A 54527-nucleotide genomic window follows, 5' to 3' on the forward strand; every position below is an offset into this window, starting at 1 on the left:
CGCAGCAGCGCGCCTCCGTCCAGCCGAAGAGCGCGAGTCGGCGGATCGCGGTGACGATCGGTCCCATGGGGAGGGGGACACCGTGGAGCGCCATCCGGTTCCGGGCGGGGCGGGCGTCAGTCCAGCGAGCGCATGGCGGTCTCGACGGCGTCCTCGACGAAGGCCCGGCCCATGCGGGCCTGGCCCACGACGCGCAGCCCCTGGACGAAGGTGGTGAGGAAGCGGGCGAGTTCCACCGGGTTCTTGCCGGCGGACAGCTCGCCGCGGGCCCTGGCCTTCTCCAGTGCGGCGGCGAGGGCCGACTCCAGCAGGCGCAGGGTGACCGTGACGCGGTCCACGGTGCCGGGGTCGTCGCCGCGCTCGGTGGCGGCGTTGACCAGCAGGCAGCCCCGCTCCGGGTCCTCCAGGTCGGCCTCGACCATCTGCATCAGCGCGGCGCGGACGGCGGAGCGGACGTCGTCGGCGTTCTCCAGGAGCTCGACGAGCCCGCTGGCGTGCCGGGAGCAGTAGCGCTCCAGGGCGAGGGCGTAGAGCTTGTCCTTGGAGCCGAAGGCGGCGTACAGGCTGCCGCTGCCGATGGAGAGTTCCGACAGCAGGTCCTGGAGCGAGGTCGCCGCGTAGCCGCGACGCCAGAACACGTCCATCGCACGGTCGAGTGCCTGGTCGGTGTCGAACTCCCTGGTGCGTGCCATGTACGGAGGATACCATTTCTGGATCGGTTGTTACACTATCGCGTTCTGCCGCCTTTCACCTGCCCCCGCACCGCACCCGCGCCGCGCCCCCTCGGACGGCGCTCGGTACTGTGGAGGCCGTGATCAAGCATGCGCGGGCCGCGATCGGGGCCGTCCGCCTGTGGTTCGCCCCGGCACGCGTCCGGGCCGAGGGGACGACGCCCGACTACCGCTTCTCGCTCGCCAACGAGCGGACGTTCCTGGCGTGGCTGCGGACGGCGCTCGCCCTGGTGGGCGGGGGGTTCGCGGTCGACCAGTTCCTGCGGGACCTGCGCCGGCCGGTCCGGGTGACGCTGGCCGTGGTGCTGGTGGTCGGTGGGGCGATGTGCGCGGTCCGCGCGGTGAACCACTGGGTGCGCTGCGAGCGGGCGATGCGGCGCGGGGAGGATCTGCCGGAGTCGCGGTTCCCCGCGGTACTGGCGGTGCTGGTGGCCCTGATGGCGGTGGCGATGCTGCTGACGGCGACGCTGGGGTGGGCGGGCTGATGAACGCCCCGGCGGGCGGCGCGCCGCGGGACCCGGGGCTGCAGCCGGAGCGGACCCGGTTGGCCTGGCGGCGCACGACCCTGGCCTTCGCGGTGGCGGCGCTGCTGGCCGGACGCGAGGCGGTGCTGCACGGGGTGTCGCCGGCCGGGCTGCTGGGGCTGGCGCTGTGCGCGGCGGTGTGGCTGGCGTTCACGGCGGCCGCCCAGCGCCGGATCGCCGCCCTGGACACCGCGCGGCCCGCCGTGATGTCACCGCGGGCGGCGGCCTGGGCCGTGGCGTGCGTCCTGGCCCTGGCCACCGCCGGGATGTTGCTGGTCTTCCTCGGTCCCCGCTGAGGACCGTCCGCACCGCTCCCTCGGAAGGGCCGCCCGGGCGGGGTGGCCTCGGTGAACCCCGGGGGGTTGATAATTGAGGACATCAAGTTAATGATTCACAATCTCAAGCATTTGAGTACACTCGCAGGCATGAGCGCCCCGACCGCCGCCACGCCCGCGCCGCCCACCAAGATCCAGCTGCTGGAGCTGCTCGCCGCCATCGGCACCGCCCAGTGGCAGGACTTCGCCGCCGCGGCGGCCCGGCACGGGCTGACGTCCATGCAGGCCAAGGTGCTCGCCCAGCTGGGCGGCCCGGTCCCCATGCGCGGTCTGGCGGAACGACTGGTGTGCGACGCCTCCAACATCACCGGCATCGTGGACCGGCTGGAGGCCCACGGCTTCGTCCGCCGCGAGGTGAGCCCCACCGACCGCCGGGTCAAGAACGTCGTGGCCACCGACCTCGGACGCGAGACGATCCACCGCGTGCGGGAGGAGATGCAGGCCACGCACGGCGCGCTGGACACCCTGGACGAGACGGAGCAGGCGGCCCTCCACGCCCTGCTGGAGCGGCTGCGCCCGGTCATGGAGGCACGCGGCAGGAACCGCTAGAGCCGCTCTAGGCCGCCGGGGCACGCGGCGCCGCCGGCATCCGCCGGACAGGTCCTAACGGCACCGTTTGCGCACCTGCGACCGCCGGCGGCGCAGCGGCGCGACGAGGGCGCGGACCTCCCGGTCCGCGAAGCCGGGCTCCGCGCCGATCACACGGATCAGCGCCTCGCGGACGCCCCGTCCGCGGCCCGCCTCGACCAGCGCCAGCGACTCGGCCAGCGCCGCCGGGAGGTCCGGGCCGTGCCAGGGCTGATACCAGAGCCGGGGCCGGTCGGCTCCCTCGGTCAGGATCCCGAGCCGGTCCGGGGGCGCGCCGCCTCGGGCGTGCGTCAGCGCCCAGCGGTACGGCTGGGGCGGCGGGGCGGACGGCGCGGTGGGCATGACCCCAGTGGACCACCCCAACTCCCCGCCGATCAGCCGGATTTCGGGTCCGCCGAAACGTTCCGCTTGACGTGTCTCGAACATAGAGTCGCCCTGGGCGCCGCATGACGCCCGGCGGGGGTGACGGAAGGAATCCATGGCGATGAGGTGCGAGCGATGTTCCTGATCACCGGGATCCCCGCGTCCGGGAAGTCGACCGTGGCGCAGGCACTGGCCGAGCGGCTGCCCCGTTCGGTCCATGTGCGGGGCGACACGTTCCGGCGGATGATCGTCGGCGGCCGGGCCGAGGCCCTGCCGGGCGACGGATCGGGGGACGTCGCCGGTCTGAGCGAGGAGGCGCTGCGGCAGCTGAGGCTGCGGCACTCCCTGGCCGCGGCGAGCGCGGACGCGTACGCGGCGGCGGGGTTCACCCCCGTCCTCCAGGACGTCATCCTCGGCGACGAACTGCCCCGCACGATCGCCCTGTTGCGCACCCGGCCGCTGCACGTCGTGGTCCTCGTCCCGTCCCCCGAGGCGATCGCCGCCCGGGAGGCCGCCCGGCCCAAGCGGGCGTACGGAGCCTGGACGCCCGCCGATCTCGACCGCGCCCTGCGCGCGGGCACCCCGCGAATCGGCCTCTGGCTCGACACCTCCCACCAGACCCCCCAGGAAACCGTCGACGCGATCCTCCGCCACGCCGGCCCCACGGGCTGACCCCCGGCCCGGCGCCGGACACCGTCACGGCGGCCGCGCCGCGGACAAGCACCGGGGAAGTCACCCTCCGCCGCGGGCGGGGGAATGCTGCGGCGGCTACGGCGCGAGGATGTCCAGTTCACGCAGCGCGCCGACGCAGATCTCGCGCATCAGGCGCTCCGCGGCCACCGCGTCGCGGGCGCGGACGGCCTCGGCGACCCGGATGTGGAGGGTGACCGCCTCGGGATCGGGGGCGCTGAACATGACGTGGTGCTCGGTGCGGCCCGTGAGCACCTCGGCCACGACGTCGCCGAGGCGGGCGAACATCTCGTTGCCGGAGGCCGACAGCATCACGCGGTGGAAGGCGATGTCGTGGACCAGGTATTCGTCGAGGTCGGCGGCCCGCCCGGCCGCGGCCATCTCGGCGGCCAGGACGGTCAGTTCCCGGCACTGCTCCGGGGTCGCGGCGGCCGCCGCCAGACCGGCCGCGACGGGCTCGACGGCCGTTCGGAGCGTCGTGAGCGAGCGCAGCTGGCGGGTCCGGTCGGCACCGGCGAGGCGCCAGCGGATGACGGCGGGGTCGAAGACGTTCCACTCCTCGGTGCGCCGCACCGTGATGCCGACCCGGCGGCGCGACTCGACGAGATGCATGGCCTCCAGGACCCGTACGGCCTCGCGCACGACGGTGCGGGAGACGCCGTACTCCCGCTCCAGCTCGTCGATGCGCAGGACGGTGCCGGGCGGGTACTCGCCGGAGGCGATGGCGGGGCCGAGTTCCGCCAGTACACGCGCGTGCAGACCGCCGTTCTCTCCCTGCCGCTCCATGGGCGACAGCCTATGCGGGCATTGCTTCGTATGACGATTTGGTTTCGAACTCTTGAATAAGTAGTACCTATGACGTTTCCTGAGTCGGTCACGCGGACGAGGAGGTACCTGTGATGACCGAGGCAGGCCCGGAAGGCCCGCAACTCCCCCTCCCCCTGGTGGTGGTCATGGGGGTGTCCGGATCGGGCAAGTCCACCGTCGGCGGACTGCTCGCCGAGCGGCTGGGCGTCCCGTACGCCGAGGCGGACGACTTCCACCCGCCGGCCAACATCGCCAAGATGTCGGCCGGGCACCCGCTGAACGACCAGGACCGGGCGCCCTGGCTGGACGCCATCGCGGCGTGGATCGTCGAACGCGGCGACCGCGGCGGCGTGGTCAGCTGCTCGGCCCTGCGGCGCCGCTACCGCGACCGGCTGCGCAAGGACACCCCCGGGCTGTTCTTCGTGCACCTCGACGGGTCCGAGGAGCTGATCGGCACGCGGCTGGCCGCGCGGATGCAGCACTTCATGCCGGCGGGACTGCTGCACTCCCAGTTCGAGGCACTCGAACCGCTGGAGCCGGACGAGGCCGGTGCCGTCGTCCCGGTCGACGGCGGGCCGCAGCAGATCACGGACCGGGCCATGGCCGCACTGCCCCGCTGAGCCCCGCCGGCCCCGACCGGCACCCGGCTGCCCCCACCGAGCCCCCACTGGCTCCCTGACGGGGCTCGCCCTCCCCCACCCCCTCTCCCCCTACGGAGTACGAACGTGTCTGCACTCAGCGCCGAGTTGCTGGCCGCAGCTCCGGCGGCGACGGAGCCGATCACCAGCGCCGGCGACACCCGGCTCGCCCTCGCCGCACTCGCCGGCATCGCGGTGATCGTCCTGCTGATCACCCGCTGGAAGATGCACGCCTTCCTCGCCCTCACCATCGGGACCGGCGTCCTCGGCGCCGTCGCGGGCGCCCCCCTCGCCAAGACCATCGCCAGCTTCACCACCGGCCTCGGCACGACCGTCGCGGGTGTGGGCGTGCTCATCGCGCTCGGCGCGATCCTCGGCAAGCTGCTCGCCGACTCCGGCGGCGCCGACCAGATCGTCGACACGATCCTCGCCAGGACGAGCGAGCGGCGGCTGCCGTGGGCGATGGCGCTCATCGCGGGCCTGATCGGGCTGCCGCTCTTCTTCGAGGTCGGCATCGTGCTGCTGATCCCGGTCGTGCTGCTGGTGGCCCGGCGCGGCAACCACTCCCTGATCCGGATCGGCGTCCCGGCACTGGCCGGACTGTCCGTGATGCACGGCCTGATACCGCCGCACCCCGGCCCGCTCGCCGCGATCGACTCCATCCACGCCGACCTCGGCACCACCCTCGCGCTCGGCGTGCTCGTCGCGCTGCCCACCGTGGCGATGGCCGGCCCGCTCTTCGGCCGGTTCGCCGACCGCTGGGTGAAGGTCACCCCGCCCGAGCACCTCACCCCCAGCCGGGCCTCGGACGACCTGGAGAAGCGGCCGGGCTTCGCCGCCACGGTGGCCACGATGCTGCTGCCGGTCGTGCTGATGCTCGGCAAGGCGCTGGTGGACGTCCTCGTCGACAACCAGGACAGCCTGGTCTTCCGGATCTTCGACGTCATCGGCACGCCGCTGATCGCCCTGCTGTCCGCCGTGATCCTGGGCATGTTCACCCTGGGCCGCGCGGCCGGCTTCACCAAGGAGCGCATCTCCGCCACCGTCGAGAAGTCGCTCGGCCCGATCGCCGGCATCCTGCTGATCGTCGGCGCGGGCGGCGGTTTCAAGCAGACCCTCATCGACGCGGGCATCGGCAACATGATCCTCGGCTGGTCGGACGGCTGGCACATCTCGCCGCTGCTGCTGGCCTGGCTGATCGCCGTCCTGATCCGGGTCGCCACCGGTTCCGCCACCGTGGCCACCATCTCCGCCGCGGGCCTGGTCGCGCCGCTGGCCGAGGGCATGACCTCGACGCACGCCGCGCTGCTGGTGCTCGCCGTCGGCGCCGGTTCGCTGTTCTTCTCGCACGTGAACGACGCGGGCTTCTGGCTGGTCAAGGAGTACTTCGGGATGAACGTCCCGCAGACCCTCAAGTCCTGGTCCGCCATGGAGACCGTGATCTCCGTCGTCGGGATCGTCTTCGTCCTGCTGCTGTCGCTCGTCTTGTAGGCGACGCCCCCGCGTCGCCTCCCGTACGCCCTTCCCTGGTACGTTCCATGCGTCTGACCAGGGAAGGGCGTTGTCATGTCACAGTTTCACACCGAGCTCCCGTTCACCGAGGAGGTCGCTCCCGGTGTCCACGCGTACGTCCAGCCGGACGGGGGCTGGTGCCTCAACAACGCGGGCTGGGTGACCGACGGGCAGGCGACGCTGCTGATCGACACCGCCGCCACCGAGCGCCGGGCCCTGATGCTGCGCGAGGCCCTCGTCGCCTCCGGCGCGCCGATGCCCGCGCACGTGGTCAACACCCACCACCACGGGGACCACACCTACGGCAACAGCGTGTTCGCGGCAGGGGCCCGGATCGTCGGGCACTCGGCGTGCGTCACCGAGCAGGTCGCGGCCGGCCATCAGCTCCACGCGATCTGGCCTAACGTGGAGTACGGCGAGGTGCCGGTGCTCCCCGCGACGGTCACCTACGAGGACCGGCTGACCCTCCACGTCGGCGAGGAGGAGGTGCAGCTCCTGCACCCCGGAGTCGCCCACACCCTCGGCGACACGATCGTCTGGCTCCCGGGGCGCAAGGTCGTCTTCACCGGGGACCTGGTCTTCAACGGGGGCGCGCCCTTCGTCCCCATGGGCTCGCTCGAGGGCTCGCTGGGCGCCCTGGAGGTGCTGCGCTCGCTCGACGCCGAGGTCGTCGTGCCGGGGCACGGCGGCATCTGCGACCCCTCGGTGTACGCCACCGTCGAGGGCTACCTGCGGTTCGTCGCCGAGCTGGCGGCCGAGGGCCACAAGGCGGGACGGACCCCGCTGGAGGTCGCCCGCGCGGCGGACCTCGGCGAGTTCGCGGCGCTGCGCGAGCCGGAGCGGCTGGTCGCCAATCTGCACCGCGCGTACGCGGAGCTGGACGGACTGCCGCTCGGCTCGCCGCTGGATCTGATGCCCGTGATCACCGACATGGCCGTGCTGAACGGCGGCCGGATCCCGGAGTGCCTGGCCTGAGTCCCGCCGGCGTCACCAGCGGGGCACGGACGGCGCGACCCAGCCGGGTTCCGCCTTGCGCATGGCGGCGGCGTCGTCGCGCTCGCGGTAGGTGCCGTCGTCCTCCAGCCAGCGCCGGTGCAGCGCGTCCAGGGCCACCCGGTCCAGTTCGACCCCGAGGCCGGGGGCGTCGGAGACGGGGAGCCGGCCGCCCCTGAACTCGTGGCGGCGGGTGATGACGTCCTCGGTCTGCCAGGGGTAGTGCGAGTCGCAGGCGTGGCGCAGGTCGGGGACCGTGGCGGCGACGTGGGTCATGGCGGCCAGGCTGATGCCGAGGTGGGTGTTGGAGTGCATCGACAGGCCGACCCCGAAGGTACGGCAGATCGCGGCGAGTTCGCGGGTGTTGCGCAGCCCGCCCCAGTAGTGGTGGTCGGAGAGCACGATCTGGACCGCGTCCTTGGCGAAGGCCTCCGCGATCTCGGGGAAGGTCGTCACGCACATGTTGGTGGCAAGCGGCAGGTCCGTGCCCGCGGCGACCTCGGCCATGCGGGCGGTGCCGGCGGCCGGGTCCTCCAGGTACTCCAGGACCTCCCCGAGCTCCCTGGCCACGTGCAGCGAGGTCTCCACCGACCAGGCGCCGTTGGGGTCCAGCCGCAGCGGCAGTCCGGGGAACGCCTCGGCCAGGGCCCGTACGGCGGCGATCTCCTCGTCCGGCGCGAAGACGCCGCCCTTGAGCTTGAACGAGGTGAAGCCGTGCTCCCGCGCGAGCCTGCGCGCCTGCGCGACCACCCCTGCGGGGTCGAGTGCGGCGCCCCAGTCGTCCTTCGGCCCCCGGCCGTCGGGGTGCTCGGCCCAGCGGTAGAAGAGGTAGGCGCTGTAGTCGACGGTCTCGCGTACCTTCCCGCCGAGCAGGGCGTGCACGGGCAGCCCGAGCACCTTGCCGAGAGCGTCGAGGCAGGCCACCTCGAAGGCCGAGACCACGGAGAGGATCAGCTTGTCGGCGGTCTGGACACCGCGCAGGCCGCCGGCGTCCACCGCGTCCGAGGTCTCCTCGGGCGGGGCGCACACCAGCCCCGCGAGGACGGGAAGGTTGTTCAGGTCGTCGACGCGGCATCCCGGCAGGGCCTCCGCGAGCGGTCGCGCGAGCTCCAGGTAGCGGGTGTCGCCGTAGGTCTCGCCGACGCCGCTCACCCCGCTCCCGGTGGTCACCTCGACGATCAGGCGCGGGGTGTAGGGCTGGTGCACGCCCTGGGTGTTGAGCAGCGGCGGATCGGAGATGAGAACCGGGGTGAGGCGCACCCCGGTGATCGTCAGGTCCCTGTGCTGTGTCACTGCACGCCACCCCTTGCGGTTCATGTACGTGAATGCTATACGTCCATCAGAACGCGACCCTAGGTGTCGTCCGGGTGCCCGTCAAGAACGCGCAGGTCGGTGCCGCTACGCCGGTTCGCGGGGCCCCGGCGGGACCCAGCCGCGCAGCTGCCCCAGCGCCGGGTGCCAGGCGGGCGGGAGCCCGGCGACACCGGTGCGGGCCGCGATGACGCCGCCGGCGACGGCACAGGTGGTGTCCATGTCGCCGAGCCCCGCGACGGTGTTCCCGCCAGTCCGCACAGGGAGCCGAGGGCGGCGGGCGGGATCATGGCGTCAGTCTTCCAGCGCCGGAAACACCGGGCACCTCCTTTTACGGCGGTGGCCGGGGCGGCGGACTGGACTACATACCGACTGGTCGGCATGATAGCCCGGACAGCTTTGGCAGTGGCGAGGAGCAAGGATGAGCGGGACGGAGAACCCACCGGGACTCGACCTGGAGCGACTGCGGCGGCATCTGGACGCCGTACGGCCCGGGCTGGTGGCGGGCGCGCTCGACGGCGAGCTCATCGAGGGCGGCCGGTCGAACCTGACCTACGCGGTGACGGACGGCATCTCGCGCTGGGTCGTCCGGCGGCCCCCGCTCGGCCACGTCCTGGCGACGGCGCACGACATGACCCGCGAGCACCGCGTGATCAGCGCCCTGCGCGACACCCCGGTTCCCGTCCCCGGAGCGGTGCTGCTCTGCGAGGACCCGGAGGTCATCGGCGCGCCCTTTTACGTCATGGACTTCGTCGAGGGCACCCCGTACCGCACCGAGCGGCAGCTCACGGCGCTCGGCCCGGAGCGCACCCGGGAGATCGTGCTGCGCCTGATGGACACCCTGGTCGCGCTGCACGCCGTGGACCCGGAGGCGGCGGGACTGGGTGACTTCGGCCGGCCCGACGGCTTCCTGGAGCGGCAGCTGCGCCGCTGGGGCAAGCAGCTCGACGCCTCCCGCAGCCGTGAGCTGCCCGGCATCGACGAACTCGCGGCGCTGCTCGGCACGCGCCTGCCCGACTCCGGACCGGCGGCGGTCGTGCACGGCGACTACCGGCTCGACAACGTCCTGGTCGGCTCGGACGACACCGTGCGGGCCATCCTCGACTGGGAGATGTCCACCCTCGGCGACCCGCTCACCGACCTCGGCCTGCTGCTCATGTACAGCGAGCTGCGGCCCACCCCGGGCACCCCCGTCTCCGTCACGGGCGGCGCGCCCGGCCACCCGTCGCCCGGCGAGCTGATCGAGCGCTACGCGGCGGGTTCCGGGCGCGATGTGTCCTCCGTCGCCTGGTACACCGCCTTCGCGTACTTCAAGCTCGCGGTGATCCTCGAGGGCATCCACTACCGCTACACCCTCGGCCAGACCCTCGGCGCCGGATTCGACCGGATCGGCGCCCTGGTCCCGGCCTTCATCGACAACGGCCTGCGGACGCTTCAGGAAGGCTGAGCCATGGATTTCGCGTACGACGCCAGGACCGAGGAACTGCGCGAGCGGCTGCTCGCCTTCATGGACGAGCACGTCTACCCGGCGGAGCCGCTCTTCCACCTGCAGCGCGAGGAGGCCGAGGGCGACGCGGTCTGGTCCGCGCCGCCGGTCGTGGAGGAGCTGAAGGCGAAGGCCCGCGAGCGCGGGCTGTGGAACCTCTTCCTCCCCGGAGAGCGCGGCGCCGGCCTGACGAACCTCCAGTACGCGCCGCTGGCCGAGATCACCGGCCGCAGCCCGCACCTCGCCCCGCCCGCCCTCAACTGCGCCGCGCCCGACACCGGCAACATGGAGGTGCTGAACGAGTTCGGCACCGGGGAGCAGCGCAAGACCTGGCTGGAGCCGCTGCTGGCGGGCGAGATCCGTTCGGCCTTCGCGATGACCGAGCCCGACGTCGCCTCCTCGGACGCCACCAACATCGAGACGCGGATCGAGCGGGACGGCGACAGTTACGTCATCAACGGCCGCAAATGGTACATCTCCGGTGCGATGAACCCCCGTTGCCAGATCTTCATCGTCATGGGCAAGACGGACCCGTCCGCGGAGCGGCACCGCCAGCAGAGCATGATCCTCGTGCCGCGGGACACCCCCGGTCTCGAAGTGCGCCGCGGCATGCGGGTGTTCGGCTATGACGACGGGGACCACGGCGGCCACGCCGAGGTCCTCTTCCGGGATGTGCGGGTGCCCGCGGAGAACCTGGTCGGCGAGGAGGGCGGCGGCTTCGCCATCGCCCAGGCGCGGCTCGGGCCGGGCCGCATCCACCACTGCATGCGGCTGATCGGCATGGCCGAGCGCGCGGTGGAGCTGATGTGCCGGCGCGCCACCGCGCGGGTCGCCTTCGGCAAGCCGCTGGCGGCGCAGGGCGTCGTGCAGCAGTGGATCGCCGAGGCGCGGGTGGAGATCGAGCAGTTGCGGCTGCTGGTGCTCAAGACCGCGTGGCTGATGGACACCGTCGGCAACCGCGGCGCCCACACCGAGATCCAGGCCATCAAGATCGCAACCCCGGAGAAGGTGGGGCTCATCCTCGACCGCGCCATCCAGCTCCACGGCGCGGGCGGCGTCAGCCAGGACTTCCCGCTGGCGGAGCTGTACGCGGCCGCGCGCACGCTGCGGCTGGCCGACGGCCCCGACGAGGTCCACAAGCGCTCCCTGGCGCGCCGCGAACTGAAGCGGTACGCCGAGCAGGCGTGACGGGGGACGGATGACCGCGGCTCCCCCGGGCTTCCGCCCCGGGGAAGCCGCGTGCGTGCGCGGCCGGTACGCGATCGGTGCGCGCACGGTCAGCGTGCGTCGCGATGGTGTTCCCGTCGCCGGCCACGGGGCCCGGCATCGAGCCTAGGAGCACGGGATGAGCACGCTGACCGGCAGGACCGCGCTGGTGACCGGCGGATCGCGGGGAATCGGCCGCGCCGTGGCGCTGCGGCCGGCGGCGCACTGGTGGCCGTCCACTACGGGAGCAGCAAGGAGGCCGCCGACGAGACGGTGGCGTTCATCGCCGCCCCCGGGGCCGCCGCCCGACTCGCCGCGATCACCGCCCTGGGACGGCTCGGCGAGCCCGAGGACGTGGCCCGCGCGGTCGCCTTCCTCGCCCGCCCCGGCGCCGCGCCGATCACCGGCCGGACCCTCGACGTCAGCGGCGGGCTGTGGCTCGGGCCGATCATCCCCGCCGCCGATCCCGCGCGCGGCGCGTGAGCGCGCGGGAGACCGCGGCCGGGGCGACCGCCGGCGATCAGCCGGCGACGACCACCAGTCGGCCGGTGGTGGTGCCGTCGGCGACCCGCTGGACGGCGTCGGCGGCGCCGTCCAGCGCGACCCGCTCGCTGACCAGGGGCTTGATCGCGCCCTCCGCGGCGAGGCGGGTGAGCTCCTCGTGGCAGCGGCGCACGGCGGCGGGGTCCTTGGTGTTGTACAGGCCCCAGTGCAGGCCGACGACGGAGTAGTTCTTGACCAGGGCGTGGTTGAGCCCGGGGCTGGGGATCGTGCCGCTGGTGAAGCCGACGATCAGGATGCGCCCCTCGAAGGCGACGCACTTGGTGGACCGGGTGTAGGCGTCGCCTCCCACCGGGTCGTACACGACGTCGGCGCCCCGCCCGCCGGTGGCCTCCTTCACGACGGAGACGAAGTCCTCGGACGTCCGGTCGACGACGATGTCGGCGCCCAGTTCACGCGCCGCCTTGGCCTTCTCCGGGCCGCCGACGACCCCGATCACCGTGGCGCCCGCCGCCTTGCCCAGCTGGACGGCGGCGCTGCCGACACCGCCCGCCGCGGCGTGCACGAGAAGGGTCTCGCCGGCCTGCAGCGCGACCCGCCGGTGCAGCCCGAACCAGCCGGTCTGGTAGCCGATGTGGAGGGCGGCGGCCTCGGCGTCGTCCAGCGCGGGGGGTGCGGGCAGCACGCTCGCGGCGGGGACGACGGCGAGTTCGGCGAAAGCACCGCCGGGCAGCGCGGCCGGGCCGATGACGCGGTCGCCGATCCGGTGCCCGGTGACCCCCTCACCGACGGCCGCGACCTCGCCGCAGAACTCGACGCCCGGGGTGAACGGCAGCGGCGGGCGCACCTGGTAGTGCCCCCGGCACAGCAGTGCGTCGGGGAAGTTGACGTTGGCCGCGCGGACCTTCAGGAGCAGCTCACCGGGGCCCGGCTGCGGGTCGGGGACGTCCTCCAGGCGCATCGCCGCCCGCGGCTCCCCGTTCTCGTGCACTCGCCATGCCTTCATGCGGTCTGCTCCCGGTTCGGTTCAGGGCTGCCGCACGGAGTGCAGCAGCATGTCTGCGAAATCGGCGGCGACCTGGCCGGCGGACAGCGGCCCGTCCTCCCGGTACCAGGTGCCGAGGTGGTGCACGGCGCCGAAGAAGAAGTCGACGACGAGATCCGGCCGGACCTCCCGCCGGAACACGCCCTCGCGCTGCCCCTCCTCGACCAGTGCGCGGAACTTCTCGTGGTAGCGGCGGCGGTCGGCCCGCACCGCCTTCTGCTTCTCCGGGCTGAGCTGGTGCATCGACCGGAAGAAGATCTTGGTGTCGTCGAGGTTGTCGATGCTGGTGACGACGACGTCGGCGGCGGCCTCGACCAGGCGGTCCGCCACCGGCGCCGTCTCCTTGTCGGCGATCGCCTCCAGGCGCTGCATCTGCAGCCGCAGCACGCGTCCGTAGATCTCGTGCAGGAGGTCGTCCTTGCTGCCGAAGTAGTGGTAGAGCGCGCCCTTGGTGACCCCGGCGGCCTCGACGATCTCCTGCACCGACGTTCGGTCGTATCCGCGCTCGGCGAAGAGCCGGGTGGCCTCGGCGAGCAGCCGCTGGGGTACCGCGGTCGCCGTCGCCTTGGGTGGGGTGGTGCTCCGTGCCATGGCCTGCCCTCTCTCCGTACCGGTGCGCCCCGACAGCATACCGACCGGTATGTGACTCAATCCCGTCGTGCGCGCAGCTCCCTACGGAGGATCTTGCCGCTCGACGTCTTGGGCAGCTCGGGCAGGATCTCGATCTCGCGCGGGTACTTGTACGCCGCGAGGCGTTCCCTGCAGTGCGCGATCAGCTCGGCGGCCTCCGCCGCGGCCCCCGGGCGGAGGCTGACGAAGGCCTTGACCGACTCTCCCCGGTAGGCGTCGGGGACGCCGACCACGGCGGCCTCGCGTACGGCGGGGTGGGTGTAGAGGACGTCCTCGACCTCGCGCGGCCACACCTTGAAGCCGGAGGCGTTGATCATGTCCTTCTTGCGGTCGACGACGTACAGCCAGCCGTCCTCGTCCATGAAGCCGATGTCCCCGGTGCGCAGCTCACCGCCGGGCAGGGCCGCCTCCGAGGCCTCCGGCTGCCTCCAGTAGCCGGGGACGACCATGGGCCCGCGGACGGCGATCTCGCCGTGCTCGCCGAAGGGAACGTCGGCGCCCTTGTCGTCGACGATCCGGACGAGCGTGCCGGGCCCCGGGACGCCGACCGACAGCGTCCCGGAGGCCGGGTCGACCGGGGCCTCCAGCCCGGCCGGAACGCTGGCGCAGGGCGCCGTGCACTCGGTGAGGCCGTAGCCGTTGCGCAGGTAGTGGCCGAAGCGCTCACGGAAGGCGGCGACCAGGGCGGGCGGCACGGGGGCGCCGCCGGAGTAGAGCAGGTGGAAGGAGGCGAAGTCCTCGGCGGTGGCGTCGGGCCGGGCCATGAGCGCCATATAGGCGGTGGAGGGCCCGACCATGTACGCCGGGCGGTGCTCGCGCAGCGCGTCCAGGACGACGCCGGGCTCGAAGCGGTAGGCCAGGGCCACGGTCGCACCGGAGACGATCCCGGCGGCCAGCTGGCAGACCATGCCGGTGATGTGGAACAGCGGGGCGAGTGCGAAGAGGGTCGCGCCGTCGGGCAGGACGCTGTGCGCGCGCTGCCGGTCGGCGTTGTAGCTGATGTTGCCGTGGGTGTTCATCGCGCCCTTGGGGACGCCGCTGGTACCCGAGGTGTAGCTGATCAGCGCGATGTCGTCGGCGGTCAGGCCGGGGTCGGGCAGCGCGGGGCCGAGCGTGCCGGCGTGGGCGGCGGCGAGCAGGTCCTCGGCGTCGTCCGCCGGCATGCGGTCCTGTGGCAGGACGCGGTCGTCGTTCCTGCTCTGCAGGTCGAGTTCACTGGTCGTCAGCGGGATCCGCACCGGCGAGCCGGCCGCCGTGCGGCGGATGTGCGACTCCCAGGCCCGTTCGGAACAGACGACGGCGGTGACCTCGGCGTCGTTCAGGACGTGGGCGAGCTCGCGCTCCTTGTACATGGGGTTGACCGGCACGACCGTGCCGCCGGCCTTCCACGCGGCGAGCAGCGCCACCACGAACTGCGGGACGTTCTGCAGGACGATCGCCAGCCGGTCGCCGCGCCCGAAGCCGCGAGCGGCCAGGTGCCGGGCGAGCCCGTCGGACAGCTCGTCGAGCTCGCGGTAGGACAGGCGGCCGTCGAAGTACGCGAGCGCGGTGCGGCCGGGGACGCGGGCGACGACCTCGCGGAGCGCGTGCAGCACGGTGGCGGGCGGATCGGGGAGGGTGTGCAGTTCCTCGCCGAAGTGCCGCAGCCAGGGCTTGCTCTCGTACGGGCTCACGCGTCGCGCCCCTCCTCCAGCTTCTGCTGCACCCGGTTCATGCCGTCGATCCAGTGGTCGGTGTCGCGGGACCGGGCGGCGTAGTAGGCGCCTGCCTCGGGGTGCGGCAGGATCAGGAAGCGCTCGTCGGCGATGCCCTGGAGCACGGCCTCGACGACGTCCTCCGGCTCGATGGCGGTGGGGGCCAGCACGAGGTCGCCCGCGTGCCCCGCCGAGCGGAGCATGTCGGTGCGCACGCCCTGCGGGCAGACGGCGTGGACGCGCACCCCTCGGTGGCGGTAGGTGACGGCGAGCCACTCGGCGAAGGCGAGGGCGCCGTGCTTGGTGACCGAGTACGGGGCGTCGCCGACCATGGTCAGCAGCCCGGCGGCGGAGACGGTGGCGATGAAGCGGCCCTCGCCGCGCTCCAGCCATTCGGGGAGCAGCGCGCGGGCGGCGCGGACGTGCGCCATGACGTTCACGTCCCAGACCCGCTCCCAGACGGCGTCCTCGGCCTCGGCCCCGGCCATGCTGCCGATACCGGCGTTGGCGCAGAACACGTCGATGCCCCCGCCCAGTGCCGCGCGGGCCGGCTCGACCACCGCTGAGGCGTCACCGGGCACGCAGATCCCGCCGATCTCGTCCGCGACGGCCTTGGCGGCGTCCTCGTTCAGGTCGTTGACGACGACGCGCGCGCCCTCGGCGGCGAATCTGCGCGCCAGCGCCGCCCCGATCCCGCCCCCGGCACCGGTGACGACCACCCGGGCATCGCGCAGCGCTTCCATCGCGTCTCCTTCGACTCGGAACGGCTCCGTCGGCATACTAAGCGGTCGGTCAGACCTTGGGAAGGGCACGCCGGGGAGGTGGGGAAATTCCCCCTGCGCGGTGTATGGCCGGACCCGCTGCGGATTGGGATGATGCGACCGCATCGGGCCGGGCGAACCAGGGGGACGGTCATGCCGGGAATGAGTGTCGAGCCGTACTGGGAGATGACCTTCGACGCGGACGGCGACCCCGACCGGGCGCAGCGCGACCGCCTCACGGCGGGCATCGGCGCGGAGGGCGTCACCGACCTGATGGTCTTCTCGCACGGCTGGAACAGCGACCGCTCCGGCGCGACCCGCCTGTACGACCGCTTCTTCGCCCCCGTCCCCGGCCTGCTCGCGGGCCGCGCCCGGCCCGGCACGGTGATGGGCTACGTGGGCGTGCTGTGGCCGTCCATGCGCTTCTCCGACGAGCCGATCCCCGACTTCGACACCCTCCTCCCCGGCCCGCCGTCACCACGACCCGAACCGGCGCTCGACGCGGCCACCCGCGACGCGCTGGTGACGGTCTTCCCCGGTCACGAGGACGAGATCCGCCGGATCTGCGAGCTGCTGGAGGAACGCCCGGACGGCGAGGAGCCGTTCGCCGAGTTCGCCGCCCTGGTACGACGCCTGACCGGGGTGCCGCCGGAGGCCGTTCAGGGGCTGTGCGCCGAGGACACCTCGGACGGGGTGCCGGGGGCGGAACCGGCCGTCCTGTGCGGCGACCCGGTGGCCGCCTGCGACGAGTACGCCGCGGCGCTGGAGGGCGGGCACGGGCTCCCCCTGGCGGGCGGCGGCTGGACGCGGTTGTGGAACGGCGGCAAGGAGATGCTGCGCCAGGCGACGTACTACGCGATGAAGCGACGGGCGGGGACGGTGGGCGAACGCGGGCTCGGCCCCGCCCTGGGCCGCGTCGCCCGCGCCCACCCCACGCTCTCCGTCCACCTGGTGGGGCACAGCTTCGGCGGGCGGCTGGTCTCCTACGCGCTGCGCGGACTGCCCGACGGCATCCGCAACGTGAAGTCGGTGACCCTGCTCCAGGGCGCCTTCTCGCACTACGCCTTCGCCTCCCGGCTGCCCCACGACGGCGCGCACAGCGGAGCGCTGAGCACCGCCCGGCTCAAGGTCGCGGGCCCGGTGGTGTCCTGCTACTCCCGGCACGACATGGCGCTCGGCACGATGTACCCGATCGCCTCCCGGCTGGCGGGCGACGACCGGGGGTTCGGCCCCGACCTCGGCGAACGCTGGGGCGCGACGGGCCACGACGGCATCAAGGCGGTCGACGACACCATGGACATGCCGCTCGCCGAGGCGCTGCGCGGGGCGTTCCCGCAGGCGGGGTGCGTGAGCGTGGACGCGTCCGCAGTGGTGTCCCACGGCGGACCGCCCTCCGGGGCGCACAGCGACATCTGCCACCCCGAGCTGGCGCGGATCGTGCTGCGCGCGGGCCGGCTCCTGGCCTGAGGCCGTGGGCCGGTCGCCGGCCCGCGCGGGCCGTTCTCGGCGGGTCAGCGGTGGGCGGGGAACTCCACGACCTGCTGGTAGGTCGGGCGGTTCTGCCAGCTGATCTTGCCGTGCTTGATGCCGCCGAGGGTGCGGTGGATGACCGTGTCCGCGCACCACTGGTCGCCGGCCGAGCAGTTCTCGTCACCCGGGTACACCTGGGCGGCGGTCCTGGCCGCGGCCTGCTTGAGGGTGCCGGTCAGCACGTCCCGGCAGGCCCCGAGGTCGCCGCCGCCGCAGTACGTGCGGGCCAGGCCGCCCTGCACGGGATCGCCGAGCACCGCCCGGATGTCCTTGTCGACATAGGACCACCAGCCGTACTGGAAGGAGCTGCCGGCGTGCGAGCCGGTCGGGCCGTGCCCGGCCGAGGGCGCCTCGTCGACCGCGAGGTCGGCGGTCAGCGCCGCGTACAGCTCGCTCCCCAGGCCCGGTTCGAACTCCGCCTGGACCAGCAGCGGCCACCAGGCGTCCATGATCCGCACCGCGTCGGCGTCGGCGTAGGTGTGCGAACCGGCCGACGTCTCCTTGCGCTTGGCCCCGGCGGTGACCCAGTCGGAGAGCTTGGTGACGGCCGCGGACACCGCGGGGTCGGAGACCGTGCCGCTGCGGAGCACCTTGAGCAGGTCGGGCAGCACGTCCTCGCCGCGCAGGTCGGTGAGAGCCGCGTCTGCCATCGCCTTGGTGAGCTGGGCCCGGGTGACGCCGCCCGCCGCGACGAGCTTCTTCACCCGGTCGTCGAGGAGGTTGCCGCGGTGCACCGAGCCGTTGCCGAAGCCGGCCGCGTCGTACTCCTTGGCCTGCCGGTTGTTCCAGGAGACGTAGTAGTCCTGCCCGACGGACTGCGGGTGCTCCGAGGCGGGCGTGTAGTCGGCGGTGTTGTGGGCGGGGTCGAAGCCGCGCCACTCGTAGGCGGCCTCGGCCCGCACCGGGAAGGTCGGGTCGACGTCGGCGGCCCGCACCGGGTTGGCACCGCTGTTGAAGTAGGCGGCCTGCCCTGAGTCGGCGTAGAACCAGTTGAAGGTGTAGTTGATGTGCTGGACCGCCTGCTGGAAGGACGCGGCGTCCGTGACGGCGGCCGGGTCGTTGAGCATCTGGAAGCCGACGACCGAGTCGGCCTCGTGCATGTAGGAGCTGCGCAGCGCCACATAGGCGACCTTCTTGCCGCCGACGGTCGCGCGGTGCGTCACCGGCCCGTACTTGGTGCGGTAGATCTGCATGCGGTAGGAACCAGCCGCCGTGCCGTCGGCGGTGGTGGGCTGCCAGGAGTTGGTGCGCTCCAGCTTCTCCATGGCCGTGCAGGTGCCGTGGTGGAGGTAGTGGACGTCGTCCTGGCAGAGCTCCATCGCGTAGGTGTCGGTGATGTCCTGGGCCGAGGTCGTCGCGCTCCACGCGTAGTCCTGGCCGCGGCCGAGCTCCACGTACATGCTCAGCCCCGCGAAGGAGGCGCCTCGGGCGCTGATCCCGGGGCCCTGGATCTCCTGGAGCATCAGCAGCTGTGGCGCGAAATAGCCGGTCTGCGGGCCGAAGACGGCGATCGGGTGGCCGCTCGCGGTGTGCGCGCCGCTCACCAGCAGCGCGTTGGACATGCCCCGGGTGTTCGCCGACAGCGCGGTGGTGGTGGCGCTCTTGGACGCCGCGGTCGCCTTCGCGGTGCCGGCGCTGCCGGTCCGGTCGTAGACCAGCGGCTCCACCGTCACGCTGCCGGCGTCGGGCAGCGCCCTCCCCTGGGGGTTCTCCGGCCGGACGGCGTACGGGAAGCTCCGGCCGTCGTGGACGGTCAGGACCGCCTCGGGGTCGTTGCGCTCGCGGAAGGACTCCCAGACCCGGGTGCCCTCGGTGACGCCGTACTTCTGCTGGGCGGCGAGCAGCGACAGCGCGTTGGTCACCTCCCCGCCCCCGCCGGTGCCGAACAGAGCGCCGATCACGGCCGCCAGGGCGATCAGGTCGGTGGGTTTGAACCTCTCGATGGTGCCGGCGTTGGTGATGGCGTCCTTGTGGCCGGTCAGAACGTACTCACCGGGGAAGTAGCGGCCGCTGTCGGAGGCGGCGATGTAGGCGTTGATGCCGTCCACGTAGGCGTTGACGTCGGCGAGCGCCTGCCGGCCGCGGTCCCCGTTCTGCGTGGCGATCCAGTCGATCTGGGCCTGCAGATCGTCCTCGGTGTACGGCGCGGCGCGCCAGAACTCCTGCTCCAGGCCCTGGTTGGCCGGGGCACCGCCGGCGAAGGAGGTCAGCTGGCCGCGTCCGACGTGCCGGAACAGGTCCATCAGCCACAGCCGGTCCTGGGCCGCGGCGTAGCCGGCCCCGAACTCGGTCCCGTACCGGGTCGTTCCGGAGATGTGCGGCACCCCGGTCTTCTTGTCCCGGGTGATCGTCACGTCGCTGCGGGGGGAGGTCGTCGAGGCGACCTGCCCGGACGGGATGCCGAAGGAGGCGTCGTTGAAGTAGGTGCTCATCGTGGCGTCGGTGAGGTTCTGGTACCCGCCGGCCAGGTTCGCGTACGGGCCGAGCTGGTCCTCCGCATGGTCCGGCTGGGTGCCGAAGATCTGGTTGAGCAGGATCTGGGCGAGCGTGGCGTTGCCGTTCTCGCCCGGCGGCAGGATGTCCGAGCACCGCCCCTGGCAGTAGTCGGTGACGGGGGCGGCGTGCGCCGCCGTGGGCAGCGGCGCGACGACGCTCGCGCCCAGGGCCAGGACCGCCGCGGCGGCCGCCGTCCTGACTCTTGTCCTGAACCTGTCAAATCTTGCTCGCATGACCGCTCCTCCCGAAGCCCGGTGTGACGCAGGTTACTTCGAATATGACCACCGAGTAAGGTGAACATGCGTCACGTTTCAGCTACGCCATCACGGCTGGAACTCATCGCCCCGGGGATGGATCCGGCACGCCGTCCGTTACGTCCATTCGACAGCGATGCGATACCGATGACGGAGGTGGCACACCATGGCCGGATTCCGAAGTCTCGCGAGACAGGTGCGCGATCCCCGGCGCTCGCCCACCCAGCGCCGCACCTACCTGCGCAGGTGCCTCGAGCGCTTCGCGCCGTACGGGCACCGTGCAACCTGGGACCACCTGTGCACCGGCGCGGGGATCGCGCCCGACGACCGCGAGCCGGACCCGGTCCGGCTCGTCGCGGCCCTCGCCGAACTGGAGGAGGCGCGGGCCGTCTGGCTCACCTACGAGCAGGAGTTCGCCGCCCGCCGCAAAGAGGAGAAGTTCTACGGCATCCGGCAGCCCGGCGCCCTCGACGACTGGCACCGGCGCACCTGGGGCGGCAACGGGGTCGCCTGGTGCGACGACCCCCGCGTCCACCCCGGGGACCGGCTCGCCGACGTACTGCGGCGCATCATCGCGGCGATCGACACGGGGCCGGGGGCGGGGTGCCCGGTCTGCGGCGAGTCGCACCTGCGGTGGCGGAACGGGCTCAACCACTACCCCGGTGCGGGGCCCGTGTGCGGGCGCTGCGGCATCGTGGTGCCGGTTCCCGTTCTGACGGAGGCGGCACTCGCGGCCGCCCGCGGTGGCCTCGTCCCGACGGGGTGAGTGTGCGGCGCGGCTGCGCCGGGCTGGCCGGTGGTTGTGTGCGGGTTGTTTGCGCCTGCGGCGGGCATGCCCCGCCCTCCCTCCCCCGGCCGAAGGCTGGGGGAGGGAGGGCGTTCTGGACGCTGACGCATATGTGTGTGCGGCATCCGGGACAGATCGAGGTCGTGCCCGCATGCACGTGAATATGCGGTCCAGAATGGCCGAGCCCGAAGGCCCCGACCCCGGCCCACCACCCGCGGCGCGCCACGGTCACCGACCACGCCGGAACACCCCCGCCCCCCGACAGAAACGACAAACAACCCGCACTGCTGACAGTTACCGCCCGGTAGCGCAACGATGCCCCCGGCAGAAGCAGGAACCACCTCGCGCGGACGGGACGGGACCGGGACATGGCCGAGCTGCACGATCTGACGGCGCTGGAGCAGGGGAAGGCGATCAGGGCCGGGGAGCTCTCCCCCACGGAACTCGCGGAGCACTACCTGGACCGCGTCGAGCGGCTCAACGACACCCTCGGGGCCTACATCACCGTCACCCCGGAAATCGCCCGCAAGCAGGCCGCGGACGCCGAGTCAGAGGTGCTGGCGGCCCGCCGCGAGGACCGGCACCAGCACCTGTCGCCCCTGCACGGCGTACCCGTCCCCGTGAAGGACCTCAACTTCGTGGCCGGGGTGCGCTGCACGCTGGGCTCGCAGGCGTACGCCGACCACGTGCCGGACGTCGACGACCACGTCGCCGCCAAGCTGCGCGCGGCCGGGACGATCCTGCTGGGCAAGACCAACACCCCCGAGTTCGGGCTGCCCTGCTACACCGAGAACAAGCTGGCCCCGCCCGCCCGCACCGCGTGGGACCTGGAGCGGTCCGCCGGCGGCTCCAGCGGCGGCGCCGCGGCCGCGGTCGCCGCCGGGCTGGCGCCGATCGCCCAGGGCAGCGACGGCGGCGGCTCGATCCGCATCCCGTCCTCCGTCTGCGGTCTGTTCGGCATCAAGCCCAGCCGCGGCCGGGTCAGCGCGGGCCCTGTGCAGCACGACGTGAGCGGGCTGAGCAGCAGCGGCCCGATCGCCCGTACCGTCGCGGACGCCGCGGCCCTGCTCGACGTGCTGGCGGGCCCGATGCCAGGTGACCCGTACGGCGCGCCCTCCTTGCCGCCGGGCGAGACGTTCTCCTCGTACGTCGCCCGCGAGCCCGGCACGCTGCGGGTGGTGGGACTGCCCCAGCCCCCCGTGCCGGGGGTCGAGCTGCACCCGGACTGCCGTGCCGCGTACGACGGCACCGCGGAGCTGCTGCGCGAACTCGGCCACCAGGTGGACGAGATCGAGCTGCCCGTGGACGGCGCGATCCTGGACGCCTTCACCCGTGTGTGGGGCGTCATGGCCACCGTCTACCCGGTGGCACCGGAGCAGGAGGAGCTGCTGATGCCGCTCACGCGGCACCTGCGTGCCGAGGGCGGCAAGGTGAGCGGCCCGGACTTCGCCGGATCGCTGTACGCGTTCCGGGCGTTGGGGCAGCTGATCGCGGACGCGCTGCTCTCCTCGTACGACCTCGTCCTGACCCCGACGCTGGCGCAGCCCCCGGCACTCGTCGGGAGTGCGGGCCTGCGCAACGACGACGATCCGGCCGCGGAGTTCGCGGGGCTGGCGGGCTACACGCCGTTCACGCCGATCTTCAACGCCACGGGCCAGCCGGCCGTGAACGTGCCGTTGCACTGGACGGAGGAGGGGCTGCCGATCGGTGTGATGTTCGGCGGCCGCTACGGGGACGAGGCGACCCTCATCTCGCTGTCGGCGCAGCTGGAGGCGGCCCGTCCGTGGGCCGGCCGCAGGCCCGCGATCTGGTAGCCGGGACGGGGCGCGGCGGTTCCGTACCGAGCAGCCGCCGCGCGCCCGGCCCCTGGTCGCCGAGCACGTCGCCGGGGTTGGACAGGGCGCATCGGTCCAGGGAGAGGCAGCCGCAGCCGATGCAGTCGTCGAGGCTGTCGCGGAGCCGGGTGAGCCGTTCGATGCGGCCGTCGAGTTCGGCGCGCCAGCCCGCGGAGAGCCGCGCCCAGTCCGCCCGGTCCGGGGTACGGCCCTCGGGCAGGCCGTCCAGCGCCTCGCGGATCGCGGCGAGCGGCATGCCGACCCGCTGGGCGGCCCGGATGAAGGCGACGCGGCGCAGGGTGTCGCGGGTGTAGCGGCGCTGGTTGCCCGGCGTGCGACGGCTGCCGATCAGGCCCTTGGCCTCGTAGAAGTGCAGCGCGGAGACGGCGGCGCCGCTGCGCCCGCTCAGCTGGCCGACGGTCAGTTCGCGGTGTTCCCCCGGGATCCTCGCCACGTGCCGACTCTACGGGAGCGCCGCCGGCCGCTTCCGGTGCGGGACGCTCGTGCGCCACAGCCGCACGCACGACACCACGGCGGCGGCGACCAGCAGTGCGTTGCGGACGGCGACGATCGCGGCGCCCTGCCAGGTCGGTGCGGTGACGTCCTCGAAGAAGAGCGGGTAGTCGACCGTGGTCACGGCGGTGGCGAGCAGCACCAGCACGGCGACCGGCCGCTGGGTGGTCTGCCGCACGGTCAGGCAGACGGCGCCGAGGCCGAGGAGCCAGATCAGGTACTGCGGGCTGATGACCCGGCTGGTGACGGTGAAGAGCAGCACGGCGGTCAGCGCCGCGTCGTACGGGGTGGCCGGTGTCCAGCGGGCCGCCCGCATCCGCCACATCAGCAGCCACACCAGGGCGAGCGCGGTCAGCAGCAGCGAGGCGGTGGTGATCTCGGCGACGTACGGGCCGACGAACTCCAGCGACCCGTAGTGTGCGCGAACGCGCCCCGGCCAGCCGAACATCTCGGCGACGTGCAGGAAGGTGCCGCCGAGGGACTCGATCTCGACGCCTCGGTGGTGCTGGGCGGACAGGAAGCCGAGGGCGCCGCGGAAGGCGGTGCAGAGCACGAGCAGCAGCGCGCCCGCGGACACGGCCAGCGCGGTCCAGGTCTGCCGGGTGGTCCGGCCCCGCGGGGTGCCGAGCACGGTCAGCACGGGCCAGAGCTTGATCAGCGCGGCGAGCCCGGCGAGCGCGCCGCCGAGCCGCGGCCGCGCGGGCAGCGCGAGCAGCGCCCCCACGGCGACGACGGTGACCATCAGGTCGTACCGCGCGTAGGGCAGGTGCATCAGCAGCGGCAGCCCGAGCGCCCACAGCCACGCCCCGGCGGTGCTGCGCCCGGGCATACCGGTCCCGGCGCGCAGGAGGAGGAGCAGGACGAGGGCGTCCGCGGCGAGCGACAGCAGGACGAAGCCCTGGAAGTAGCTGAGACCGGGCAGCAGGGCCGGGGCGAGCATCACCAGCGCGGCGCCGGGCGGGTACTGCCAGGTCACGTCGCCGACGGGGAAGGTCCCGTGCTCGAAGCCCTGGCTCCAGTGGCGGTAGAGGTAGTGCACCTCGCGGGCGATGTCGCCCTGCCCGCTGCGCAGCAGGGCCAGCATGACCACCCGGCTGGCGATCCAGTAGGCGGCCAGGGCGAGCCAGGTCTGGGGCCAGGTCGCGGGACGCAGCAGGACCGGACGGTCGGCCGGGGCGGGAGTGCCACCGCCGTGCCGGACCTCCACCGTGTGCCAGTCGGGCGGGCTGGTCTCCGTGGGGGCCTCGGCCACTTCCGTCTCCTCCACCGCCGCGAACAGGGACATACGGAGATGAAAGATAGTCACAATCCGGACAAACAAACCGTGATACGCGCCGAGTGCGGGGCGTTGACAGGGGTCCTCCGCTGAGACCATGCTGAGCAAGCGCTTAGACAGTACGGGAGGCATGACATGGGACAGCCCAGGATCTTCACCTCGGTGGACGAACTGAAGGCCGCCATCGGGGAGGACCTCGGCACGACCGGATGGCTGGAGGTCGACCAGAAGCGGATCGACCTCTTCGCGGACGCCACCGGGGACCACCAGTGGATCCACGTGGATCCGGAGAAGGCGGCCCAGGGCCCCTTCGGCACGACCATCGCGCACGGCTACCTGACGCTGTCGCTGATCCCGTCCTTCACCCCGGAACTGCTGCGGGTCGAGGGCGTGCGGATGGGCGTCAACTACGGTGTGAACAAGGTTCGCTTCCCCTCCCCCGTCCCGGTCGGCTCGCGGCTGCGGGCCACCGGCCGGATCGCCGAGGTGAGCGAGGTGCCGGGCGGCGCCCAGCTCGTCGTGGGGATCACGGTGGAGCGGGAGGGCGGCGACAAGCCGGTGTGCGTCGCCGAGACGGTCGTGCGCTTCTACCTCTGACCGGGGGCGTACCCGACCATGCGCAGGGCGAGATCGGCGTACAGCGCGCCGATCCCGTCCGGCGTGCGGCGCCCGCCGGGGTTGAACCAGCGGGCCACGTCGATGCAGAGGGACAGCAGCGCGACGGTGGTCCCGGACACGTCCGGCACGTCGAAGTCCCCGGCCTGCACGCCGTCGCGGATGATCGAGCGGACCGCGGCCTCGCTCTCCCGGCGCAGCGCCACGACCTCGGCGTAGTGCTCGGGGCCGAGCGCGCCGAGCTCGTACTGGACCACCCGGCCCGTGGTGTGGTGCTCGGCGTGCCAGCGGACGAAGGACCGCACGGCCGTGGCCAGCCGCTCGGCGGGGCCGCCCTCGCCGTTCGCGGCACCCTGGAGCAGCCCGAGCGAGAGCCGGTGCCCGACCACGCTGATCTGGTAGAGCAGCTCTTCCTTGGTCTTGTAGTGGATGTAGAGCGCCGCCGGGCTCATGCCGGCCCGGCCCGCGATGTCCCGCGTGGTCGTCGCGTGGTAGCCGCGCTCGGCGAACGCCTCGACCGCGGCGATCACCAGCCGCCTGGCGGCATCGGGGGTGATCCCGGTCCACGCCTCGGTCCGCTCCGACTGCTCCGCCTCCACGTCCATGGCGGACACCTTACATCGACACTGAGCAAGCGCTTAGATACCGAGCGGTCGGTCGGTCCGCGGACGGCCGGTCAGAAGGCCGCGATCCCCGTCAGCTCCCGGCCGATCAGCAGCTTCTGTATCTGGCTCGTGCCCTCGTACAGGGTCATCACGCGGGCGTCCCGCAGCAGCTTGCCCACGGGGTACTCGTCGATGTAACCGTAGCCGCCGAAGACCTGAAGCGCGTTGTTGGCGCAGCGCACCGCAGCCTCGCTCGCGAAGAGCTTCGCCTTGGACGACTCGGCGGCGAAGGGCAGCCCGCGGTCGATGAGGTCGGCGACCCGCCAGGTCAGCAGCCGGGCCGCGTCCACGTCGAGGGCGATGTCCGCGAGCAGCTCCTGCACCAGCTGGTGCGCGGCGATCGGCTTGCCGAACTGCTCGCGCTCCTTGGCGTACGCCACGGCGGCGTCCAGCGCCGCCTGCGCGATGCCCACGCAACCGGCGGCGACGGACATGCGGCCCTTGGCCAGGGCCGACATCGCGACCGAGAAGCCCTTTCCCTCGGGGCCGATCATCGCGGAGGCCGGCACCCGCACGTCCTCCAGGGCCAGCTCGGCGGTCGCCTGACCGCGCAGGCCGAGCTTGCCGTGGATCTCGCGCCGGGACACCCCGGGGGTGTCCGTGGGCACCAGGAAGGCGCTGACGCCCTTGTGGCCGGGGAGGTCGTCGGTGCGCGCGAAAAGCAGGACGACGTCCGCCCAGGTGCCGTTCGTGATGAACGTCTTCGCGCCGTTGATCACGTAGTCGCCGCCGTCGCGCCTCGCGCGAGTGATGAGGCTGCCGGCGTCCGAGCCGGTGCCGGGCTCGGTGAGGCCGAAGCAGCCCACGGCCTCCCCCGAGGCCAGCCGGGGCAGCCAGGCACGCTTCTGCTCCTCGGTGCCCCAGTGGGCGACGGACTTCGCGACGAGCCCGAGGGAGACGGAGACGATGCCGCGCACGGAGGAGTCGCCACGGCCCAGTTCCTCGGTGACCAGGCAGTACGCCAGGTGGTCGCCGCCAGAGCCGCCGTACTCCTCGGGAATGGTCAGCCCGAGGAAGCCGACCGCGCCCAGCTTCTTCACGATGCCCCGGTCCACGCTCTCGGCCCGGTCCCACGCGGCCGCGTGCGGCACGATCTCGCGCTCGGTGAAGTCGGCGGCCAGCGCGCGCACCGCGGCCTGCTCCTCGGACAGCTCAAGATTCACGGGGCACCTCGGTTCGACTTTAAATTAGCACTGCTAGTTTCCAGCGGCCGGCCTCTACTATGTGCCGCATGGCCCGCCCCCGCAAGCCCCTGCTCAGCCGCGAACGCATCGTCGCGACGGCACTCGCGCTCGTGGACGGGGAGGGACTGCAGGCCGTCTCGACGCGCCGTCTGGCGGCCGAGCTCGGCGTCAGCGGACCGAGTCTCTACAACCACTTCACGACCAAGGACGAGATCCTGGACGCGGTCGCCGACGCGGTCGTCGGCGAGGTCGACATCTCCATGTTCGACAACGGCCGCGACTGGCGGGAGGCACTCGTCGCCTGGGCCCGTTCCTACCGCGCCGCGCTCGCGGCCCACCCCCACATCGTCCCGTTCCTCGCCCAGGGCCCGGGCCGCCGCCCGGCGGGCCTGCGCATGGCCGACGCGGTCTTCGGCGGCATGACCGCCGCCGGCTGGCCCCCCGCCCACGCCACCCGCGTGGGCGCGCTCATGCGGTACTTCGTGGCCGGATCGGCCCTGGGGTCCTTCGCGCGGGGGTTCGTCGACGATCCGTCCGCCTACGATCCGGCGGACTACCCGCACCTCGGCCAGGCCCACCTGCTCGCGGAGCGCCAGGAGCAGGTGGACCAGGGCGCGTTCGAGGCGGGCCTGCGGGCCCTGGTGGACGGGCTCGCCCTGCAGTTCGCCGCGCTCGGCACGGCGCCCTGACGGGGCGCCGAGCGGCGACGGCACGGGTCACAGCACGCAGGGGGCGGTGATGCAGACGGGGTGTTTGCGCCAGTCGCCGCCCTTCGTGTGGACGCCGCCGTTGCTGCCGCCACCTCCGTAGCCGTCGCCGTCGTGGTCACCGTGACCCGGGTCCCAGGGGCCGGGTTTCCAGTGGTCGGTCCGGATGTGGGTGCTGCCGGAGCCAGTCTGGTTCATGTCCTCGGTGTAGAGGAGCGTCGAGTACTCACCGCCGTGATCTGCCGGGACGTCGGCCGGCACGGTGTGCCGCGCGACGGGTGCGGCGGCGAACGCCGTGGTGGGCAGAAGCGCGCCTCCCGTCACGACGGCGGTTGCGGCGGCGAGTGCGAAGAAGCGGCGGGTCAGGATCATGTGCGTCATGGGAATCTCCTCGGGCGATCGTGGGCTCCCTCCAGTGGGCCGCGTGAGGATCGTCCCGTCATGACCCTGGATTTCGTGGCTTGACGCGTGGGGTTGTTCGTGGTCGGGGTGGGTGTTCCGGCGCGGTCGGCGACCGTGGCGTGCTGTTCGTGGTGGGCCGGGGTCGGGGCCTCCGGGGCTGCACGTCCTGGACTGGCATGTTCACGTGCATGGCGGGCACCTTCTTTTCCCGCCCCGCATGCCGCACACACATGGGCCGCAGCGTCCAGAACATCCCATTCCCCCAGCCTCCGGCCGGGGGGGGTGCCCCCAACTCCCCCGCCCCTCCCTCTCGTCGGCGACTGACCGCCGGTGGGTGGGGTGAGAAGGCGGTCCGGGTTGCCGCACGTGCCCGGACCACCCTCACCGCCCGTCAGGCGCCCCTGGGAGCACCTCCCAGCGGTGGCTGGGGGAGACGAGCGGCGGACCCGGCGCCGAATGACGTGGGCCAGCGCCGCGAGCGCCGAGGTGGGGGGGCACCCCCGGCCGAAGGCCGGGGGAGGACCCCGGCGCGGCACCGACCCCGTACGTGCGCAGCGAGGCGGCAACTGACCGCGCCGGATGGGGCACCCCGGCCGAAGGCTGGGGGAGGGCGGGAGGGCGGGGGATGCCCGCCGCAGGCGCAACGGAACCGCACACGAACGACAACCGGTACAGGGTGCCGCAGGCACCACCGCACTGTCAGAAGACGACCAGCGCCCTCCCACCCCGTCCCGCCAGCATCCCCTCGAACGCCCCCGGAATCCCGTCCAGCCCGATCCGCTCCGTGACCATCGCCGAAAGATCCAGCCGCCCCGCCCGCACGTGCTCGGCCAGAACGGGCAGGTCCCGTGCCGGGTCGCTGTTGCCGTACACGCACCCGGACAGCGTGCGCCCGAAGTGGAAGAGCTCCAGCGCGGAGAAGGAGACCAGGTCCCCCTTCCCCCCGATGCCCACCACCGTCGTGCGGCCGCCGCGCCGGGTGGAGGACCACGCGGCGCGGATGGTCTCGGCGCGGCCCACGCACTCGATGGCGACGTCCGCCCCGTGCCCGCCGGTCAGCGCGCGGATGCGCTTCGCGATGTCGTCGCCGGCGACGAGGAACTCCGTGGCGCCCGCGGCCCGTGCCAGGGCCTCCTTCTCCGGGGAGACGTCGACGGCCAGGACGGCGCCCGCCCCCGCGATGCGGGCCGACTGGAGGACGGCGAGGCCGACCCCGCCGACGCCGAAGACGGCGACGGACTCGCCGGGGCGGACTGCGGCGCTGTGGTGGACGGCGCCGTAGCCGGTGAGCACCGCGCACCCCAGCAGGGCGGCCTCCGTGAGCGGGACGCCGTCCGGGAGGGGCAGCACCGCGGAGGCCGCGACCACGGTCTCCTCGGCGAACGCGGCCGTGCCGAGGCCCGGGTAGAGCTCGTCGCCCGAGGTGGCGAGCTTGGCGTACGGCGCGGCGGCCGCCGCGCCCGCGTTGGCGCAGAGCCAGGGCTCGCCGAGCCCGCAGTAGTGGCAGGCGCCGCAGGAGGGCGCCCAGTTGAGGACGACGCGATCGCCGGGTGCCACATCCGTGACGCCCTCGCCGACGGAGACGACCGTGCCCGCGCCCTCGTGGCCGAGGACGGCCGGCACGGGCTGCCGCAGCGTCCCGTTGGACAGGGACAGGTCTGAGTGGCACACCCCGGCCGCGGCGAGCCTGACCCGGACCTGGCCCGGCCCGGGTTCGGGCAGGTCGATGTCGGCGATGGTCAGGGGCGCGTTGACGGCGGGCAGTACGGCGGCGCGGACCACGGTGTTTTCTCCTGCGCTCAGGGCGGTGACGGCTGCGGTCAGAACTGGAGGGACTTGGTCTGGAGGTACTCGGCGAGGCCGTGCGGGCCGAGTTCGCGCCCGACGCCGGACTGCTTGTACCCGCCGAAGGGCGCCAGCGGGTTGAAGCGCCCGCCGTTGATGTCGACCTGGCCGGTGTCCATGCGCCGGGCGAAGGCGACGGCCTCGGCCTCGTCGCCCGCCCAGACCGCGCCGGCGAGGCCGTAGACGGTGCCGTTGGCGATGCGCAGGGCGTCGTCCTCGTCCTCGTACGGGAGGATCGACAGGACGGGGCCGAAGATCTCCTCCTGGGCGATCGTCATGTCCGGGGTGACGTCGGCGAAGACGGTCGGGCTCACGTAGTAGCCCTCGGGGCGCGGCGCGTCGGCACCGCCCGCGACGATGCGGGCGCCCTCCTCGACGCCCTTGGCGATGTAGCCGCGGACACGGTCACGCTGCTTGGCGTTGACGACGGGGCCGATGCGCTCGCCGGGCACGTACTTGGCGGCGGCCGTCGCGGCGAGGGCCACCGCCTCCTCGTAGCGGTCGCGGTGGACCAGCATGCGGCTCCAGGCGCTGCACGTCTGGCCGGTGTTGGACATGACGTTGGCGACGCCGACGTTGACGGCCTTGGCGAGGTCGGCGCTGGGGAGGATCACGTTGGCGGACTTGCCGCCGAGCTCCAGCGCGACGCGCTTGACGGCGGCCCCCGCGGTGGCGGCGATCTGCCTGCCGACGGCGGTGGAGCCGGTGAAGGAGACCAGGTCGACGTCCTCGTGGGCGGCCAGGGCCTGTCCGGCGACCGGGCCGAGCCCCGTGACCAGGTTGAACACGCCCGCGGGCAGCCCGGCTTCGTGGACGGCCTCGGCGAAGAGCTGGGCGACCAGCGGAGTGTCCTCGGCGGGCTTGAGGACGACCGTGCAGCCTGCGGCGAGGGCGGGGGCGACCTTGGCGACGATCTGGTGGAGCGGGTAGTTCCAGGGGGTGATGGCGCCGACCACGCCGACCGGCTCGTGGAAGACGGTGGAGTTGCCGATCCGCTCCTCGAAGGAGTGGGTGGCGGCGAGTTCGGCGTACGAGCCCGCGACCGCGATCGGGAGGCCCGCGTGGACCGCCTGGCTGAACGGCGGCGGCGCGCCCAGTTCGGCGGTGACGGTCTCGGCGATCTCGTCGCTGCGGGCGGCGAGGGCGTCGCGCAGGGCGGCGATGCGGGCGGCGCGCTCGGCGGGCGGCGTGGCCGCCCAGCCGGGGAACGCCGCACGGGCGGCGCGGACGGCGGCGTCGACGTCCTCGGCGGTGCCGGCGGGCACGGTGGCGATCACCTGCTCGTCGGCGGGGTTGACGACGGCGATCGTCTCCGTGCCGGCGGCGGGCCGCCAGTCGCCGTCGATGTACATCGCGTCGTGCGGCTTCATCCCTTGTCCTCCCGGGCGGACCTGCCTTGGCACGCCCAAACTAGCGCTGATAGTTTTCCGTTTCCAGGGCGGCACCCCGTGCGGTGGATCACGCGGGCGCGACCTGGACGGGGAAGCCGTTGAGGACGGCCGTGCCCGACAAGGGGTCGAGCAGGGTGCCGTCGAGCAACTGGTTGAGGTTGGCGCCGGGTTCGCGGGCGGCGACGCTCAGCCGGGTGCCGTCCCGGTCGTGGCCCCAGCCGTGCGGCAGGCTGACGACGCCGGGCCGCATCGCGTCGGTGACCTCGACCGGGGCCTCGATCTCGCCGCCGTCGCCCTTGATCCGGGCGGGGGCCGCGTCGGTGAGGCCGAGGCGGGCGGCGTCCTCGGGGTGGATCTGGAGGGTGCAGCGGTTGGTGCCGCCGGTCAGCGCGGGCACGTTGTGCATCCAACTGTTGTTGGAGCGCAGGTGGCGGCGGCCGATGAGGACCAGCCCGTCCCCGGAGTGCCCGCCGACCGCCGCCAGCAACCGGGGCACGTCGGCGGCGATCGCCTCGGGCGCGAGTTCGATCGTGCCGGAGACGGTGCGCAGGATCTCCGGGACGCGCGGACGCAGCGGGCCGAGGTCGATGCCGTGCGGGTGGTCGAGGAGCCGGCGCAGGGTGAGGCCGTCGGGGTCGGTGCCGAAGCCGTCGCCGTAGGGGCCGAGCCGGAGCATCATGTCGAGCCGGCGCTCGTGGCCGCTGCGGCCGGTGAGCGCGGCGGCCAGTTCGGCGGGGTCGCGGCCGTGGACCGCGGAGTGCGGGTCGGCGGTCTCCTTGCCGAGGCAGTGGGCGATGACCTGCTCGTCGACGAGTGCGGGGTCGGCGTCCGCGCCGAAGCCGCCAAGGATGAGTGCGAGCCGGGCCAGGATCTCCGGCTCGCCGGGCCTGCCGTCCTCCAGCGGGACGGCGGGCGGGCTGTAGCGGGCGTTGTTGCGCACGGAGAAGTTGGCGAACGCGAAGTCGTAGTGGGCGCTGCGGGACGGCGGGGGCGGCGGCAGGACGACGTGGGCGTGGCGGGTGGTCTCGTTGAGATACGGGTCCACGCAGACCATGAGGTCCAGCTCCGCCAGGGCGCGGTCGAGGCGGGCGCCGTCGGGGGCGGACAGCACGGGGTTGCCCGCGATGGTGACCAGGGCGCGGATCCGTCCGTCGCCGGGGGTGTCGATCTCCTCGGCGAGGGCGGCCGCGGGCAGTTCGGAGGCGACCTCGGGGTGCCCGGAGACCCGGCTGCGCCAGCGGCCGGTGGTGAAACCGCGGCCGGGGCCGGCAGGCCGGGGGGCGCGCGCGGTGGGCGGCAGCGGGAACATGACACCGCCCGGCCGGTCGAGGTTGCCGGTGAGGATGTTGAGGACGTCGATCAGCCAGCTGGCGAGGGTCCCGAAGCGCACGGCGGTGCTGCCCAGGCGGCCGTAGACGGCGGCGGTGGGGGCCGCCGCCAGGTCGCGGGCGAGGGCGCGGATCCCCTCGGCCGGGACGTCGCAGTACGGGGCGACGGCCTCGGGCGTGAAGTCGCGGGCCAGGGCGCGCACCTCGTCGACTCCGGTGACGTGCCCGGCGAGGGCGCCGAGGTCGGTGAGGCCCTCGTCGAACAGCACGTGGACGGCGGCGAGGAGCAGGGCGGCGTCGGTCCCGGGACGGGGGGCGAGGTGGAGGTCGGCGAGTTCGGCGGTGCGCGTGCGCTTGGGGTCGATGACGGTGAGCCTGCCGCCGCGGCGGCGCAGCGCCTTGAGCTTGCCGGGGAAGTCGGCCGCGGTGGCGAGGCTGCCGTTGGAGACCAGGGGGTTGCCGCCGATGATGACCAGGTGGTCGGTGCGGTCAAGGTCGGGCACCGGGACGGCCAGCGCGTCGCCGTAGAGGTGGCCGCAGGCGGCCTGCTTGGGCATCTGGTCCAGGGTGCTGGCGGAGAACAGGGCGCGGGTGCCGAGGGCGCGGATGATCATCGGCGGATAGAGGCCGCCGGCGATGGTGTGCACGTTGGGGTTGCCGAGGTAGACGGCGGTCGCCGCGGTGCCGTGGGTCCCGCGGATCCGGGCGAAGCCCTCGGCCACGGCGGCGTACGCCTCGGCCCAGGTCGCCTCGGTGAGCCTGCCGTCGCGCCGTACCAGGGGGGTGGTGAGGCGGTCGGGGTCGCCGTCGACCTCGCCGAAGGAGGCGCCCTTGGGGCAGATGAAGCCCGCGCTGAAGACGTCGTCGCGGTCGCCGCGGGCGCGGGTGACGCGGTCGTCCTCGATGGTCAGGGTCAGGCCGCACGTGGCCTCGCACAGCGGACAGATACGCAGAGCGGTACGGCTGCTGGCCATCGGGCCTCCCGGGGCAGGGCGCTTCCTGGTGTGCGGTCACCATACCGACCGGTATGCATGTTGGGGTAGCACCCGCGGCACTACGGCTCCAGGACACCCGCGAGGTAGGCGCGCAGCAGTTGCTTCGTCTCGGCGATGAGCGTGGCGTCGCCCTGCGGGTCGGCACGGAAGGCCATCTTGAGCAGGGCGTCGGCGGCCTCGACACCCACGACGAAGGCCGTCCGCAGCCGCCGGCCGTCGGTCACGGCCACACCGGCGCTGCCGAGCGGGGCGATGAGCAGGGCGCGGAGGCGGTCGGCGACGAGGTGGTTGGCCAGGTCGTTCACGGCGGGGCCGGGAGCCGGGCCGGCGAAGCTGACGAGGGCGAAGCCGGGCACGGTGCGCCGCATGACGACGTACTGGTCGACGACGAGGTCGACGAGGCGGCGCCAGCCGCCGGAGGCGTCACGGGCCTCGCCGTCGGCCGCGTCGGCCGCGTCGACGGTGTCGCCGGCGTCGAGGTGGGCGGTCACGCCGGCGAGGTATTTGTCGAGGTTGCGGCGGGCGAGGGCGTCGGCCATGGCGCGCTTGTTGGAGAAGAAGCGGTACACCGACCCGATCGGCACTCCGGCGCGGGCGGCGACGGCCCGCGTGCTCAGCTCCTCGTACCCGCTCTCGTCGAGGATCGCCGCGGCCGCGTCGAGGATCCGGGCGAAGCGTTCGGCGCTGCGCTGCTGGACGGGGACGCGCCGGAGACCGTTGCCGCTGCTGTGCACGAGGTCCATCATGCCGGTTTTCCACAGGGCCAGGCCGATCCCTTGCGGGGTTGATTCCTATGGACAACCATAGGAATCGTGACCAGCACAGAGATCGCCAGCACAGAGATCCAGGACGGCAAGGACCTCGCCTATCTCCCGGGCTTCGGCAACGAGCACGTGAGCGAGGCGGTCCCCGGAGCGGTTCCGGTCGGCCGCAACTCACCGCAGCGCGCCCCGCTCGGCCTGTACGCGGAGCAGCTGAGCGGCACCGCCTTCACCGAGCCGCGGCATCACAACCGCCGCTCGTGGCTGTACCGCATCCGCCCTTCGGCGGCCCATCCGCCGTTCCACCGCATCGGCAACGGGCGGCTGCGCAGCGCGCCCTTCAGCGAGAGCGAGCCCGACCCCAACCGGCTGCGCTGGAGCCCGCTGCCGATACCGCAGGAGCCGGCCGACTTCGTGGACGGCCTGGTCACCGTCGGCGGTAACGGTGACGTGCTGCGCCGCGAGGGCGTCGGCATCCACTGGTACGCGGCCAACCTCCCGATGGACGGCCGGGTGTTCTCCTCCTCCGACGGCGAGCTGCTGATCGTGCCGGAGCGCGGCGGGCTGCTGATCCGCACGGAGCTGGGCGTCCTGGCCGCCGCGCCGGGCCATGTCGCGCTGATCCCGCGCGGGGTGCGCTTCCGGGTCGAGCTGCCCGACGGCGAGGCGCGCGGCTACGTCTGCGAGAACTACGGCCAGCCGTTCCGGCTGCCCGACCTCGGCCCGATCGGCGCCAACGGGCTCGCCAACGCGCGGGACTTCATGGCGCCGGTGGCGGCGTACGAGGATCGCGAGGAGCCGGTGGAGGTGGTGAACAAGTTCGGCGGCAACCTGTGGGCCGCCGAGTACGGCCACTCCCCCCTCGACGTCGTCGGCTGGCACGGCAACCTGGTGCCGTACGTCTACGACCTGCGGCGCTTCAATGTGCTGGGCAGCGTCAGCTACGACCACCCCGACCCGTCGATCTACACCGTGCTGACCTCGCCCTCCGACACCCCGGGGCTGGCCAACGCCGACTTCGTGGTCTTCGCGCCGCGCTGGCTGGTCGGCGAGGACACCTTCCGGCCGCCGTACTTCCACCGCAATGTGATGAGCGAGTTCATGGGGCTCATCGAAGGGGCGTACGACGCCAAGGCGGAGGGCTTCGTCCCGGGTGGGGCCTCGCTGCACAACATGATGTCGGCGCACGGCCCGGACCGGGCGACCTTCGACAAGGCGAGCGCCGCCGAGCTGATACCGCAGAAGGTGGACGACGGGCTGGCCTTCATGTTCGAGACGCGCTGGCCTGTGGTCGCGACGGCGGAGGCCCTGGGAGCGGAGCATCTGCAGCGGGATTACGACGGCGTGTGGCGGGGGCTTGAGCGACACTTCAGGCCATGACGACGAGCCCGAGCACCTTCGCCCCCGACTCGCTGGTCCTGAACCGCAAACTCCCGTTGTGGTACCAGGTCTCGCAGTCCCTGCGCGCCTCGATACTCGGCCGCCGTCCGGACGCCCCGCTGCGGCTGCCGACCGAGGACGCGCTGGCGGAGCACTACGGGGTCAGTGTGCTCACGATGCGGCAGGCGCTGAAGGAACTGGAGGAGGAGGGGCTGATCAGCCGGCACCGCCGGCGCGGCACCTTCATCGAGCCGGCCGCGCGGCGCGGGGCGCCGGTGCGGCTGCTGGGCTCGGTCGACGCGATCGTCGCCCAGCAGTCCGGGGACCGTACCAGCGTGCTCGGCCACGGCCCGGCGCCCGTGCCGCCGGAATACGCGGAGCACTTCCCCGGGCTGTCCGAGACCGTGGCCTACCGCCGGCTGCGCTGCGACGAGTCGGGGGAACCGACCAACTGGGCGGAGAACTTCGTCCTGCCGGAGCTGGCGGCCCGGATCGACCTCGCGGACCTGGCGCGCTGGCCGATGACGAAGGTGCTGCGGGACGCCCTCGGCGTGCGGATCAGCCGCATCACCGACACCGTCGAGGCCCGGCTCGCCGACCCTGACACCGCCCGGCTGCTGCAGGTGCCGCTGCTCAGCCCGATCCTGCACTACACGGGGGTGACGTACGACGAAACCGGCCGCGCCGTCGACGTGGTGCGGATCCACTACCGGGGTGACCGCTTCTCCTTCACCGTGACCATGGAGGCCCCCTGAGGGGCGTCAGTAGCATGCTCACAGTGAGCGATGAAGCGCCGACGCTGGCCGACCTGATGCCGTGGTCCATCCCGCCCCTGCGCCTGGGGCGGGGCTGGGTGATGGCTCCCGAGGCGGCGACCCTCACCGCGCGCTGGGACCGGCTGATGAAGGCCGAAGGCGCCGAGCGCGAGCGGCTGTTCCATCCGACACGGGCCCGCACCCCGCACACGGCCGTCGCCCAACTGCCGGGCCATCCCACGCCCACCACCCGGCTGGAGCGGGAGGAGGGGCCGTGCGCGGAGCCGGTACGGGTACTGCACGGCCCTTACGACCAGCAGTGGCTCATCCCCGACCAGCGGCTGATCGACGCGGCGCGTCCGGAGCTGTGGCGGGTCGCCGACGAGGGCCATCAGCTGTACGCGGTGGAATCGGCGCGTCTGCCCCAGGTCCCGGGGCCGCCGCTGACCTTCTCCGCGCTGCTGCCCGACGGCCACTCCCCCGCCGGCCGGCCCGGCCGGATCCGGCCGCTGTTCCGCAGGCCGGGCGGGCTGGACCCGAACCTCGCGCCGGGGCTGCTGGGCCATCTCGCCGGGCGCCTGGGCGCCCCGGTCACCGCGGAGGACGTGCTCGCCTGGGTGGCCGCGCTGGGCACGGGCCCGCCCGTGGAGGTGCCGCTCACCGCCGATCCCGGGCTGTGGGCGGAGGGCCTCGCCCTGGGCCGCCGTGTGCTGTGGCTGCACACCCGGGGCATCCGCTTCGCCGATCCGGCGGAGCTCCGCCCGGCCGGTCATCCCCGGCTGCCGGGCGGCCGGCGGCCGTACGTCCGGGCGGCGCTGCCCGACGTGCCGCGCGAGGCGCCCTCGTACGACCCGGAGGAGGAGGCACTGGTGCTGGGGAGCGGGCGGATCGCACCGGTGCCGGAAGCGGCCTGGGAGTTCCACGCCGGGGGGACGCGGGTACTGGAGACCTGGTTCGAGCGGCGCGGCCCCGACGGCGCGGCCGACGGCCTCGACGCGATCCGCCCCGCCACGTGGCCGCGGACCAGGACGACCGAACTACTGGAACTGATCAGTGTGCTGGCCCTGCTGGCGGAGCTGCGGCCGCCGCGCCGCGCGCTCGCCGCCCGGGTGGCCGCCGGCCCGCGGATCGGCGCCGCCGAGCTGCGCGCGGCCCGCATCCTGCCGGTGCCGGAGGCGGCGAGGCGTCCGGCCTCCGTGCTGGATCACCACGAGGAAGGTCCGGACGGGCAGTTCGCCCTCCTGTGATCCCAGCCGTGACCACAAGTCGACATGACAACAGGCCCGGAGGGAACACACCGACGCGCCGCATGACACAGCGCGTTGCCGGGACGGTGTGTTGCGCCCGAGCCTGTCCGCCGCTCAAGAAGAGCCGGGAACGCCTTTGGTCAGCCGCGGCTGCCGAAGAGCGAACGGCGCAGCCGCCGCAGCGGCGCGAACAGCGACACGCGCGCCCCGCGGTTGGCGTTCGCGCGTACGTCGTCGCGCGCGGTCAGCTCGCGCATCAACAGCGTCGCCTCCTCCGCCTCCCGCTGCGGCACGGCAGGGCCGGCCAGCACCGAGAGATGGCGGTCGAGACGCGCGCTGGAAGCACTGCTCCCGCACGTGACGGCAGGCACCCGCGGCCTGCTCCGCATTGCTATCTGATCCATGACACTCCCCACCCGTTCGAGGGCACCCGGCACCGGGCAGGGTAACCCTATCGTCCTGCGGCGTCACCTATGCATCCGCGTTCCCGGATTCACCTGCCCGTCAAGGCTGTTGACGGTCACGAACCGATCCCCAGCGCGAGCAGGGGAAGTTGGGCGACAGGATCCGAGGTGGGAAGCACGGATCCGCCACTCGGCTCAATCGTCACCGTGAACGCGAACGACCTCTCGTCCAGTCCGCCGGCCACGAGCGGCCCGGGCGCGCCGCCCGCCGCCGGATCGGCGCCCAGCACCCCCACCGATCGATAGGCCGCCGGGCGCTCGCTCACCAGCCACAGCTGGTAGACGCGGCCCTCCTCCAGCCGTGGCAGCCCCTGCACCGTCACCACCGCCCGGCGCAGCTCACGCGACACCACGGCCGCCACTCCCCGCCCGTGGTCGTCGCTGGCGTAGGCGGGACGGGCGTCGGCGGCGGTCAGCACCTCGTTCACCGCACGGGTGTTCCCGCGCTCGCGGTCCAGTTGCCCCGAGGTCCGCAGCAGCAGGGCGCCCAGCACCGCGCACGCAAGCAGCGCCACCGCGGCGCCCGCCACCGCAAGGCGCGCCGCGGACGGCCGGCGCCACCCGTCGCCCCGCCGCCCCCGGACCGGCGCCGCGCAGGAGGGGGCATCCGCCGCGTCGTCCACCGGCAGCGGCACCATCGGCGGAGGCGGAAGCAGCACCGGCGCGGCCGCGCCCGGGGTCCCGAGCCGCACGGTGTCCCCGGCCGACTCCCGAACCCGTTCCGCACACATGTCGCAGCGCATCAGGTGCCGTTCGAATCTGCGCAGTTCACGCGGCGCGAGGGTGTCGAGCGCGTATGCCGCGGCCAGTTCGTGCACGGAGCGTCTCATCCGTCGCCCTGCTTCCCTCCGCGGTGCGCTCACCGCCCGGCGGCCATTACCACGTTACAGCCCTGTGACACAAATCCGCGCCGGTCCGCCAATCCGCCGCCCACCCGGCCCCGAACAACCCACGCAGGACCTCTTCCAAGGGGGAGGGGCCAGACTCGCGGAGGACCGACGCGATGACCGCAAACAGCAGGAGCAGGCTCACGGCCCGGTTCGGGCGATCGCGCACGATCGCCCTGCTGGCCGCGGGCGCACTGGCCGCGGGGGGGCTCGCCGCGGCGGGCGTCACCGGACTGGAGCCGGGGACGGCGCAGGCGTCCAGCCACCGGGAGGCACCCCTGATCTCGGGGCAGCCGCAGTACGACACCACGGACGTCTACGCGTTCGTCAGCCCCGACCGTCCGGACACCACCACGCTGGTGGCGAACTGGATCCCGTTCGAGGATCCGGCCGGCGGCCCGAACTTCTACAAGTTCGCCGACGACGCCCAGTACGACATCCACATCGACAACGACGGCGACGCGCAGGGCGACTACCTCTACCGGTGGACGTTCCAGGACCACTTCCGCAACAAGAAGACGTTCCTCTACAACACCGGCCCGGTCACCGGCCTGAACGACCCGGACCTGAACTTCTTCCAGACGTACGACATCGACCTGTTCCGGCTGCACAACCAGCAGGTCGTCGGCCGCTACAAGGTCGCGAACGACGTACCGGTCGCGCCCTCGAACGTCGGCAAGGCGTCGATGCCGGACTACAACGTGCTGCGCCAGCAGGCCGTCAAGCCCCTGGGCCGCGGCACGACGGCCTTCGCCGGCCAGTCCGACGACCCGTTCTTCCTCGACCTGCGGGTCTTCGACCTGCTCTACGGGGGCAATCTCTCCGAGGTCGGCGACGACACCCTCAAGGGCTACAACGTCAACACCATAGCCCTGCAGGTCCCGACCGCGGCGATCCGCCAGTCGGCCAAGCAGCCGGTGGTCGGCATCTGGTCCACCACGCAGCGGCGGACCGCGAACGGCGACTGGGCGCAGGTCTCCCGCCTCGGCATGCCGCTGGTCAACGAGGTCGTCAACCCGCTCAAGGACAAGGACCGGTTCAACGCGTCCTCGCCCTGGAACGACGCGCAGTTCCTCAAGAACGTGACGCACCCGGAGCTGCCCAGGCTGATCGAGGGCATCTACAAGATCAAGGCCCCGGCCACCCCGCGCAACGACCTGGTCCAGGTGTTCCTCACCGGCGTGCCCAAGCTCAACCAGCCGCCGCACGTCCGCCCGTCGGAGATGCTGCGGCTCAACACGGCCGTCCCGCCGACCGCCAAGCCCAAGCGGCTCGGCGTGCTGGACGGCGACACCGCGGGCTTCCCGAACGGCCGCCGGCTGAGCGACGACGTCGTCGACATCGCGCTGCAGGTGGTCGAGGGCGAGCTGGTCGGCTCGAAGAACGACCTGGGCGACGCCGTCAACGCCAACGACCAGGCCTTCGGCGCCAGCTTCCCCTACGTCGCCCTGCCGGCCTCCGGCTCGGACGGCCCGCTGGCCAAGCCGGTCACCAACTCGGCGCAGACCGGCGGGATCACGCAGCTCAACGCGGGCGGCCTGCTCCCGGGCGGCGGTGACGACGACACCGTGCTGATCGCCTCCGCGGCCTCCGGCGGCGCGGGCGTGCTGCTCATCGGCGCCGCGCTGCTGTGGTGGCGGATGCGCCACCGTCCCGTCGGCCGGCGGGCGCACAGCCGGGCCTGACGGCCACCGGCCACCGGCCACCGGCCACCGGCCACCGGCCACCGAAGGCAGCACACCGCACGGCACCCGGCCGGGGCGCACCGCGAGCGCCCCGGCCGGGCTCCACCCCATCATCCCGAAAGGCAGCAGCCATGGACGTACCGGCCCCGGGCCGACTGCGCGCCGCCGCCCTGTACGCGGCGCTGGTGCTCGGCCTCGCGCTGGCGCTCACCGCGGGCGCGCTGGTCCTCGGCGGATCCTCCGGCTCCCGTGACGCCGCGCGGGTCGCGGCGCCCGCCGCCGACGCCCCGCTGGACCGCCTCGCCGAGGGCGACCTCGCGGGCGGCATCGCGGCCCTGCAGACCCATCTGCGCGCCCAGCCCAAGGACGCCTCCGGATGGGCCGCGCTCGGCGCCGCCTACGTCGAGCAGGCCCGTACCAGCGGCGACCCGACCCGCTATCCGCAGGCGCAGGCGGCCTTCACCCGCTCGCTGCGGATCACGCCGCGCGACAACGACGCCGCCCTCGCGGGGCGTGCCGCGCTCGCCGCAGCCCGCCACGACTTCCGCACCGCCCTCACCGAGGCGGACCACGCGCTGAAGGTGAATCCGTACAACGAGCGGGCCCTGGCCGTCCGCGTCGACGCCCTGGTCGAACTCGGCCGGTACGACGCCGCGCTGAGCGCCGCCGAGCACGCCGACTCGGTGCGGCCCGGCATCCCGGTCTTCACCCGTCTGGCCTACGTCCACGAGCTGCGCGGCGACCCTGCCGGCGCGCGCCGCATCCTCACCCGCGCCCTGGACTCCGCCGCGACCCCCGGCGACACCGCCTACGTCGCCACCGCGCTGGGCCAGCTCGCCTGGAGCCAGGGCCAGTACCCGGCCGCGTTGCGGCACTTCGCCACCGCGCTGCGCGCCGACCCCGCCTACCTGCCCGCGATCGAGGGCCGCGGCCGGACGTACGCGGCGCGCGGCGACCGGGAGAAGGCGCTGCGCGACCTGGGCGAGGTCGTCGACCGCTATCCGCTGCCCGCGCAACTCGCGGAGCTGGGTGAGCTGTACGAGGCCGCGGGTCGCAAGGGGCGGGCCGAGCAGCAGTTCGCGGTGGTCGGCACCTGGATCGCCCTCGCCAGGGCCAACGGCGTCGCCACGGACCTGGACGCCGCCCTGGTCGCCGCCGACCACGGCGACGCCGGGGAGGCGCTGCGCGCCGCCCGCGCCGAGTGGGCGCGCCGGCACACCGTCCACACCGCCGACGCCCTCGCCTGGGCCCTGCACGTCAACGGCCGCGACCGCGAGGCCCTGCCGTACGCGAAGCGCTCCTCCGCGCCGGGCTACCGCAACGCGGCCTTCCTCTACCACCGAGGCGTCATCGAGGCGGCCCTCGGCGAACGCGAGGCGGCCGGGAGGTCCCTCGCCGCGGCCCTCCGCCTCAATCCCGGCTTCTCCCCCACCGGAGCCCCGGCCGCCCGCAGGGCGCTGGCACGCATCGAAGGAGACCCGTCATGATCCGGCGCAGGACGGCCGCCGCGGCGGCCGCGGCAGCGGCGGGAGCCGCGCTGGCGCTGCTGCCCGCCGGGCAGGCGCAGGCCCACCCGCTGGGCAACTTCACGGTCAACCGCTACGACGGCCTGGTCGCCGCCCCCGGCATGCTGCGGATCGACCACGTCGAGGACCTCGCCGAGATCCCCGCCGCGCAGGCCGTGCCCGTGATCGACCGGAACGGCGACCGGACCCTGAGCCGCACCGAGTTGGCGGACTGGGCGGCACGTCGCTGCGACACCGCCGCGAAGGGCGCGGAGGCGACCGTCGGCGGCCGCCCCGAGCCGGTGTCGGTGCGCGCGGCGGCCGCGACCGTACGGCCGGGGCAGGCGGGACTGACGACCCTGCGCGTCGAGTGCCGGCTGACGGCGCGGCTGCCGAACGGCCGGCCCGCGGCGCTGACGTACCGTCCGGCGGACATCGGCACCGGGCCCGGCTGGCGGGAGATCACCGCGCGCGGCGACCGGATGACGCTCCAGGACGCCGACGCGCCCGGGGACTCGGTGTCTCGGCGGCTCACCGCGTATCCCAAGGACCTGCTGTCCTCGCCCGCCGACGAGCGCTCGGCCGGCTTCCGGGTGACTCCGGGAGGCCCCGCGCTGACGGCGCGGGAGGACGCTCCCGCTGCCTCCGGTGTGCTGCCGCGCGGCGCGGACCGCTGGACGCAGGCGCTCACCGACCTGGTGTCACGGCACGCGCTCACCCCTGGGTTCGCCGCCCTGGCCCTGCTCACGGCGCTGGTCCTGGGCGCGATGCACGCGCTCGCGCCCGGTCACGGCAAGACGCTGATGGCCGCGGCGGCGGCCGCGGGCGGGCGGCGGTCGCGGCGGGACATGATCGCACTGGGCGCGTCGGTGACGGTGACCCACACCATGGGGGTGTTCGCGCTCGGGCTGCTGGTCACGACCGGTTCGGCCGCGGCGCCCTCGGTCATCGGCTGGCTCGGCGTCGCGAGCGGTGTGCTGGTCGCCTTCGCCGGGGCGGCCCTGCTGCGCCGGGCATGGCGGCTGCGGGGGCACGCGCACGACCACTCCCATGGGCACGGTCACGACCACGGGCACGGGCACGGCCATGGACGCCACGGCCACCCGCGCGGTCACACCCACCCCGTGCCCTCCCACGGGACGGCACCGCAGGCGGAGCCCGCCGCCGCGCCGGCCGCCGTCCTGACCGCGGAACGCCCCGCTCCCGAAACCGGCGTTCACCCCCGCGCCCACACCCACCCGCACCCCCACACCCACGAGCCGCGCCCCACCCTCCGGGGCACGATCCTGCTCGGCTTCGCCGGCGGTCTCGTCCCCAGTCCCTCCGCGGTCGTCGTGCTGGTCGGCGCAGCGGCACTGGGGCAGGCCTGGTTCGGCTTCCTGCTGGTACTGGCGTACGGCGCGGGTCTGGCGATCACGCTCACCGCGGCCGGTTTCGCCGTCGTGCGCCTGGGCCGGCTGGCCGGGAAGGCGTCGGCGCTGCGGGCGCGCGGGCGGCTGTTCACGGCGGCACGCCGGCTGGCGCCGCTGGCGACGGCGTCGGTGGTGCTCGTGCTGGGCTGCGGACTGGTGCTCAGGGCCGCGCTGGCGCTGCCCGGGTGAGGGATGTTTCCGCCGAAAGGGTCCGTTCGGGAGGAAGTTCGGTCATGCTGGGCTGCGGGCGGCACAAAGGGGGGACACGCCGATGACACGGCTCGTGGCGGGACGCTACCGGCTGATCAGCGAGTTGGGCCGGGGCGGCATGGGTGTGGTCTGGCTCGCGCGGGACGAGCTGCTGGGCCGCGAGGTGGCCGTCAAGGAGGTCAAGGCCCCACCGGGTCTCGACGACCGGGAGGTCGAGCGCCTGTACGCCCGGCTGCAACAGGAGGGGATCGCGGCCGCCCGCGTCGAGCACCCCAACGTCATCAAGGTCTACGACGTGGCCATGGCCGAGGGCAGCCCGTGGATCGTCATGGAGCTCGTCCGCGGCATGACCCTCGCCGACGTCCTCGACGCGGAGGGCCCCATGGAGCCGCGGCGCGCCGCCGGGATCGGCGGCAGGGTGCTGGCGGCGCTGCGCGTGGGCCACGCCGCCGGGGTGCTGCACCGCGATGTGAAACCGGGCAACGTCCTCATCGGCAACGACGGGCGGGTCGTGCTCACCGACTTCGGCATCGCGATGATCGAGGGCTCCTCGGCGCTGACCCGCACCGGTGAACTGGTCGGCTCACCGGAGTACCTGGCGCCGGAGCGGGCGCTCGGCCGCCGTCCCGGCCCGGAGTCGGATCTGTGGTCGCTCGGCGTGCTGCTGTACGTGGCGGTGGAGGGCGGTTCGCCCTTCCGCCGCGACACGGCACTGAGCACGATGCGCGCGGTGGTGGACGAGGACCTGCCCGAGCCCCGCCGGGCGGGACCGCTGGCGCCGGTGATCAACGGGCTGCTGCACAAGGACCCGGCGGCCCGGCTCCCGGGCGAGGAGGCTCAGCGGCAACTGGACGCCCTGGCCGCGGGCCGAACCCCGCCGGGGGCCGGCACCGCGTACGCGACGACGCAGGCCGCCGTGCCGCTGCCGCCGACGGGGCCGAACGCCACGCCGGCCCGGTCGACGCCGGACTCCTCGACACCGCTCGGGTCGACGGCGCCGCTCGGGCGCAGGCATGACGCCGCGTCGGCCGGTGGCACCCCCGGCCGGCCCCGGCGTGCCGTGGCGGCCATGGCGGCGGGCGTGCTCGCGCTCGTCCTCGGCCTCGGGGGCGTGGCCTACGCCCTGCTCAACGACAACTCACCCGGCGGCGGTTCGGCCGGTCACGGTACCGGGGCCGGCGCGTCGTCACCGGGCGGCGGGGACAGCCCCTCGGCCGCCGGCTCGGAGGGCGACGACGGCGGCGCCGACGCCAGCGGTTACGAGGCCACGACCGGCACCGGTGACTCCGCGGGCTCGCACACCTCGGCGCCGCCCACCACGCCCGCCCATGTCAATGTCCACGTCACGGTGTCCGCCGTCCGCGACACCTACACCGGGGGATGTCCGCCGCCCGCCGAGCAGGCTCCGTCCTTCTCGGCGGTCATCACGGTCGACCGGACGCCGGTGACGGTCACGTATCGCTGGACCACGAGCAACGGCGGCAGCTCCGACCCGGACTGGAAGACCCTCGACTTCCCCGCGGGGGGCGGGAAGAGCCGCACGGTCGAGCACACGGAGCTGTCGTACAAGCCGGACGCCACGATCGAGGACTGGATGGCGGTCGTGGTGAAGACCCCGGTGGAGACGGAGTCAGGGCACGTCCCGTTCACGGTCACGTGCCAGTCGCCGAGCGCGTCGCCGAGCGGGTCGGCCGGGACCGCGACGACCCCCTGAGGGCGGCCCGCACGCGGAAGGGGTGCCGGGCGGTGGCCCGGCACCCCTGTGTTCGACGTCTGTCGCGGTTCCTCGCGCTGCCGCGCCGCGGGTCACGCGGCGGCGGTGAACACCGGCAGGTATCCGCCGGACTGGCCGGAGGCGGTGGGGTGGTACGACTCGTAGACGGGGAGGGTGAGGCTGTGCAGCCACGCCGAGCCGGAGCAGAGCTCGTGGCCGGTGAAGGTGCCGCGGACGTCGCCGAAGGCGAAGCCGTGGTCGGCGGCGCGCTTGGCGGTGATGGTGTCGAGGAGGTCGGCCGCGTCGTTTATGGCCCTGCGCTTGGTCTCGCTGAGCCCGATGCAGGTCGTGCCCAGCTTGTAGAAGCGCGGGTAGCCGATCACGACGACTCGGGCCGAGGGGGCCCTTGAGCTGATGGCGTTGTAGACGGCGTCGAGCCGTGCGGGCAGCTGGTTGTTGGCGAAGTCCCGGGCCTGGTTGATACGGCTGAGGCAGGTGCTGTCGCCATTGAGCACGCAGGTGGTCATCACGTCGGCGAAGCCGGCGTCGTTGCCGCCGATGCTGATGCTGACCAGGGTCGTCGAGGCGTTGAGCGGAGCGAGCTGGTTGTTGAGCACGTCGGTCGTCGTCGCTCCGGAACAGGCGGTGAAAGAGAACCCGGACGGGCTATGCGCGTTGGCCCAGAGCCGGGGGTACGCCTTGCTGCTCCGGTAGCAGCTGCCGCTCGAGCTGTCGTAGCTGCCGGACCCGACCCCGGCGGAGTACGAGTCGCCCAGGGCCACGTAGACGGGGCCCGCGGCTTGGGCGGAACCGGCACCAATCAGGGCGAGTGCGGCGGTAAGGAGAAGTGCGGATGCGGCTGACACTAAACGGGACAGTCTCATGGAACCTCCCTTAGCAGGATCTCTGCCGCATCTTTCGTACCGCGCAGTAACACCTTCGGGAAGTGTCCATGCCAAAATTTCTTGACATGGACATTCCGCACTCTGTCTGTGATCGCCGCTGCGTGCACCGGAGATGACGGGACCTCAGCCCCAGCCGCTCTACCCCCGTAGTTGGGCGGCGCTTCAGGGACGCCGGCGGAGTGCGGTCGACCATGGGGGCCTTCGTCTCGTGGGTCACGGCGATCGCCCTGTCGGCCGTGCCGCTCGGCTGGCCGGTCCTCCGGCGGCCGGCGCTCCGGCAGCCGAGCGGATGGGCCCGCACCGGCGGCGGGGCCCCTCGGGAACAGCCGCCCCCGGTCCCGCGTTGGTGTGGTGCGAGTGAAGGAGGTGGCGGGATGACCGACGACCAGCAGCCCCGCGAGCCCGTCCTGGACGAGGCCGCGCAGGCCCGCCGAGCCCGGTTCGGCAAGCTGCCGGAACGCATACGGCCGGAGGACACCTTCGCGGGCGCGCCGGCCACGACGCCGGACCCGGCGAGGGACACCTTCAACCCGGACGAGTGGCTGATCCGCAACGTCGCGTGACCGCGGCGTCCCCGGCCACCCGCCCCGTGGTGGTTCGGCTGTCCCGCCGTCTCGTGCCCTTCGGGCGCACAGACGCGGGCTACGGACCGGGAGGGCGGGGCCGGGGCCTGTCGGCGCTGTGCGGATGGGTGGTCGGCAAGGGTTCAGGCTCTTGAGCGGGTGGCCTTTCCGGTGACGTGGGTCCCGGTGGGGCCGCCCCGAGATCACACATCGCCGGCAGGAGGACGAGGGCGATCACTCCGATGCCCAGGAGCGGGTGCTGCCTCGCCGTCCCGCCCCGGTCACGCCGTACCTACGCTCGCATGACGTCCCATCACCAGCCACGGCAACCGCCACGCTGCCCGGATCGGGTTGATTCCACAGGGCGTTCAGCGGTTCCGGGGATTCCGCCGCTCCGCAAAAACACGGTGCGAATGGGGACCTTGTGCCGGATCATGAGCGTCATGCCCGACGCAACGCCCCCGCATCGCGCCCTGTCCATCCGCCTCGGCATGAACGACGACGACTCGCCGTCCGACGCCATCGACGCCCTCTTCCTCAGCCGATTCGTCACCGGCGAGCAGCCCTACTCGTGCGGCACGTCCCTGGACCGGGTCAAGGCGGGTGTGACGCTGGTCCCGCGCGGCGGGTCGGTGCTCCGTTCGGCGCGCGACAAGGACCGCGGGGCCGTCCTCGCCGAGGGCGAGGGCTGGACGATCCTGGTCTCCCGCTGGCACCGCCGCGCCGATGTGACGGTGACGGCGGTCAGCGAGGAGCTGGCCAAGCGCGTCCTGGCGGAGGCCGTCGAGGACGCCGAGGACCAGCCGGAACCGCAGCCGGACGACGTGACCATGGGCTTCTGGTACGTCGCCCCGCGGCGCGGGCCGCACCGCATCACGCGGCAGATCAGCGCCGCCCCCTGGGACGACGTGCGGGGCAACTACACGGCGCCGGTGGCCGAGGCCATGGACGGGCTGATGAAGCTCACCGCCGACGACGTCAGCGGCCGGCTGCTGCTCCTGCACGGCCCACCGGGCACCGGCAAGACCTCCGCGCTGCGCACGCTGGCCCGTTCGTGGCGCGACTGGTGCCAGGTCGACTGCGTCCTCGACCCCGAGGTGCTCTTCAACGACGTCGGCTATCTGATGGAGATCGCCATCGGCGAGGACGACTCGGAGGGGCCCGGCCGCTGGCGGCTGCTCCTCCTGGAGGACTGCGACGAGCTGATCCGCGGCCAGGCCAAGCACCAGACCGGCCAGGCCCTGTCCCGGCTGCTCAATCTCACCGACGGCCTGCTCGGTCAGGGCCGCAACGTCCTGGTCGGCATCACCACCAACGAGGACCTGGAGCGGCTGCATCCGGCGGTGGTCCGCCCCGGCCGCTGCCTGGCGCGGATCGAGGTGGGCCCGCTGACCCGCGCCGAGGCGACCGGCTGGCTGGGCACGTCCGAAGGCATCGGCCGGGACGGCGCCACGCTGGCGGAGCTGTACGCCCTGCGCCGCAACGCGACCTCCCCCAGCGGCCCGGCGCTCCCCACCCAGACGACCCCGGCCTCCGAATCCGGAGGCCTGTACCTCTGATGGCCGGGAGTCCCCCCGGAGAGGCGAGGGGGAGGATACGGTCCCGGACGAGGGCCGAACTGCGGCGCAGCCGCCGCCCGCGGGCGCACGGCTGCTGGGACCACCTGTACGCGGCGCCGCTGTGGCCGCTGCACGGCGCGAACCTGGGCACGCTGCTGCGCACCTGCGACGCGGTCGGCGCGTGCCTGGTCGTCCCCCGCTTCCCGTGGGTGCCGGAGGCCCTGGCCCGTGGCAACACGCTGCGGCGCCCCGCCTGCGTGCACTGGACCGGCGACCCGCTCGGCTGGCTGAGGCGGCAGCGGGAACGCGGCGCGCACGTCGTGGGCGTCGAACTCGCCGACGAGGCCGTACGGCTGGCGGACCTTCCGGCCGCGCGGCGGACGACGGTCGTCGTGCTGGGGCACGAACAGCAGGGCATCCCGCCGGAGGCGCTCGACCTGCTCGACCTCGCCGTGGAGATCCCGATGGTGGGCACGGGTGCCAGCCTCAACGTCGCCGTCGCCGGTTCGCTGGCGCTGTACAAACTGGCCGGGCTGCTGTGAGCGGTTCGGGCTGGAGCCTGTCTTCACATTCCCTCACCCAACCTTCGGCCGGGGAGTACCCCAACCCCGCGGCGCTCCCCCGGCTTCGCCGGGAGGCACCCCCCAGGCTGCGTTGTCGAATCGTCCGAGCAGCCCATTGCGAGGACGACTCTCCGCCTTGCGATGCACCGCACCCGGGGGCTCCCCCAGCGAAGCCGGGGGAGCCGCGGGACCCGCCCCCGGGCGGTGGGGCACCTCCCGGCGACGCTGGGGGAGTCAACCACACCGGGCAATACATCTAGGCCTCGTACGCGGCGCGCAGCGCGTCCTGCACGGCGGCGAGGGCGGCGGCGCGGTCCAGGCCGAGGCGCTGCGCGCGCTGGGCGTACGCGGTCGCGGCGGTCGCCGCCTCGCGGGCGGCGGCGTCGCCCGCGGCCGCGACGAACGTGCCGTTCCGGCCGCGGGTCTCGATCACGCCGTCCGCCTCCAGGGCGCGATAGGCCTTGGCCACGGTGTTGGCCGCCAGGCCGAGCTCGTCGGCGAGGCCGCGGACGGTGGGCAGCCGGTAGCCGACCGGGAGGGCGCCCGAGCGGGCCTGCTCGGCGATCTGCGTGCGCAGTTGCTCGTAGGGCGCGGCGGCGGCGTCCTGCCTGACGGTGATCTTGAGGCTCACGGTGTGTCGTCCTCCCGGCGGGGCGAGGCGGGGCGGTTTGTCGCGCCCATTGTGCTGCACGCGTCGTCCGCGAGGACGACGGCGCGGCCGGGGCCCAGCGGGTCGTGGGCGATCGTGTCCCCCGGCTCGTGCAGGTGCAGCACGAAGCGCTCGCCCGCGCGGTACGCCTCGAGGCCGGCCCTGCAGTACGCCACCATGTCGTCCGGCAGCGCGTCCAGGGGGAACCAGCCGAGCTCCGAGCACTTGCCCGGTTCGCGGTTGACCGGTTCGTGGACGCCGCCGTCCGCCTCGAAGAACCAGCCGATCCGCTCGCCCCCGCCGGGTGCGCGGTGCTGCATGACCAGGGCGACGGCGACGTCCTCGGGGCGCAGCACGACGCCCACCTCCTCGTGGGCCTCGCGGACCATGGCGGTCAGGACGTCCTCGCCGTCCTCGACATGGCCGGAGGGGGCGTGCAGCAGGCCGTCCGCGTAACCGGTGTTGACGCGGCGGCCGAGCAGGACCTCGTCACCGCGGCGCAGGATGAGGTGGACGTCGACGATCTCCGCGTGCCTGCGGGGCTGCTTGATCCGCACGACCGCGGCGTAGCGCTCGTCCCGGACCGGGCCGCCCCACAGCGCGGTGTCGTGGGCGAGTTGCTCGATCTGTGTGTGCTCGGCCAACGGCCGGACCATGTCCGCCAGTTCGGCGGCGCCGATGCCCACGGGCTCGGCCTCGCCCCAGCGCCCCTCGACCAGCACCAGGCGGCCGCCGCGGCGCAGCAGCCCCGCCCAGCGGCGCAGTACGGCCACGGGGTCGGGCAGCGCCCACAGCACGTGCCGGACGAGCACCACGTCGAACCGTCCCCGCGCCACCGGCGGTTGCGCCGCGTCCCCGAGCAGGAAGCGGGCCCCGGTGCCGGTGAGCTTCGCCCGGGCCAGCGCGGCCATGCGCGGGGAGCGGTCGACGGCGGTCACGCGGTGCCCCTGCTCGGCGGCGAGCCGCGCGAGGCTGCCGGTGCCGCAGCCGAGGTCCAGCACGTCGGCCGGGGTGTCCGGCAGCCACCCCCGCATCCGGGCCGCCCATGCCTCCCGCACCGCGGGCTCCCGCAGGCCGTGGTCCGGCTCCTCGTCGAAGCGGTCGGCCATGGTGTCCCAGTACGCGTCACTGCTCAGTTCACCCATCCGGCGATCATGTCAGCCACCACTGACAACGCCTCCGCTCCCGCGAGCCCGAGGCGCGCTCGTGGCGGTGGCCGGTGGCGCGGCCCCGCACCGCCACCGCGCCTGCGCGGCACCCGCGGTCTCTCCTCGGCCCTGCGGCATCGCCACGTCCGCCCACCGGTGGACAGAATCGCGTCGGTCGTTCCCCGGCCCGTCCCGGGGACGCCTCCGGCCCCGGGTGAGCGCCCCACCCGCAACCGGGGGAGCAAGGGCGCCCCGGCCCCTCTTCGGTCGAGAGGTGCGGAACGGGACTGGCGGAGGGGGCGTCAGCCCAGGCCCAGGTGGCGGTAGCGGGTGCGGCGGGCGACGAGGCGGACGGCACGGGGGTGGGCGCGCAGAACGGCGAGCTCCGCGCCGAGGACCGCCCCGAGGCGGGACAGGAACGCCTCGGGGGCGTCCGCCGCGTCGGGTGCCTCCTCCACCACTCGGTCGACGATCCCGTGCGCGGCCAGGTCCGCCGACCGCACGCCCTGCCGGGCGGCGACCTCGTACGCCCGCTCCGTCGTCCGGTACAGGATCGCCGAGGCACCCTCGGGCGGCAGCGGGGAGAGCCACGCGTGCCGCGCGGCCAGCACCCGGTCCGCGGGCAGCAGCGCGAGGGCGCCCCCGCCGGCGCCCTGCCCGAGCAGCAGGCACAGCGTGGGCGCGGGCAGGCTCATCAGGTCGGCGAGGGAGCGGGCGATCTCGCCCGCCAGGCCGCCCTCCTCGGCCTCCTTGGACAGCGCGGCGCCGGCCGTGTCGACGACGGACAGCAGGGGCAGGTCCAGTTCCGCCGCGATCCGCATGCCGCGGCGGGCGACCCGCAGTCCCGCGGGCCCGAGCGCGGGCGGCCGTCCGTCGGCGGTCTCCCGCCGGTCGTGGCCGAGGACGACGCACGGTGTGCCGCCGATGCGGGCGAGGGCGAGCAGGAGCCCGGGGTCCCGCTCCCCCGCCCCGGTGCCGCTGAGCGGGGTCACGTCCTGTCCGGCCACCGCCAGCAGGGCTCGCAGTCCCGGCCGTTCGGGCCGGCGTGAGCGCCGGATGGACTCCGCGGCCGGGGGGACGGGGGCGCCGGGACCGGACTCGCCGGCAGCCGGGACGGTGGCCTCGCCGGCGGCCGGCGGGGCACCGGCCGCGTCGCCGCACAGCACACCGAGGGTCCGCGCCGTGGCCTCCGCGACCTGCGCGATCGGCAGGACCGCGTCGACGATGCCGTTGGCCAGCAGGTTCTCCGCGAGCTGGACCCCGGGCGGGAACTCCTCGCCGTACAGGGCCTCGTGGACGCGGGGGCCGAGGAAGCCGATGAGCGCGCCGGGTTCGGCGGCGGTGACGTGCCCGAGGGAGCCCCAGGACGCGAAGACCCCGCCCGTGGTCGGGTGTCGCAGGTAGACCAGGTACGGCAGGCCCGCGGACTTGTGGTCGGTGATGGCGGCGGTGACCTTGACCATCTGCAGGAACGCGATGGTGCCCTCCTGCATCCGGGTCCCGCCCGAGGCGGGCGAGGCCAGCAGCGGCAGACGCTCGCGGGTGGCCCGCTCGACGGCCCGTACGAGGCGTTCGCCGGCGGCGACGCCGATCGAGCCGCCCAGGAAGCCGAACTCGCCCGCGACGACGGCGACCCGGCGGCCGCGTACCCGGCCCTCGCCGGTGACCACCGACTCGTCGAGCCCCGTGCGCACCCGCGCCCGGTCGAGGTCGGCGCGGTACTCGGCGTTGTCGAGGTATCCGGGCAGGCCGGTCACGGGCTCGTCCCAGCCGTGCCAGGTACCTGGGTCGACGACGGCGTCGACGAGGTCGAGAGCGGCTGCGCGGCGGCGCGGCGGTTCGGTCATGGCGCCCACCCTAGGGTGCCCGCCCGGGCCCGTGGCCAGGGCCAACACCTCACGGAACACGGGGCGGAGGTCACTCGTACGGCGCAACTCCATCACGGGCCGGGGGTCGTTGTGGGGATGTGGTCACAGTCGATCCCCAGAGCGCGCCGGGTGTGCCGTCCGGGAGTGCGATCCCCCGGACGGTCCCGACGCCCATCCGCCGCAGCCGTCCGTACCGCCCGATGCAGGGCGTCCCCCTCGGGGAGTGGGTCTTCATTCCGGAAACGGCGGGATTCTTCGGGAGGAGTTCGGACGCCTACATCGAGCGCGGCGAGGAGCGCATTCCACTCGTGTACTGCTCTTCGGAACTGGAACAGTTCGCCAAAGAAATGGTCGGGATCGAGGGGGATTTCGCCCGCCGCTGCTCCGGCATCGACACGGATGCACGGAACTGAGGGCGCGTATCCCCCCATTCCCCTCGCCCACGCCCGGCCCCGACAGGAATTCCTTCATGCCGCCTTTGCAGGACCGTTTCCGATTTCAGAATGACGCGCCGTACGAGGAGCACCTCAACGGCCACACCATTTACAGTCCCCGTCAGTCTCCCGACGACACTTCCGGAAACGGTGTCTTCTCCGCCCCGGACTACGACGTCCTCAACGGGGTGTGGACGTCCGAGGAGGAATTGGCCCAGCTCCTCGAACCCCCCTTCGCGGACGAGGAAGAGTACGACGACGACGTCTTCGCCGCGCCCTCCCCGGAGGCCGCCACCCACGAACTGCCGCTCGCCCGGCACCGGCACCGCAGGATCCGCCGGGCGGCGCTGCGGCAGAGGACGACCCGGACCCAGACCCTCAGCTTCGTCGTCGCGGCGGTCGCCGCCACCATCGTGGCGATGGTGAGCGTGCTCGGCGGGATGGTCGCCCACGACCCGTTGCGTCACATCGCCGCCACCGACGGGTCGCCGGGCCTGGCGGACTGGTGGCCGCTGCTGGTCTACGGCCCCTGGATGGTGGCCTCGTTGTCGATCCTGCGGGCCGCCCTGCACCAGCGGCGCGCCCCGCACTCCTGGGCGGTCGTCCTGCTCTTCTCCGCGTTCGCGATCCTGTTCTGCGTCGCCTCCGCCCGCCGGACGATCACCGACTGGACCGTCGCCAGCCTCCCCGCCATCGCGGCGCTGTCCTGCTTCCACCAGCTCGTGCGGCAGATCACCCTCACCCATCCCCCGCGCCGCTCCTCCCGCAGCCGGCACGCGTCCTGAACCCGTCGGGGACCGCACGTCGCGCGGCCGCACCGCCCCCTCCGGTGCGGCCGCGGCCCGGGTCCGGTCACCGGGCGGTTGACGTGTCCCTTGCAACGATGTGAGGATGCCCATGATCCAGTCGAGCATTCGGGCTTTTCGTGGAGGGGAACATGAACAAGCGCAGGGGTGCCTCGGTCCTCGTCGCCGTGGCCGCGACGCTGACCGGAATGCTCGCGGTCGCCGCTCCGGCGAACGCGAGTGTGCCCTACAAGGTGTACTCGACCAGTGCGGCCTGCAAGACGGCGGGCCAGAATTTCGTCGATTCCGGGCAGGCCTACAAATACACGTGCACCTGGGACAGCCCGGGCTACCTCCTGACGCTCTGGCTCGGCTGACGGCTGACGGCCGCGGGA

The 54527-nt window shown here is 73.5% G+C and carries 53 protein-coding genes and 2 pseudogenes (1 of these 55 only partly in view); 28 read left to right on the forward strand and 27 right to left on the reverse strand.

Annotated features, from left to right (window positions below):
• Positions 1–67 (reverse strand): annotated as a pseudogene (locus ACWDAS_RS01595) (DUF817 domain-containing protein); its annotated part reaches 683 nt to the left of the window's first position; the annotation flags it as partial.
• A 49-nt stretch (positions 68–116) separates the two neighbouring features.
• Positions 117–692, reverse strand: a complete 576-nt coding sequence (locus tag ACWDAS_RS01600) for a TetR/AcrR family transcriptional regulator (RefSeq protein ID WP_450386374.1) — start codon at positions 690–692, stop codon at positions 117–119.
• Positions 693–811: 119 nt separating this feature from the next.
• On the opposite strand from ACWDAS_RS01600, the gene ACWDAS_RS01605 reads away from it, so the two are divergent.
• The 3 genes from ACWDAS_RS01605 (at position 812) to ACWDAS_RS01615 (ending at position 2139) form a co-directional block, all read left to right on the forward strand.
• Positions 812–1216 (forward strand): YidH family protein, encoded by a 405-nt coding sequence (locus ACWDAS_RS01605; protein ID WP_450386376.1) that lies wholly within the window; start codon positions 812–814, stop codon positions 1214–1216.
• Entirely contained in the window at positions 1216–1551 is a 336-nt protein-coding gene (locus ACWDAS_RS01610; RefSeq protein ID WP_450386378.1) for a DUF202 domain-containing protein, read from the forward strand. Before ACWDAS_RS01605 ends, ACWDAS_RS01610 begins: the two co-directional genes overlap by 1 nt.
• Before the next feature lie 129 nt (positions 1552–1680).
• Positions 1681–2139, forward strand: coding sequence for a MarR family winged helix-turn-helix transcriptional regulator (locus tag ACWDAS_RS01615; protein ID WP_450386380.1), 459 nt, complete (start codon positions 1681–1683; stop codon positions 2137–2139).
• A 54-nt stretch (positions 2140–2193) separates the two neighbouring features.
• Here ACWDAS_RS01615 and ACWDAS_RS01620 read toward each other — a convergent pair whose 3' ends face one another.
• A complete protein-coding gene (locus ACWDAS_RS01620) occupies positions 2194–2520 on the reverse strand; it encodes a hypothetical protein (protein ID WP_450386382.1) in 327 nt (108 codons plus the stop codon).
• Between the two features lie 156 nt (positions 2521–2676).
• Between ACWDAS_RS01620 and ACWDAS_RS01625 the strand changes: the two genes are divergently transcribed.
• Positions 2677–3213 (forward strand): AAA family ATPase, encoded by a 537-nt coding sequence (locus ACWDAS_RS01625; protein ID WP_450386383.1) that lies wholly within the window; start codon positions 2677–2679, stop codon positions 3211–3213.
• A 96-nt stretch (positions 3214–3309) separates the two neighbouring features.
• Here the strand turns inward: ACWDAS_RS01625 and ACWDAS_RS01630 are convergent, their stop codons facing one another.
• Positions 3310–4017: a FadR/GntR family transcriptional regulator gene (locus ACWDAS_RS01630; RefSeq protein ID WP_450386385.1), complete on the reverse strand. Its 708-nt coding sequence runs from the start codon at positions 4015–4017 to the stop codon at positions 3310–3312.
• A gap of 113 nt (positions 4018–4130) precedes the next feature.
• On the opposite strand from ACWDAS_RS01630, the gene ACWDAS_RS01635 reads away from it, so the two are divergent.
• The 3 genes from ACWDAS_RS01635 to ACWDAS_RS01645 all read left to right on the forward strand — a co-directional run bounded on the left by ACWDAS_RS01635 (position 4131) and on the right by ACWDAS_RS01645 (position 7163).
• Positions 4131–4658, forward strand: coding sequence for a gluconokinase (locus tag ACWDAS_RS01635; RefSeq protein ID WP_450386387.1), 528 nt, complete (start codon positions 4131–4133; stop codon positions 4656–4658).
• A 105-nt stretch (positions 4659–4763) separates the two neighbouring features.
• A complete protein-coding gene (locus ACWDAS_RS01640; RefSeq protein ID WP_450386389.1) occupies positions 4764–6167 on the forward strand; it encodes a GntP family permease in 1404 nt (467 codons plus the stop codon).
• Positions 6168–6242: 75 nt separating this feature from the next.
• Positions 6243–7163 (forward strand): MBL fold metallo-hydrolase, encoded by a 921-nt coding sequence (locus tag ACWDAS_RS01645; RefSeq protein ID WP_450386390.1) that lies wholly within the window; start codon positions 6243–6245, stop codon positions 7161–7163.
• Positions 7164–7175: 12 nt separating this feature from the next.
• On the opposite strand, the gene ACWDAS_RS01650 is transcribed toward ACWDAS_RS01645, so the two are convergent.
• Both ACWDAS_RS01650 and ACWDAS_RS01655 read right to left on the reverse strand, forming a co-directional pair.
• On the reverse strand, positions 7176–8474 hold the full coding sequence (locus tag ACWDAS_RS01650; RefSeq protein ID WP_450386393.1) for a glucarate dehydratase family protein: 1299 nt from the start codon (positions 8472–8474) through the stop codon (positions 7176–7178).
• Positions 8475–8579: 105 nt separating this feature from the next.
• Positions 8580–8714: a hypothetical protein gene (locus tag ACWDAS_RS01655; RefSeq protein WP_450386395.1), complete on the reverse strand. Its 135-nt coding sequence runs from the start codon at positions 8712–8714 to the stop codon at positions 8580–8582.
• 199 nt (positions 8715–8913) lie between these two features.
• On the opposite strand from ACWDAS_RS01655, the gene ACWDAS_RS01660 reads away from it, so the two are divergent.
• From ACWDAS_RS01660 to ACWDAS_RS01670, 3 genes are all read left to right on the forward strand, one after another.
• Complete coding sequence (locus ACWDAS_RS01660; RefSeq protein ID WP_450386397.1) at positions 8914–9939, forward strand: phosphotransferase family protein; 1026 nt, start codon at positions 8914–8916, stop codon at positions 9937–9939.
• Positions 9940–9942: 3 nt separating this feature from the next.
• Positions 9943–11166: an acyl-CoA dehydrogenase family protein gene (locus ACWDAS_RS01665; protein WP_450386399.1), complete on the forward strand. Its 1224-nt coding sequence runs from the start codon at positions 9943–9945 to the stop codon at positions 11164–11166.
• A 246-nt stretch (positions 11167–11412) separates the two neighbouring features.
• Entirely contained in the window at positions 11413–11667 is a 255-nt protein-coding gene (locus tag ACWDAS_RS01670) for an SDR family oxidoreductase (RefSeq protein WP_450386401.1), read from the forward strand.
• A 37-nt stretch (positions 11668–11704) separates the two neighbouring features.
• On the opposite strand, the gene ACWDAS_RS01675 is transcribed toward ACWDAS_RS01670, so the two are convergent.
• From ACWDAS_RS01675 to ACWDAS_RS01690, 4 genes are read right to left on the reverse strand one after another with little or no spacing between them, the layout of a single operon-like run.
• Positions 11705–12691 (reverse strand): NADPH:quinone oxidoreductase family protein, encoded by a 987-nt coding sequence (locus ACWDAS_RS01675; RefSeq protein ID WP_450386403.1) that lies wholly within the window; start codon positions 12689–12691, stop codon positions 11705–11707.
• 21 nt (positions 12692–12712) lie between these two features.
• Positions 12713–13321, reverse strand: a complete 609-nt coding sequence (locus tag ACWDAS_RS01680; RefSeq protein ID WP_450386405.1) for a TetR/AcrR family transcriptional regulator — start codon at positions 13319–13321, stop codon at positions 12713–12715.
• Between the two features lie 56 nt (positions 13322–13377).
• On the reverse strand, positions 13378–15033 hold the full coding sequence (locus ACWDAS_RS01685; protein ID WP_450386407.1) for a long-chain-fatty-acid--CoA ligase: 1656 nt from the start codon (positions 15031–15033) through the stop codon (positions 13378–13380).
• On the reverse strand, positions 15030–15797 hold the full coding sequence (locus ACWDAS_RS01690; RefSeq protein ID WP_450386409.1) for an SDR family oxidoreductase: 768 nt from the start codon (positions 15795–15797) through the stop codon (positions 15030–15032). Before ACWDAS_RS01690 ends, ACWDAS_RS01685 begins: the two co-directional genes overlap by 4 nt.
• A gap of 180 nt (positions 15798–15977) precedes the next feature.
• Between ACWDAS_RS01690 and ACWDAS_RS01695 the strand changes: the two genes are divergently transcribed.
• Positions 15978–17282, forward strand: coding sequence for a serine-threonine protein kinase (locus ACWDAS_RS01695; protein WP_450386411.1), 1305 nt, complete (start codon positions 15978–15980; stop codon positions 17280–17282).
• A 44-nt stretch (positions 17283–17326) separates the two neighbouring features.
• Here the strand turns inward: ACWDAS_RS01695 and ACWDAS_RS01700 are convergent, their stop codons facing one another.
• The gene (locus tag ACWDAS_RS01700) at positions 17327–20074 is read right to left on the reverse strand and encodes a penicillin acylase family protein (protein WP_450386412.1); all 2748 of its coding nucleotides are present in this window, start codon (positions 20072–20074) and stop codon (positions 17327–17329) included.
• A 187-nt stretch (positions 20075–20261) separates the two neighbouring features.
• Here ACWDAS_RS01700 and ACWDAS_RS01705 point away from each other — a divergent pair, with 187 nt between their 5' ends.
• Both ACWDAS_RS01705 and ACWDAS_RS01710 read left to right on the forward strand, forming a co-directional pair.
• Positions 20262–20861: a hypothetical protein gene (locus ACWDAS_RS01705; RefSeq protein WP_450386413.1), complete on the forward strand. Its 600-nt coding sequence runs from the start codon at positions 20262–20264 to the stop codon at positions 20859–20861.
• 389 nt (positions 20862–21250) lie between these two features.
• Complete coding sequence (locus tag ACWDAS_RS01710) at positions 21251–22696, forward strand: amidase (protein ID WP_450386415.1); 1446 nt, start codon at positions 21251–21253, stop codon at positions 22694–22696.
• Here the strand turns inward: ACWDAS_RS01710 and soxR are convergent.
• Together soxR and ACWDAS_RS01720 are read right to left on the reverse strand one after the other, a co-directional pair.
• Positions 22629–23171: a redox-sensitive transcriptional activator SoxR gene (gene soxR, locus ACWDAS_RS01715; protein ID WP_450386416.1), complete on the reverse strand. Its 543-nt coding sequence runs from the start codon at positions 23169–23171 to the stop codon at positions 22629–22631. The two genes, ACWDAS_RS01710 and soxR, sit on opposite strands and share 68 nt — an antisense overlap.
• A 9-nt stretch (positions 23172–23180) precedes the next feature.
• On the reverse strand, positions 23181–24515 hold the full coding sequence (locus tag ACWDAS_RS01720; RefSeq protein WP_450386418.1) for a glycosyltransferase 87 family protein: 1335 nt from the start codon (positions 24513–24515) through the stop codon (positions 23181–23183).
• 126 nt (positions 24516–24641) lie between these two features.
• Between ACWDAS_RS01720 and ACWDAS_RS01725 the strand changes: the two genes are divergently transcribed.
• Complete coding sequence (locus tag ACWDAS_RS01725) at positions 24642–25103, forward strand: MaoC family dehydratase (protein ID WP_450386420.1); 462 nt, start codon at positions 24642–24644, stop codon at positions 25101–25103.
• Here the strand turns inward: ACWDAS_RS01725 and ACWDAS_RS01730 are convergent.
• Complete coding sequence (locus ACWDAS_RS01730; RefSeq protein WP_450386422.1) at positions 25094–25726, reverse strand: TetR/AcrR family transcriptional regulator; 633 nt, start codon at positions 25724–25726, stop codon at positions 25094–25096. The genes ACWDAS_RS01725 and ACWDAS_RS01730 overlap by 10 nt on opposite strands.
• Before the next feature lie 71 nt (positions 25727–25797).
• Positions 25798–26949 carry an acyl-CoA dehydrogenase family protein gene (locus ACWDAS_RS01735; RefSeq protein WP_450386424.1) on the reverse strand — a complete coding sequence of 384 codons (1152 nt, stop codon included), beginning with the start codon at positions 26947–26949 and terminating at the stop codon, positions 25798–25800.
• Positions 26950–27017: 68 nt separating this feature from the next.
• On the opposite strand from ACWDAS_RS01735, the gene ACWDAS_RS01740 reads away from it, so the two are divergent.
• Positions 27018–27659, forward strand: a complete 642-nt coding sequence (locus ACWDAS_RS01740; RefSeq protein ID WP_450386426.1) for a TetR/AcrR family transcriptional regulator — start codon at positions 27018–27020, stop codon at positions 27657–27659.
• Between the two features lie 27 nt (positions 27660–27686).
• Here the strand turns inward: ACWDAS_RS01740 and ACWDAS_RS01745 are convergent, their stop codons facing one another.
• The 6 genes and pseudogenes from ACWDAS_RS01745 to ACWDAS_RS01770 form a co-directional block, all read right to left on the reverse strand.
• Positions 27687–28058 carry a hypothetical protein gene (locus tag ACWDAS_RS01745; RefSeq protein WP_450386427.1) on the reverse strand — a complete coding sequence of 124 codons (372 nt, stop codon included), beginning with the start codon at positions 28056–28058 and terminating at the stop codon, positions 27687–27689.
• Positions 28059–28778: 720 nt separating this feature from the next.
• Complete coding sequence (locus ACWDAS_RS01750; protein WP_450386429.1) at positions 28779–29861, reverse strand: zinc-binding dehydrogenase; 1083 nt, start codon at positions 29859–29861, stop codon at positions 28779–28781.
• A gap of 38 nt (positions 29862–29899) precedes the next feature.
• Complete coding sequence (locus ACWDAS_RS01755) at positions 29900–31294, reverse strand: aldehyde dehydrogenase family protein (RefSeq protein WP_450386431.1); 1395 nt, start codon at positions 31292–31294, stop codon at positions 29900–29902.
• A gap of 88 nt (positions 31295–31382) precedes the next feature.
• Positions 31383–33617 carry a molybdopterin oxidoreductase family protein gene (locus ACWDAS_RS01760; RefSeq protein ID WP_450386433.1) on the reverse strand — a complete coding sequence of 745 codons (2235 nt, stop codon included), beginning with the start codon at positions 33615–33617 and terminating at the stop codon, positions 31383–31385.
• An 80-nt stretch (positions 33618–33697) separates the two neighbouring features.
• Positions 33698–34006, reverse strand: a complete 309-nt coding sequence (locus ACWDAS_RS01765; protein ID WP_450386605.1) for a hypothetical protein — start codon at positions 34004–34006, stop codon at positions 33698–33700.
• 216 nt (positions 34007–34222) lie between these two features.
• A pseudogene (locus ACWDAS_RS01770) lies at positions 34223–34384 on the reverse strand (TetR family transcriptional regulator); the annotation flags it as partial.
• Positions 34385–34450: 66 nt separating this feature from the next.
• On the opposite strand from ACWDAS_RS01770, the gene hmgA reads away from it, so the two are divergent.
• Genes hmgA through ACWDAS_RS01785 form a run of 3 tightly spaced genes read left to right on the forward strand, consistent with a single transcriptional unit; the run spans position 34451 to position 37781 of the window.
• A complete protein-coding gene (hmgA, locus tag ACWDAS_RS01775; protein WP_450386434.1) occupies positions 34451–35779 on the forward strand; it encodes a homogentisate 1,2-dioxygenase in 1329 nt (442 codons plus the stop codon).
• Positions 35776–36534 carry a GntR family transcriptional regulator gene (locus tag ACWDAS_RS01780; RefSeq protein ID WP_450386436.1) on the forward strand — a complete coding sequence of 253 codons (759 nt, stop codon included), beginning with the start codon at positions 35776–35778 and terminating at the stop codon, positions 36532–36534. The genes hmgA and ACWDAS_RS01780 overlap by 4 nt, the downstream gene beginning before the upstream one ends.
• 14 nt (positions 36535–36548) lie before the next feature.
• Complete coding sequence (locus tag ACWDAS_RS01785) at positions 36549–37781, forward strand: type ISP restriction/modification enzyme (RefSeq protein ID WP_450386438.1); 1233 nt, start codon at positions 36549–36551, stop codon at positions 37779–37781.
• 140 nt (positions 37782–37921) lie between these two features.
• Here ACWDAS_RS01785 and ACWDAS_RS01790 read toward each other — a convergent pair whose 3' ends face one another.
• Together ACWDAS_RS01790 and ACWDAS_RS01795 are read right to left on the reverse strand one after the other, a co-directional pair.
• Positions 37922–38185, reverse strand: coding sequence for a hypothetical protein (locus ACWDAS_RS01790; RefSeq protein ID WP_450386439.1), 264 nt, complete (start codon positions 38183–38185; stop codon positions 37922–37924).
• Between the two features lie 116 nt (positions 38186–38301).
• Positions 38302–39075, reverse strand: a complete 774-nt coding sequence (locus ACWDAS_RS01795; protein ID WP_450386441.1) for an anti-sigma factor — start codon at positions 39073–39075, stop codon at positions 38302–38304.
• 173 nt (positions 39076–39248) lie between these two features.
• Here ACWDAS_RS01795 and ACWDAS_RS01800 point away from each other — a divergent pair, with 173 nt between their 5' ends.
• From ACWDAS_RS01800 to ACWDAS_RS01815, 4 genes are all read left to right on the forward strand, one after another.
• The gene (locus ACWDAS_RS01800; protein WP_450386442.1) at positions 39249–40817 is read left to right on the forward strand and encodes a DUF4331 domain-containing protein; all 1569 of its coding nucleotides are present in this window, start codon (positions 39249–39251) and stop codon (positions 40815–40817) included.
• A 131-nt stretch (positions 40818–40948) separates the two neighbouring features.
• Positions 40949–42304, forward strand: coding sequence for a tetratricopeptide repeat protein (locus ACWDAS_RS01805; RefSeq protein WP_450386444.1), 1356 nt, complete (start codon positions 40949–40951; stop codon positions 42302–42304).
• Positions 42301–43923, forward strand: coding sequence for a nickel transporter (locus ACWDAS_RS01810; protein ID WP_450386446.1), 1623 nt, complete (start codon positions 42301–42303; stop codon positions 43921–43923). Before ACWDAS_RS01805 ends, ACWDAS_RS01810 begins: the two co-directional genes overlap by 4 nt.
• Positions 43924–44005: 82 nt before the next feature.
• Positions 44006–45658, forward strand: a complete 1653-nt coding sequence (locus ACWDAS_RS01815) for a protein kinase domain-containing protein (RefSeq protein ID WP_450386448.1) — start codon at positions 44006–44008, stop codon at positions 45656–45658.
• Positions 45659–45750: 92 nt separating this feature from the next.
• Here ACWDAS_RS01815 and ACWDAS_RS01820 read toward each other — a convergent pair whose 3' ends face one another.
• The gene (locus tag ACWDAS_RS01820) at positions 45751–46542 is read right to left on the reverse strand and encodes an SGNH/GDSL hydrolase family protein (RefSeq protein ID WP_450386450.1); all 792 of its coding nucleotides are present in this window, start codon (positions 46540–46542) and stop codon (positions 45751–45753) included.
• 395 nt (positions 46543–46937) lie between these two features.
• On the opposite strand from ACWDAS_RS01820, the gene ACWDAS_RS01825 reads away from it, so the two are divergent.
• The 3 genes from ACWDAS_RS01825 (at position 46938) to ACWDAS_RS01835 (ending at position 49227) form a co-directional block, all read left to right on the forward strand.
• On the forward strand, positions 46938–47126 hold the full coding sequence (locus ACWDAS_RS01825; RefSeq protein WP_450386451.1) for a hypothetical protein: 189 nt from the start codon (positions 46938–46940) through the stop codon (positions 47124–47126).
• Positions 47127–47569: 443 nt separating this feature from the next.
• Positions 47570–48685, forward strand: coding sequence for a DUF5925 domain-containing protein (locus tag ACWDAS_RS01830; RefSeq protein ID WP_450386453.1), 1116 nt, complete (start codon positions 47570–47572; stop codon positions 48683–48685).
• Entirely contained in the window at positions 48685–49227 is a 543-nt protein-coding gene (locus ACWDAS_RS01835) for a TrmH family RNA methyltransferase (protein ID WP_450386455.1), read from the forward strand. Before ACWDAS_RS01830 ends, ACWDAS_RS01835 begins: the two co-directional genes overlap by 1 nt.
• Positions 49228–49504: 277 nt before the next feature.
• On the opposite strand, the gene ACWDAS_RS01840 is transcribed toward ACWDAS_RS01835, so the two are convergent.
• From ACWDAS_RS01840 to ACWDAS_RS01850, 3 genes are all read right to left on the reverse strand, one after another.
• Complete coding sequence (locus ACWDAS_RS01840) at positions 49505–49879, reverse strand: GntR family transcriptional regulator (protein WP_450386457.1); 375 nt, start codon at positions 49877–49879, stop codon at positions 49505–49507.
• Complete coding sequence (locus ACWDAS_RS01845) at positions 49876–51042, reverse strand: methyltransferase domain-containing protein (RefSeq protein WP_450386459.1); 1167 nt, start codon at positions 51040–51042, stop codon at positions 49876–49878. The genes ACWDAS_RS01840 and ACWDAS_RS01845 overlap by 4 nt, the downstream gene beginning before the upstream one ends.
• Positions 51043–51347: 305 nt before the next feature.
• On the reverse strand, positions 51348–52892 hold the full coding sequence (locus ACWDAS_RS01850; RefSeq protein ID WP_450386461.1) for a carboxyl transferase domain-containing protein: 1545 nt from the start codon (positions 52890–52892) through the stop codon (positions 51348–51350).
• Between the two features lie 221 nt (positions 52893–53113).
• Between ACWDAS_RS01850 and ACWDAS_RS01855 the strand changes: the two genes are divergently transcribed.
• The 3 genes from ACWDAS_RS01855 (at position 53114) to ACWDAS_RS01865 (ending at position 54509) form a co-directional block, all read left to right on the forward strand.
• Positions 53114–53326: a hypothetical protein gene (locus tag ACWDAS_RS01855; protein WP_450386463.1), complete on the forward strand. Its 213-nt coding sequence runs from the start codon at positions 53114–53116 to the stop codon at positions 53324–53326.
• A 56-nt stretch (positions 53327–53382) separates the two neighbouring features.
• Positions 53383–54132: a DUF2637 domain-containing protein gene (locus ACWDAS_RS01860; protein WP_450386465.1), complete on the forward strand. Its 750-nt coding sequence runs from the start codon at positions 53383–53385 to the stop codon at positions 54130–54132.
• Between the two features lie 152 nt (positions 54133–54284).
• Entirely contained in the window at positions 54285–54509 is a 225-nt protein-coding gene (locus ACWDAS_RS01865) for a hypothetical protein (protein WP_450386467.1), read from the forward strand.
• Positions 54510–54527 lie beyond the last annotated feature (18 nt).

This window comes from Streptomyces sp. NPDC001070, from assembly GCF_053598835.1.

Bases quoted from the DNA above. Each gene is read 5' to 3' on its own strand.
- ACWDAS_RS01800 (WP_450386442.1), top strand. From the start codon at position 39,249: ATGACCGCAAACAGCAGGAGCAGGCTCACGGCCCGGTTCGGGCGATCG.
- ACWDAS_RS01660 (WP_450386397.1), top strand. From the start codon at position 8,914: ATGAGCGGGACGGAGAACCCACCGGGACTCGACCTGGAGCGACTGCGG.
- ACWDAS_RS01865 (WP_450386467.1), top strand. From the start codon at position 54,285: ATGAACAAGCGCAGGGGTGCCTCGGTCCTCGTCGCCGTGGCCGCGACG.
- ACWDAS_RS01820 (WP_450386450.1), bottom strand. From the start codon at position 46,542: ATGAGACTGTCCCGTTTAGTGTCAGCCGCATCCGCACTTCTCCTTACC.
- ACWDAS_RS01845 (WP_450386459.1), bottom strand. From the start codon at position 51,042: ATGGGTGAACTGAGCAGTGACGCGTACTGGGACACCATGGCCGACCGC.
- ACWDAS_RS01665 (WP_450386399.1), top strand. From the start codon at position 9,943: ATGGATTTCGCGTACGACGCCAGGACCGAGGAACTGCGCGAGCGGCTG.
- ACWDAS_RS01700 (WP_450386412.1), bottom strand. From the start codon at position 20,074: ATGCGAGCAAGATTTGACAGGTTCAGGACAAGAGTCAGGACGGCGGCC.
- ACWDAS_RS01615 (WP_450386380.1), top strand. From the start codon at position 1,681: ATGAGCGCCCCGACCGCCGCCACGCCCGCGCCGCCCACCAAGATCCAG.
- ACWDAS_RS01785 (WP_450386438.1), top strand. From the start codon at position 36,549: ATGCTCACAGTGAGCGATGAAGCGCCGACGCTGGCCGACCTGATGCCG.
- ACWDAS_RS01705 (WP_450386413.1), top strand. From the start codon at position 20,262: ATGGCCGGATTCCGAAGTCTCGCGAGACAGGTGCGCGATCCCCGGCGC.
- ACWDAS_RS01805 (WP_450386444.1), top strand. From the start codon at position 40,949: ATGGACGTACCGGCCCCGGGCCGACTGCGCGCCGCCGCCCTGTACGCG.
- ACWDAS_RS01600 (WP_450386374.1), bottom strand. From the start codon at position 692: ATGGCACGCACCAGGGAGTTCGACACCGACCAGGCACTCGACCGTGCG.
- ACWDAS_RS01795 (WP_450386441.1), bottom strand. From the start codon at position 39,075: ATGAGACGCTCCGTGCACGAACTGGCCGCGGCATACGCGCTCGACACC.
- ACWDAS_RS01765 (WP_450386605.1), bottom strand. From the start codon at position 34,006: ATGCGGCGCACCGTGCCCGGCTTCGCCCTCGTCAGCTTCGCCGGCCCG.
- ACWDAS_RS01635 (WP_450386387.1), top strand. From the start codon at position 4,131: ATGACCGAGGCAGGCCCGGAAGGCCCGCAACTCCCCCTCCCCCTGGTG.
- ACWDAS_RS01825 (WP_450386451.1), top strand. From the start codon at position 46,938: ATGACCGACGACCAGCAGCCCCGCGAGCCCGTCCTGGACGAGGCCGCG.
- ACWDAS_RS01620 (WP_450386382.1), bottom strand. From the start codon at position 2,520: ATGCCCACCGCGCCGTCCGCCCCGCCGCCCCAGCCGTACCGCTGGGCG.
- ACWDAS_RS01610 (WP_450386378.1), top strand. From the start codon at position 1,216: ATGAACGCCCCGGCGGGCGGCGCGCCGCGGGACCCGGGGCTGCAGCCG.
- ACWDAS_RS01675 (WP_450386403.1), bottom strand. From the start codon at position 12,691: ATGAAGGCATGGCGAGTGCACGAGAACGGGGAGCCGCGGGCGGCGATG.
- ACWDAS_RS01645 (WP_450386390.1), top strand. From the start codon at position 6,243: ATGTCACAGTTTCACACCGAGCTCCCGTTCACCGAGGAGGTCGCTCCC.
- ACWDAS_RS01740 (WP_450386426.1), top strand. From the start codon at position 27,018: ATGGCCCGCCCCCGCAAGCCCCTGCTCAGCCGCGAACGCATCGTCGCG.
- ACWDAS_RS01745 (WP_450386427.1), bottom strand. From the start codon at position 28,058: ATGACGCACATGATCCTGACCCGCCGCTTCTTCGCACTCGCCGCCGCA.
- ACWDAS_RS01860 (WP_450386465.1), top strand. From the start codon at position 53,383: ATGCCGCCTTTGCAGGACCGTTTCCGATTTCAGAATGACGCGCCGTAC.
- ACWDAS_RS01730 (WP_450386422.1), bottom strand. From the start codon at position 25,726: ATGGACGTGGAGGCGGAGCAGTCGGAGCGGACCGAGGCGTGGACCGGG.
- ACWDAS_RS01710 (WP_450386415.1), top strand. From the start codon at position 21,251: ATGGCCGAGCTGCACGATCTGACGGCGCTGGAGCAGGGGAAGGCGATC.
- ACWDAS_RS01625 (WP_450386383.1), top strand. From the start codon at position 2,677: ATGTTCCTGATCACCGGGATCCCCGCGTCCGGGAAGTCGACCGTGGCG.
- ACWDAS_RS01855 (WP_450386463.1), top strand. From the start codon at position 53,114: ATGCAGGGCGTCCCCCTCGGGGAGTGGGTCTTCATTCCGGAAACGGCG.
- ACWDAS_RS01690 (WP_450386409.1), bottom strand. From the start codon at position 15,797: ATGGAAGCGCTGCGCGATGCCCGGGTGGTCGTCACCGGTGCCGGGGGC.
- ACWDAS_RS01630 (WP_450386385.1), bottom strand. From the start codon at position 4,017: ATGGAGCGGCAGGGAGAGAACGGCGGTCTGCACGCGCGTGTACTGGCG.
- ACWDAS_RS01760 (WP_450386433.1), bottom strand. From the start codon at position 33,617: ATGGCCAGCAGCCGTACCGCTCTGCGTATCTGTCCGCTGTGCGAGGCC.
- ACWDAS_RS01695 (WP_450386411.1), top strand. From the start codon at position 15,978: ATGAGTGTCGAGCCGTACTGGGAGATGACCTTCGACGCGGACGGCGAC.
- ACWDAS_RS01830 (WP_450386453.1), top strand. From the start codon at position 47,570: ATGCCCGACGCAACGCCCCCGCATCGCGCCCTGTCCATCCGCCTCGGC.
- ACWDAS_RS01780 (WP_450386436.1), top strand. From the start codon at position 35,776: ATGACGACGAGCCCGAGCACCTTCGCCCCCGACTCGCTGGTCCTGAAC.
- ACWDAS_RS01720 (WP_450386418.1), bottom strand. From the start codon at position 24,515: ATGTCCCTGTTCGCGGCGGTGGAGGAGACGGAAGTGGCCGAGGCCCCC.
- ACWDAS_RS01655 (WP_450386395.1), bottom strand. From the start codon at position 8,714: ATGGACACCACCTGTGCCGTCGCCGGCGGCGTCATCGCGGCCCGCACC.
- ACWDAS_RS01850 (WP_450386461.1), bottom strand. From the start codon at position 52,892: ATGACCGAACCGCCGCGCCGCCGCGCAGCCGCTCTCGACCTCGTCGAC.
- ACWDAS_RS01755 (WP_450386431.1), bottom strand. From the start codon at position 31,294: ATGAAGCCGCACGACGCGATGTACATCGACGGCGACTGGCGGCCCGCC.
- ACWDAS_RS01810 (WP_450386446.1), top strand. From the start codon at position 42,301: ATGATCCGGCGCAGGACGGCCGCCGCGGCGGCCGCGGCAGCGGCGGGA.
- ACWDAS_RS01725 (WP_450386420.1), top strand. From the start codon at position 24,642: ATGGGACAGCCCAGGATCTTCACCTCGGTGGACGAACTGAAGGCCGCC.
- ACWDAS_RS01790 (WP_450386439.1), bottom strand. From the start codon at position 38,185: ATGGATCAGATAGCAATGCGGAGCAGGCCGCGGGTGCCTGCCGTCACG.
- ACWDAS_RS01815 (WP_450386448.1), top strand. From the start codon at position 44,006: ATGACACGGCTCGTGGCGGGACGCTACCGGCTGATCAGCGAGTTGGGC.
- ACWDAS_RS01835 (WP_450386455.1), top strand. From the start codon at position 48,685: ATGGCCGGGAGTCCCCCCGGAGAGGCGAGGGGGAGGATACGGTCCCGG.
- ACWDAS_RS01680 (WP_450386405.1), bottom strand. From the start codon at position 13,321: ATGGCACGGAGCACCACCCCACCCAAGGCGACGGCGACCGCGGTACCC.